The sequence below is a fragment of the Janthinobacterium sp. 64 genome, from assembly GCF_002813325.1.
Taxonomy (GTDB): domain Bacteria; phylum Pseudomonadota; class Gammaproteobacteria; order Burkholderiales; family Burkholderiaceae_D; genus Janthinobacterium.
Map to the genome: position 1 here is coordinate 3884506 of NZ_PHUG01000001.1, position 55821 is coordinate 3940326.

55 protein-coding genes (2 of these 55 cut by a window edge) are annotated in these 55821 nt (G+C 63.2%); 26 read left to right on the forward strand and 29 right to left on the reverse strand.

Features of this window, described 5'->3' with window-relative positions:
• Positions 1-726, forward strand: partial view of a response regulator gene (locus CLU91_RS17035; RefSeq protein WP_100875109.1) — the 3' portion only. It extends 2322 nt beyond the left edge of the window; the window shows 726 of its 3048 coding nt (coding positions 2323-3048); its start codon lies off the left edge, out of view; it ends in the stop codon at positions 724-726.
• A gap of 31 nt (positions 727-757) precedes the next feature.
• Positions 758-1909 (forward strand): response regulator, encoded by a 1152-nt coding sequence (locus CLU91_RS17040; RefSeq protein ID WP_100875110.1) that lies wholly within the window; start codon positions 758-760, stop codon positions 1907-1909.
• On the opposite strand, the gene CLU91_RS17045 is transcribed toward CLU91_RS17040, so the two are convergent.
• The gene (locus CLU91_RS17045; RefSeq protein ID WP_232730781.1) at positions 1902-3161 is read right to left on the reverse strand and encodes an extracellular catalytic domain type 1 short-chain-length polyhydroxyalkanoate depolymerase; all 1260 of its coding nucleotides are present in this window, start codon (positions 3159-3161) and stop codon (positions 1902-1904) included. The two genes, CLU91_RS17040 and CLU91_RS17045, sit on opposite strands and share 8 nt — an antisense overlap.
• A 54-nt stretch (positions 3162-3215) precedes the next feature.
• On the reverse strand, positions 3216-3629 hold the full coding sequence (locus CLU91_RS17050; protein ID WP_034783786.1) for a CopG family transcriptional regulator: 414 nt from the start codon (positions 3627-3629) through the stop codon (positions 3216-3218).
• A 361-nt stretch (positions 3630-3990) separates the two neighbouring features.
• Here CLU91_RS17050 and CLU91_RS28525 point away from each other — a divergent pair, with 361 nt between their 5' ends.
• The 3 genes from CLU91_RS28525 (at position 3991) to CLU91_RS17065 (ending at position 6124) form a co-directional block, all read left to right on the forward strand.
• Positions 3991-4140 carry a DUF1289 domain-containing protein gene (locus tag CLU91_RS28525; protein WP_230504287.1) on the forward strand — a complete coding sequence of 50 codons (150 nt, stop codon included), beginning with the start codon at positions 3991-3993 and terminating at the stop codon, positions 4138-4140.
• Between the two features lie 8 nt (positions 4141-4148).
• Positions 4149-5072: an MBL fold metallo-hydrolase gene (locus tag CLU91_RS17060; protein WP_100875112.1), complete on the forward strand. Its 924-nt coding sequence runs from the start codon at positions 4149-4151 to the stop codon at positions 5070-5072.
• Positions 5073-5170: 98 nt separating this feature from the next.
• Positions 5171-6124 carry an NAD(P)H-dependent flavin oxidoreductase gene (locus CLU91_RS17065; protein ID WP_100875113.1) on the forward strand — a complete coding sequence of 318 codons (954 nt, stop codon included), beginning with the start codon at positions 5171-5173 and terminating at the stop codon, positions 6122-6124.
• A 112-nt stretch (positions 6125-6236) separates the two neighbouring features.
• On the opposite strand, the gene CLU91_RS17070 is transcribed toward CLU91_RS17065, so the two are convergent.
• The 8 genes from CLU91_RS17070 to CLU91_RS17105 all read right to left on the reverse strand — a co-directional run bounded on the left by CLU91_RS17070 (position 6237) and on the right by CLU91_RS17105 (position 15378).
• Entirely contained in the window at positions 6237-6818 is a 582-nt protein-coding gene (locus CLU91_RS17070; protein WP_100875114.1) for a hypoxanthine-guanine phosphoribosyltransferase, read from the reverse strand.
• Positions 6819-6894: 76 nt separating this feature from the next.
• On the reverse strand, positions 6895-8151 hold the full coding sequence (locus tag CLU91_RS17075; protein WP_100875115.1) for a phenylacetate--CoA ligase family protein: 1257 nt from the start codon (positions 8149-8151) through the stop codon (positions 6895-6897).
• Positions 8152-8224: 73 nt separating this feature from the next.
• Positions 8225-9061 carry an ABC transporter ATP-binding protein gene (locus tag CLU91_RS17080; RefSeq protein WP_071079964.1) on the reverse strand — a complete coding sequence of 279 codons (837 nt, stop codon included), beginning with the start codon at positions 9059-9061 and terminating at the stop codon, positions 8225-8227.
• Positions 9062-9185: 124 nt separating this feature from the next.
• Positions 9186-10505, reverse strand: coding sequence for an ABC transporter substrate-binding protein (locus tag CLU91_RS17085; RefSeq protein WP_100875116.1), 1320 nt, complete (start codon positions 10503-10505; stop codon positions 9186-9188).
• 58 nt (positions 10506-10563) lie between these two features.
• A complete protein-coding gene (locus tag CLU91_RS17090; RefSeq protein WP_035823552.1) occupies positions 10564-11622 on the reverse strand; it encodes a branched-chain amino acid ABC transporter permease in 1059 nt (352 codons plus the stop codon).
• A gap of 78 nt (positions 11623-11700) precedes the next feature.
• Complete coding sequence (locus CLU91_RS17095; RefSeq protein WP_198521486.1) at positions 11701-12597, reverse strand: branched-chain amino acid ABC transporter permease; 897 nt, start codon at positions 12595-12597, stop codon at positions 11701-11703.
• A gap of 19 nt (positions 12598-12616) precedes the next feature.
• On the reverse strand, positions 12617-13432 hold the full coding sequence (locus CLU91_RS17100; protein ID WP_029496076.1) for an ABC transporter ATP-binding protein: 816 nt from the start codon (positions 13430-13432) through the stop codon (positions 12617-12619).
• A gap of 14 nt (positions 13433-13446) precedes the next feature.
• A complete protein-coding gene (locus tag CLU91_RS17105) occupies positions 13447-15378 on the reverse strand; it encodes an AMP-binding protein (protein ID WP_100875117.1) in 1932 nt (643 codons plus the stop codon).
• Positions 15379-15557: 179 nt separating this feature from the next.
• Between CLU91_RS17105 and CLU91_RS17110 the strand changes: the two genes are divergently transcribed.
• From CLU91_RS17110 to CLU91_RS17140, 7 genes are all read left to right on the forward strand, one after another.
• A complete protein-coding gene (locus CLU91_RS17110; protein ID WP_100875118.1) occupies positions 15558-16256 on the forward strand; it encodes a Crp/Fnr family transcriptional regulator in 699 nt (232 codons plus the stop codon).
• Positions 16243-18291, forward strand: a complete 2049-nt coding sequence (locus CLU91_RS17115; protein ID WP_100875119.1) for a DUF4132 domain-containing protein — start codon at positions 16243-16245, stop codon at positions 18289-18291. Before CLU91_RS17110 ends, CLU91_RS17115 begins: the two co-directional genes overlap by 14 nt.
• A gap of 102 nt (positions 18292-18393) precedes the next feature.
• Positions 18394-20217 (forward strand): aminopeptidase P family protein, encoded by a 1824-nt coding sequence (locus tag CLU91_RS17120; protein ID WP_100875120.1) that lies wholly within the window; start codon positions 18394-18396, stop codon positions 20215-20217.
• The gene (locus CLU91_RS17125) at positions 20217-20465 is read left to right on the forward strand and encodes a hypothetical protein (protein ID WP_071079957.1); all 249 of its coding nucleotides are present in this window, start codon (positions 20217-20219) and stop codon (positions 20463-20465) included. The genes CLU91_RS17120 and CLU91_RS17125 overlap by 1 nt, the downstream gene beginning before the upstream one ends.
• The gene (locus CLU91_RS17130; RefSeq protein ID WP_100875121.1) at positions 20466-21206 is read left to right on the forward strand and encodes an MgtC/SapB family protein; all 741 of its coding nucleotides are present in this window, start codon (positions 20466-20468) and stop codon (positions 21204-21206) included. It begins immediately after the preceding gene.
• Between the two features lie 5 nt (positions 21207-21211).
• Positions 21212-21799, forward strand: a complete 588-nt coding sequence (locus CLU91_RS17135) for a DUF924 family protein (RefSeq protein ID WP_100875122.1) — start codon at positions 21212-21214, stop codon at positions 21797-21799.
• 9 nt (positions 21800-21808) lie between these two features.
• Positions 21809-22636 (forward strand): Rossmann-like and DUF2520 domain-containing protein, encoded by an 828-nt coding sequence (locus CLU91_RS17140; RefSeq protein WP_100875123.1) that lies wholly within the window; start codon positions 21809-21811, stop codon positions 22634-22636.
• A 1-nt stretch (position 22637) separates the two neighbouring features.
• Here the strand turns inward: CLU91_RS17140 and CLU91_RS17145 are convergent, their stop codons facing one another.
• The gene (locus CLU91_RS17145) at positions 22638-24134 is read right to left on the reverse strand and encodes a sensor domain-containing diguanylate cyclase (RefSeq protein WP_232730782.1); all 1497 of its coding nucleotides are present in this window, start codon (positions 24132-24134) and stop codon (positions 22638-22640) included.
• Between the two features lie 224 nt (positions 24135-24358).
• On the opposite strand from CLU91_RS17145, the gene CLU91_RS17150 reads away from it, so the two are divergent.
• Complete coding sequence (locus tag CLU91_RS17150) at positions 24359-24721, forward strand: hypothetical protein (RefSeq protein WP_046681894.1); 363 nt, start codon at positions 24359-24361, stop codon at positions 24719-24721.
• 15 nt (positions 24722-24736) lie between these two features.
• On the opposite strand, the gene CLU91_RS17155 is transcribed toward CLU91_RS17150, so the two are convergent.
• Positions 24737-25318, reverse strand: coding sequence for a molybdopterin-dependent oxidoreductase (locus CLU91_RS17155; protein ID WP_100875125.1), 582 nt, complete (start codon positions 25316-25318; stop codon positions 24737-24739).
• A 225-nt stretch (positions 25319-25543) separates the two neighbouring features.
• On the opposite strand from CLU91_RS17155, the gene CLU91_RS17160 reads away from it, so the two are divergent.
• Positions 25544-26125, forward strand: coding sequence for a porin family protein (locus CLU91_RS17160; protein ID WP_100875126.1), 582 nt, complete (start codon positions 25544-25546; stop codon positions 26123-26125).
• A gap of 72 nt (positions 26126-26197) precedes the next feature.
• Here CLU91_RS17160 and ettA read toward each other — a convergent pair whose 3' ends face one another.
• On the reverse strand, positions 26198-27868 hold the full coding sequence (gene ettA / locus CLU91_RS17165; RefSeq protein ID WP_100875127.1) for an energy-dependent translational throttle protein EttA: 1671 nt from the start codon (positions 27866-27868) through the stop codon (positions 26198-26200).
• A gap of 87 nt (positions 27869-27955) precedes the next feature.
• The gene (rarD, locus tag CLU91_RS17170; protein WP_100875128.1) at positions 27956-28840 is read right to left on the reverse strand and encodes an EamA family transporter RarD; all 885 of its coding nucleotides are present in this window, start codon (positions 28838-28840) and stop codon (positions 27956-27958) included.
• A gap of 238 nt (positions 28841-29078) precedes the next feature.
• Here rarD and CLU91_RS17175 point away from each other — a divergent pair, with 238 nt between their 5' ends.
• Together CLU91_RS17175 and CLU91_RS17180 are read left to right on the forward strand one after the other, a co-directional pair.
• The gene (locus CLU91_RS17175) at positions 29079-30956 is read left to right on the forward strand and encodes a potassium transporter Kup (protein ID WP_100875129.1); all 1878 of its coding nucleotides are present in this window, start codon (positions 29079-29081) and stop codon (positions 30954-30956) included.
• 158 nt (positions 30957-31114) lie between these two features.
• A complete protein-coding gene (locus CLU91_RS17180; RefSeq protein ID WP_100875130.1) occupies positions 31115-31576 on the forward strand; it encodes an FKBP-type peptidyl-prolyl cis-trans isomerase in 462 nt (153 codons plus the stop codon).
• 73 nt (positions 31577-31649) lie between these two features.
• On the opposite strand, the gene CLU91_RS17185 is transcribed toward CLU91_RS17180, so the two are convergent.
• The 3 genes from CLU91_RS17185 to CLU91_RS17195 all read right to left on the reverse strand — a co-directional run bounded on the left by CLU91_RS17185 (position 31650) and on the right by CLU91_RS17195 (position 33449).
• A complete protein-coding gene (locus tag CLU91_RS17185; RefSeq protein WP_100875131.1) occupies positions 31650-32321 on the reverse strand; it encodes a diphthine--ammonia ligase in 672 nt (223 codons plus the stop codon).
• The gene (locus CLU91_RS17190) at positions 32318-32794 is read right to left on the reverse strand and encodes a GNAT family N-acetyltransferase (protein ID WP_100875132.1); all 477 of its coding nucleotides are present in this window, start codon (positions 32792-32794) and stop codon (positions 32318-32320) included. The genes CLU91_RS17185 and CLU91_RS17190 overlap by 4 nt, the downstream gene beginning before the upstream one ends.
• A 229-nt stretch (positions 32795-33023) precedes the next feature.
• Positions 33024-33449 (reverse strand): organic hydroperoxide resistance protein, encoded by a 426-nt coding sequence (locus tag CLU91_RS17195; protein ID WP_035823589.1) that lies wholly within the window; start codon positions 33447-33449, stop codon positions 33024-33026.
• Between the two features lie 285 nt (positions 33450-33734).
• Here CLU91_RS17195 and CLU91_RS17200 point away from each other — a divergent pair, with 285 nt between their 5' ends.
• The gene (locus CLU91_RS17200; protein WP_100875133.1) at positions 33735-35000 is read left to right on the forward strand and encodes a histidine kinase; all 1266 of its coding nucleotides are present in this window, start codon (positions 33735-33737) and stop codon (positions 34998-35000) included.
• Entirely contained in the window at positions 34987-35769 is a 783-nt protein-coding gene (locus CLU91_RS17205; RefSeq protein WP_100875134.1) for a LytR/AlgR family response regulator transcription factor, read from the forward strand. Before CLU91_RS17200 ends, CLU91_RS17205 begins: the two co-directional genes overlap by 14 nt.
• A gap of 6 nt (positions 35770-35775) precedes the next feature.
• Here CLU91_RS17205 and CLU91_RS17210 read toward each other — a convergent pair whose 3' ends face one another.
• From CLU91_RS17210 to CLU91_RS17240, 7 genes are all read right to left on the reverse strand, one after another.
• Positions 35776-36819: a histone deacetylase family protein gene (locus tag CLU91_RS17210; protein ID WP_100875135.1), complete on the reverse strand. Its 1044-nt coding sequence runs from the start codon at positions 36817-36819 to the stop codon at positions 35776-35778.
• A gap of 18 nt (positions 36820-36837) precedes the next feature.
• Positions 36838-38439 carry a glutamate--cysteine ligase gene (gene gshA / locus CLU91_RS17215; protein WP_100875136.1) on the reverse strand — a complete coding sequence of 534 codons (1602 nt, stop codon included), beginning with the start codon at positions 38437-38439 and terminating at the stop codon, positions 36838-36840.
• Positions 38440-38652: 213 nt separating this feature from the next.
• Entirely contained in the window at positions 38653-39483 is an 831-nt protein-coding gene (gene prmC / locus CLU91_RS17220; protein ID WP_100875137.1) for a peptide chain release factor N(5)-glutamine methyltransferase, read from the reverse strand.
• A gap of 10 nt (positions 39484-39493) precedes the next feature.
• Positions 39494-39964 carry a disulfide bond formation protein B gene (locus CLU91_RS17225; protein WP_100876783.1) on the reverse strand — a complete coding sequence of 157 codons (471 nt, stop codon included), beginning with the start codon at positions 39962-39964 and terminating at the stop codon, positions 39494-39496.
• A 103-nt stretch (positions 39965-40067) separates the two neighbouring features.
• Complete coding sequence (gene prfA / locus CLU91_RS17230; RefSeq protein WP_100875138.1) at positions 40068-41144, reverse strand: peptide chain release factor 1; 1077 nt, start codon at positions 41142-41144, stop codon at positions 40068-40070.
• A 95-nt stretch (positions 41145-41239) separates the two neighbouring features.
• Positions 41240-42514, reverse strand: a complete 1275-nt coding sequence (hemA, locus tag CLU91_RS17235; protein ID WP_100875139.1) for a glutamyl-tRNA reductase — start codon at positions 42512-42514, stop codon at positions 41240-41242.
• Positions 42515-42606: 92 nt separating this feature from the next.
• Complete coding sequence (locus CLU91_RS17240; RefSeq protein WP_071079937.1) at positions 42607-43296, reverse strand: response regulator transcription factor; 690 nt, start codon at positions 43294-43296, stop codon at positions 42607-42609.
• Between the two features lie 167 nt (positions 43297-43463).
• Here CLU91_RS17240 and CLU91_RS17245 point away from each other — a divergent pair, with 167 nt between their 5' ends.
• Complete coding sequence (locus CLU91_RS17245) at positions 43464-43967, forward strand: hypothetical protein (RefSeq protein WP_100875140.1); 504 nt, start codon at positions 43464-43466, stop codon at positions 43965-43967.
• Between the two features lie 5 nt (positions 43968-43972).
• Here the strand turns inward: CLU91_RS17245 and minE are convergent, their stop codons facing one another.
• From minE to metE, 4 genes are all read right to left on the reverse strand, one after another.
• Positions 43973-44224, reverse strand: coding sequence for a cell division topological specificity factor MinE (gene minE, locus CLU91_RS17250; RefSeq protein WP_071079935.1), 252 nt, complete (start codon positions 44222-44224; stop codon positions 43973-43975).
• Position 44225: 1 nt separating this feature from the next.
• Positions 44226-45041 carry a septum site-determining protein MinD gene (gene minD, locus CLU91_RS17255; RefSeq protein ID WP_071079934.1) on the reverse strand — a complete coding sequence of 272 codons (816 nt, stop codon included), beginning with the start codon at positions 45039-45041 and terminating at the stop codon, positions 44226-44228.
• A gap of 37 nt (positions 45042-45078) precedes the next feature.
• Complete coding sequence (gene minC / locus CLU91_RS17260) at positions 45079-45816, reverse strand: septum site-determining protein MinC (RefSeq protein WP_100875141.1); 738 nt, start codon at positions 45814-45816, stop codon at positions 45079-45081.
• Positions 45817-46040: 224 nt separating this feature from the next.
• Complete coding sequence (gene metE, locus CLU91_RS17265; protein WP_100875142.1) at positions 46041-48374, reverse strand: 5-methyltetrahydropteroyltriglutamate--homocysteine S-methyltransferase; 2334 nt, start codon at positions 48372-48374, stop codon at positions 46041-46043.
• Between the two features lie 118 nt (positions 48375-48492).
• Here metE and CLU91_RS17270 point away from each other — a divergent pair, with 118 nt between their 5' ends.
• From CLU91_RS17270 to CLU91_RS17290, 5 genes are all read left to right on the forward strand, one after another.
• A complete protein-coding gene (locus tag CLU91_RS17270; protein ID WP_100875143.1) occupies positions 48493-49401 on the forward strand; it encodes a LysR family transcriptional regulator in 909 nt (302 codons plus the stop codon).
• Positions 49402-49528: 127 nt separating this feature from the next.
• Positions 49529-50014 (forward strand): phasin family protein, encoded by a 486-nt coding sequence (locus CLU91_RS17275; protein WP_100875144.1) that lies wholly within the window; start codon positions 49529-49531, stop codon positions 50012-50014.
• 212 nt (positions 50015-50226) lie between these two features.
• Complete coding sequence (locus tag CLU91_RS17280; protein WP_071079930.1) at positions 50227-51405, forward strand: acetyl-CoA C-acetyltransferase; 1179 nt, start codon at positions 50227-50229, stop codon at positions 51403-51405.
• A 212-nt stretch (positions 51406-51617) separates the two neighbouring features.
• Complete coding sequence (gene phbB / locus CLU91_RS17285; RefSeq protein ID WP_100875145.1) at positions 51618-52358, forward strand: acetoacetyl-CoA reductase; 741 nt, start codon at positions 51618-51620, stop codon at positions 52356-52358.
• A gap of 117 nt (positions 52359-52475) precedes the next feature.
• Positions 52476-53921, forward strand: a complete 1446-nt coding sequence (locus CLU91_RS17290; RefSeq protein WP_157814718.1) for a hypothetical protein — start codon at positions 52476-52478, stop codon at positions 53919-53921.
• Here the strand turns inward: CLU91_RS17290 and CLU91_RS17295 are convergent.
• Positions 53858-54478, reverse strand: coding sequence for a LysE family translocator (locus CLU91_RS17295; RefSeq protein ID WP_232730783.1), 621 nt, complete (start codon positions 54476-54478; stop codon positions 53858-53860). The two genes, CLU91_RS17290 and CLU91_RS17295, sit on opposite strands and share 64 nt — an antisense overlap.
• A gap of 165 nt (positions 54479-54643) precedes the next feature.
• Between CLU91_RS17295 and CLU91_RS17300 the strand changes: the two genes are divergently transcribed.
• Both CLU91_RS17300 and pip read left to right on the forward strand, forming a co-directional pair.
• Positions 54644-55126, forward strand: a complete 483-nt coding sequence (locus CLU91_RS17300; RefSeq protein ID WP_100875147.1) for an Lrp/AsnC family transcriptional regulator — start codon at positions 54644-54646, stop codon at positions 55124-55126.
• Positions 55127-55208: 82 nt separating this feature from the next.
• A protein-coding gene (gene pip / locus CLU91_RS17305; protein WP_100875148.1) for a prolyl aminopeptidase crosses the window boundary here: on the forward strand, positions 55209-55821 show its 5' portion. The gene runs 344 nt beyond the window's last position; only the first 613 of its 957 coding nucleotides appear in the window; it begins with the start codon at positions 55209-55211; its stop codon lies beyond the right edge, outside the window.

The window sequence follows — 55821 nt, forward strand, 5'->3', positions numbered from 1 at the left end:
GCCAAGCCGATCGACGTGGCGCAGCTGTTCGGTACCCTGGCGCGCTGGATCGCGCCGGCTGCACCGCAGGAAATGACGGTGGTGGTGGCGCAGCCGGAAGCGGAGCTGCCCGTGATCGCCGGCCTGAAAATGGCGGAGGCCATGCGGCGCGTGGGCGGCAATGCCGCGTTGATGCGAAAATTGCTGGATCGTTTTGTGGAAACCCAGTTCGACGCCATGCAGCGCATCGTTGCCGCCATCGAGAACAACCAGCTGGAAACGGCGATCCGCGAAGCGCATACCCTGAAGGGCCTGGCCGGCAATATCGGTGCCGGCGGCCTGGCCGACAGCGCGGCGCGGGTCGAGCATTTGCTCAGCCTGGGATCGCACGACGGCTTGCCGCAGGCGCTGGCGGCCTGCACCCTGGCGCTCGACGAACTGGTGCCGAAGATCGTGCTGGCAATGCAGTCGCGCGGCAATGTGCCCGAAGCGGGCGGCGCGGCGGTGGGGCAGGGGGCGCCGGTGGACCGTGCGCAGCTGGAAGCGGGCTTGCGCGAACTGTCGCAACTGCTGCAGCAGGACGATGCGCAGGCCGTCAAGCATCTCGACGGCATCGGTCCCGTGCTGGTCGCGGCCGGGCAGGCGGAACATGCGCGCCAGCTGAAGCGCATGCTGGGACAATACGATTTCGAAGGTGCGCTGGCGCAGCTGGGCGAGGTGGCCGATGCGCTGGAGCTGACACTGTGACAAGGATAACTATGCAGAGCGAAGGACGGGCATGAGAGCGTCAGCAAGCAAGCCAACCATCCTGGTAGTCGACGACACGCCAGACAATATCGACCTGTTGCGCGCGGTGCTGGAAGACGATTACCGGACCAAGATCGCCGTCAATGGCGAGCGTGCCCTGAAAATCGCCGCCGGCGGCGACCAGCCCGATCTGATCCTGCTCGACATCATGATGCCCGGCATGAGTGGCTACGATGTGTGCCGCGCGCTCAAGGCCGATCCCGCCACGGCCGGCATCCCCGTGATTTTTGTGACCGCCATGAGCGAAGTGGCCGACGAGCAGCTGGGCCTGGCCCTGGGTGCCGTCGACTACATCACCAAGCCGATTTCGGCGCCCATCGTGCTGGCCCGTATCAAGACGCAGCTGGCGATGAAGCAGATGCAGGATTTTTTGCGCGACCAGAATCATTACCTGGAAACGGAAGTGGAGCGCCGCGTGCAGGAAGTGGCGGCGCTGCAGGACGTCACGATACACGCCATGGCTTCGCTGGCCGAGACGCGCGACAGCGAGACGGGCAACCATATCCGCCGCACCTCGCACTACCTGAAGGCGCTGGCCGAGAAAGTGCGCAGCCTGCCGCGTTTCCGCGATTTTTTGACGGACAAGAATATCGAACTGCTGTTCAAGACGGCGCCGCTGCACGATATTGGCAAGGTGGGCATCCCCGACCATATTTTGCTCAAGCCGGGGCGTTTCGAGCCGCACGAAATGGCCATCATGAAGACGCACACCACCCTGGGGCGCGACGCCATCCTGGCGGCCGAGCACGAGCTGGGCATCGAGGTCGATTTCCTCAAGTACGCGAAAGAGATCGCCTACAGCCACCATGAAAAATGGGATGGCAGCGGCTACCCGCAAGGGCTGGCTGGCGAAGACATCCCGATTTCGGCGCGCCTGATGGCGCTGGCCGACGTGTATGACGCCCTGATCAGCCGGCGCATCTACAAGCAGGGCATGGACCATGCACAGGCCGTGCAGATCATCGTCGAGGGGCGCGGTTCGCACTTTGACGCCGAGATCGTCGACGCCTTTTTGCAGATCCAGGACCAGTTCATCGCCATCTCCAGCCGCTATGCCGATGGCGTGTGCGAGATCGCCGACAAGCAGCGGCAGATCGCGCCCTACACCGAAAACATCAGCTGACGGTCTTGAAGAATCGTAGCATTTCCCGGCTGGCGTCCGGCCCTTTGTCGTCCGTGTAGCTGCCATGATTGCTGCCGCCGGACCACGCGTGGCCGGCGCCGTGGATGACCCAGTGTTCGCCCAGCGGCGAGCCATCGGCCTGGCTGTGCGTGGTGCGCGTGTAACGGTGGCCATTCGGTACGCTGCCGTCGATGGAAGCCGCCTTGGCTGCCTTGCCGCCCGCCTGGCTGCGCACGCCCTGGGCGATCAGCTCATCGCCATTGCGCGGGTTGACGGTGGTGTCGCGGTCGCCGTGAAAAACGATGATGGGCACGCCGCCCGCCGGCGCCTTGCGCTGGGCGTTGGGCATGGCGCCGCCCTTCATGGCCGCCAGCGCCGACGGCAAGTCCTGCGCCGAGGCGAAGGGCAGGCCCGAATGCACGCCGACGGCGGCAAACAAATCCGGGTACAAGGTGCCGACGATGACGGCCATGGCGCCGCCCGCCGACAGGCCGGCGACGAACACTTCGCGCTCATTGACCGGGTAGTCGTCGATGACTTGCCGCGCGATGCCGGCGATCAGCGACGGTTCGCCCTGGTCGCGCTGCTGGTCGATGGCATTGAACCAGTTCCAGCAGCGCGAACTGTTGGCACCCTGCGTCTGCGCCGGATAGACGACAAAACATTCCTTTTCTTCGGCCAGTGCATTCATCTGCGTGCCGGCGGCGAAATCATCGGGATTTTGCGTGCAGCCGTGCAGCATCACGATCAGCGGCATGGCCTGGCCGTGATAGCTGCTGGGGATATACAGTTTGTAGGCGCGCGTGCCCGCATGGTTGCGGTACACGCCGTCGATGAACTGCGCGCCAGCCGGCACATCGACCGGTGTGGCGGCCGGCGTATTGAAACCGGGCGGGTGGAAATTCGGCAGCTCGAAACTGGGCATGTCGAAGCTGTGCTGGCCCAGGCCGGCCGGCACGCCCAGGCGCGCCATGAAATCCTGCGCGAAATCCTGCGCCGCCTGCGCGGGCGTGGGCGGTACCGCGTCAGCTTGCGGCGGCTCGGCTCGGGCTTGCGCAGGTGGCGGCGCAGGTGGTGGATTAATGTCGCGCATCGGCTGCGTTGGCGGCGCTTGCGTGGCTGCCGCCTGCGGCGCCAGGCCGGCAGCGGACAGCGCCTGCTGGATCGCTTCGGTGGCGGCGGCGGGACCGCTGCCCATCAGATTACGGGTTGCGGCGCGCATCTGCGCCAGCATGTTGAGAGGTAGTTTCATGACCATCCTTAACGGTGCCGCGCATCGGCCGGGTCATCGCCGCAAACCAATACGCTAGTGAATTCGCCCTGCGAGCGCCGTCTTGACGACGGTGCTGGCGTGCAGGGCACCTAATACGAAAATCGACTCGATGGTGGCCAGTGCCAGTTCCACGGAGACGTCGCTGGCGATACTGGCCAGCCCCAGCACCTGGATCTGCAGGCGCTGGCCGGCTGCCTGGATCGCTTCCAGGTCGGCGCGCGAATAATGCTGCATGCCCAATACCAGGCTTTTACGGGCGACGGTTTGTTTCACCACGTCGGCGTGGATACCCAGCTGGTTGCGTATGGCCGTACGGATCAGATCCGTGCGGTTGGAATAAAATCCCTCCTGAACCAGCAGATCGATCTGCCCCAGGTCGATCAAGCCGAGGTTGATCGTGATTTTCTCGGATTCCCCAATTTTGGGCTTGCTGTCTTGCTTGGCCATATCTCTCCAAAAACTCCACGTGGCATCCATTTGCCATCTGTATGGATGGTAGTATAGTTGTGTAGTATCACAAGTCAAGCAGGATCTGGCCTGATCGTGTTGTAGGACGGGCACCCGCAGAGTGAGAATGGCTGCAAAATAAATTTCCGGAAGATGCGTTTTTGATCATGCTTTCGCTTGAAAATTTATTCATAGAAACATTGCATGCCGAGGCCATCGCCTCGCCGGCGCCGTTTCGCGGCATAATGCAAACCTTCACGTTCACCGATGCCGCTCCATGATGGTCGCTCCCCCACCTCCGCCAGCCGTTCCGCTTTCCTTGCCGTCACCGGTGCCATCGCCCTGTGTCAGCCTGTGCAAGATGAACCGCAACAGCGGTTTGTGCGAAGGCTGTTTGCGCACGCTCGACGAGATCATCGCCTGGAGCAAGGCCGACGACGATTTCAAGCGCGCCGTGTGGGCGGAATTGCCAGGCCGCGAATCTTTGCTCGATTTCGAGCCCGACTACTGAGGAAGCCCATGCCGCGATCGCCAGCGCTGTTCCCCGATGCCATGCAGGTGTTCGAACGCGGCTGGCTGTCGTCGAACAACATCCTGTTCCAAGGGAAGGATGACACGGCGCTGATCGACAGCGGCTATGTCACGCATGCGCCGCAAACCCTGGCCCTGCTGCGCCGCAGTCTCGATGGCCGTCCCCTGGACCGCCTGTTCAACACCCATCTGCATTCCGACCATTGCGGCGGCAACGCGCTGCTGCAAGCCGAGTATGGCTGCCAGACGGCCATTCCCGTCTCGGAAGCGGACAAGGTGCGCGCGTGGGACGTCGACGCCCTCAGCTTCCAGGCCACGGGCCAGCAATGCCCGCGCTTCGGCTTTGACGCCACCATATCTCCCGGCGACACGTTGACCTTGGCCGACATGGCCTGGCAAGCGCTGGGCGCACCGGGCCACGATCCGCACTCGCTGATTTTTTACTGCGCCGACGAGGGCATCCTGATCTCCGCCGACGCCCTGTGGGAAAACGGCTTTGGCGTGATCTTCCCCGAACTCGATGGCGGCTCCGGCTTTCTGGAAGCGCGCGCCACCCTGGACCTGATCGCCAGCCTCGACGTGCGCGCGGTGATCCCCGGCCACGGGCGGCCGTTCCAGGATGCCGCCGGCGCCCTGCAGCGCGCGTATTCGCGTCTCGACTACCTGGCGTCCGATCCCGTGCGCAATGCGCAGAATGCCGTGAAAGTGCTGCTGAAATTCCTGCTGCTGGAACGCCAGCGCATCGCCCTCGCCGCCATACCGGCCCTGCTGCGCGGCATGCCCATCTTCGAAGAGGCCAACCGGCGCTTCCTGCGCCAGGAGGCGGCCGCTCTGGCAGAGTGGGCCGTGTCGCAGCTGGTGCGGGCTGCAGCGGCACGTGTGGAGGGTGAGTACTTGCTTAATGAGGGCTGAACCGGTCAGGTGATAAATTCAGCACGATCGTACTTTTTCTGCACTATAATCAAGCTCAGTGTGTTTCTCACCCCGATCAACTTTCCAGCGAGTCCGCCATGGCATTGCCTGTTGCGTTGCAAAACCTCTCCTTACCCGTTATCGCCTCGCCGATGTTCATCGCCAGCGGCCCGGCCCTCGTCGCGGCGCAGTGCAAGGCCGGCATCGTCGGTTCCTTCCCGGCCTTAAATGCGCGTCCCGCCGAATTGCTCGACACGTGGCTGACCGACCTGCAGGCCGAACTGGCCGCCTTCCAGGCCGCCAATCCCGATAAAAAAGTAGGACCGATCGCCGTCAACCAGATCGTGCACCAGTCGAACGACCGTCTGGCGCATGACGTGGAAGTGTGCGTGAAACACCGGATCCCCATCATCATTTCCTCGCTGCGCGCGCCACCGAAGGAAATGCTCGACGCCATCCACAGCTATGGCGGCATCGTGCTGCATGACGTGATCTCGATCCGCCACGCGAAAAAGGCGCTGGAAGCGGGTGTCGATGGCTTGATCCTGGTCGCCAGTGGCGCCGGCGGCCACGCGGGCACCCTGTCGCCGTTCGCGCTGGTGGGTGAAGTGCGTAAATTTTTCGACGGCCCGCTGGCGCTGTCGGGCTCCATCGCCACGGGCGACGCCGTGCTGGCCGCGCAAGCCATGGGCGCCGACTTTGCCTACATCGGCTCGCGCTGGCTGGCGACCAAGGAATCGAACGTCAGCGACGGCTACCGCGACGCCATTGTCGATTCAAGCGCGGCGGACATCGTCTACACGAACCTGTTTACTGGCGTGCACGGCAATTACTTGAAAAAATCGATCGTCGCGGCCGGACTCGATCCGGAAGCCTTGCCCGAAGCGGACAAGAGCGCGATGAATTTCGGCTCCGGCAGCGCCAAGGCCTGGCGCGACATCTGGGGCGCGGGTCAGGGCGTGGGCTTGATGGATGACGTGCCGAGCGTGGCAGAGATGGTGGCGCGCCTGAAAGCCGAATACGATGCGGCGCGCGCGCGGTTGAAGCTGTAATCGTTGTTGCGATGGTGGTGGTGGTGTCGGATTACGCTGCGCTAATCCGACCTACGACCATGGATTTGGTAGGTCGGATTAGGCCAAAGGCCGTAATCCGACAACATCACAATCACTCCTGCTTCAAATCCTCAGGCTTGATGGCCCACAGGCCCGGCAGGTTGCGCCAGTAGCCATACGCATCCATGCCGAAGCCGACGACGAAGCGGTTCGGGATCACCAGGCCGACGATGTCGGCTTGCACGGGCTTTTTCTTGCCGATGGCCTTGTCGGCAAACACGGCCAGGATCACTTCCGAAGCGCCCATGTCCAGCAAACGCTGCTTGACGTGCGCCAGGGTTTCGCCTTCGTCGAGAATATCGTCGAGCACGATGACGGTGCGGCCCGCCACGTTCGAGCGGGGGATGACTTTCCATACCACTTCGCCACCCTTGTCGTCGTCGCCGTAGCGGCTCACGTGGATGTAGTCGAATTCGAGCGGAAAGCTCAGTTGCGGCAGCAGGTTGCCCGTAAAGACGACGGCGCCGCCCATCACGCCCAGCACCAGCGGGAATTCTTTCGAATCGTCGGCGTTGAAGCGCGTATTGAGCACATCGGCCATGCGCGTGATCGACGCCTGCACGGTATCTTGGTCGAACAGCAGTTCCGCGTTCTTGATCAGGTCACGGGCACGGTTGTGATGAAATTCTTGCATGGACTCTTGCATGGCGATGAATGGGGCTGATGATGAATGCGGGTATTATCCCGCAAACGCCATCCGTGCGCTACGCCTAGCTGTAATCGCGCACGTCGTCGATTATTTTTCCATCCTGCGCCAGGCTGCCCACGGCCACCAGCAGCACGTCGCCGCGCAGCTTGGTCAGTTCGCGGATCGAGCCGATGATGGCTTCCACGCCGCTGGCGTCCGTCGGATCGTCGACTTCGCAATGCAAAGCCATCTCGTCATTGGCCATGCGCCCGGACACGACCAGCCGCGCCTTCTTGATTTGCGGATGGCGGCGCGCGATGTCATGCACCTGCGACGGATGCACGAACATGGCGCGCACCTTGGTGGTCTGGTCGGCGCGTCCCATCCAGCCTTTGATGCGCGTATTCGTGCGCCCGCACGGCGAGTCCGGCGTATCGACCAGCACGGCCGACAGATCGCCCGTGGCGAAGCGGATCAGCGGGTAGTCGGCATTGAAGACGGTGACGACGACTTCGCCCACTTCGCCCGGCGCGACGGGAATGCCGCTGCCCGGATGGACGATTTCCAGCAGCACGTTTTCATCGACGACCATGCCCGGATTGAGCTTGCCATTGCTGGCCGTCTCATAGGCGATGCTGCCGATATCGGCCGAGGCATAGGTCTGGAACACATGCGGCACGCCGTTCGCGGCAAACCAGCTGCGCAGGGATTCGGGCAAGGCTTCCGCGCCCATCACGGCCTTGGTGACGCTGCTGATGTCGGCGCCCATTTCGCGCGCTTTCTCGATGATCAGTTTTAAAAATGACGGCGTGCCGATGTACGTGTCGGGCTTGAGGTCGGCCATCGCCTGCACCTGCATTTCCGTCTGGCCGATGCCGGCCGGGATGACGGTGCAGCCGATGCGCGCGGCACCGCCTTCGACCATGAAGGCGGCCGGCGTGAAGTGATACGAAAAGCAGTTCTGCAGCAAGCCGCCGGCGCGCACGCCGGCCGCATACATGGGCCGCGCGAAGCGCCACCAGTCGGGGCCGCGGCCTTCGGGATCGAATATGGGGCCGGGCGAGACGAACACGCGCGCCAGGGCGCTCTTCGGCGTCGTGTTCAAGCCGCCGAACGGCAGCGCGTCGTGCTGCAATTGCTTGAGGTCGGACTTGCGCGTCACGGGCAGCTGCGCCAGCGCGGCGCGGCTGGTGATGTCGGCCGCGTTGATCCCATCGAGGATGCGGGCCCAGCCTGGCGCCTGTTGCGCGCGCGCGATCAGCTGCGGCAGGCCGGCCATCAATTCGCGTTCGCGCGCTTCGGGGGCGCGTGCTTCCAGACTGTCGAGCGTATCGGTCATGTTACGGATTCTCCAATGTCATTGCAGTAGTGATGGCAGGCGTCAGCCTGGCTGCATAGCGGTACGTTTTCTGTCAGGCCAGCCAGCGCTTGCGGCGACGGTAGAACTTCATGTCGCGGAAACTCTTGCGCCCGGCGCTGGAGACGCCCAGATAAAACTCTTTGACGTCTTCGTTGCTGGCCAGTTCTTGCGCTTGCCCTTCCATCACGACTCTGCCGTTTTCCAGGATGTAGCCGAAGTCGGCGTAGCGCAGGGCCACGTTGGTGTTCTGTTCGGCCAGCAGGAACGACACGTTTTCCTTGTGGTTCAGGTCCTTGACGATGCCGAAGATCTCTTCGACGATCTGCGGCGCGATGCCCATCGAGGGCTCGTCCAGTAAAATCATCGACGGCTTGGCCATCAGCGCGCGGCCGATGGCGCACATCTGCTGCTCGCCGCCCGAGGTATAGCCGGCCTGGCTGCTGCGTCGCGTTTTCAGGCGAGGGAAATAGTGGTAGACCTTCTCCAGCGCGTCTTTCAGTTCGCCGCGCGACAGGCTGCGCGTGTAGGCGCCCGTCAGCAGGTTTTCCTCGATGGTCAGATGGCCGAAACAGTGGCGCCCTTCCATCACTTGCGACAGGCCACGCTTGACCAGCTCATTCGGCGTCAATTGATCCACGCGCTCGCCCTTGAACTGGACTTCGCCCTTGGTGACGTCGCCGCGTTCACCGCGCAGCAGGGTCGAGATGGTTTTCAGGGTGGTCGACTTGCCGGCGCCGTTGGCGCCCAGCAGCGCCACGATCTTGCCTTGCGGGACTTGCAGCGACACGCCCTTCAGGACCAGGATCACGTGGTCGTAGATGACTTCGATATTGTTGACCGACAGGTAGGGCGGTGGGGTGTCTGGTGTTTGCGTGGCAGTGGGTGTCATGGCTGCTTCGTTTTCATGTGATGTTGGTGCTTGTCGGATTACGCTGCGCTAATCCGACCTACGTCGTATCCAGGTAGGTCGGATTAGCGCAACGCGCGTAATCCGACACCACCCCGAAAGCCGCTTACTTCATGCACGCCGGCGTGATCTTTTTCTCTTCGGCGTACTTGCCCGACGATTCCTCGACCAGTTTGCGCACCAGGGCCTTGTCGCCGACGATCCATTTCGGCGTGATGGCGGTCCACTTCTTGCCATCCCACTGCTGCACCTTCACGGCGCCCGAACCTTCATGGTCGTCGCAGCTGGTTTTCACGGTGGGGAACATGCCCAGCGCGCCGACGGCCTTCTGGCGCGCATCATCGACGTTCAGGTTTTCCAGGCCCCAGCGCATCTGCTCGCCCGTGACAGGCTTGCCCTTGCCGAATTTTTCCTGCGCCGTGCGGATCGCCTCCACCCACAGGATGCCGGCCGTCACGCCGCGCATGTGGTAGACGGAGCCGATGCGCGACTGGTCGGACAGGTTGCCCTTGCCGGATGCGTAGAGTTTCTTGCGAATGTCGTCGAGCACGGGGTAGTTGCCTGGCGTATTGAACGTCATCGCCGTGTAGCCCTTGGCCGCTTCGCCCGATGGAATCGTGTCTTCCTCGGAGCCGGCCCACCAGACGCCCAGCATTTTGTCGCGCGGGAAGCCGTTGCGCTGCGCCGTCTTGATGGCAACGGAGTTCATCACACCCCACCCCCACAGGATCACGTGGTCCGGCTTGGCCTGGCGGATTTGCAGCCATTGCGATTGCTGTTCGCTGCCTGGCGGTGCGACGGGAATTTTCACCAGTTCAAAGCCGTACTGTTTCGACAGTGCTTCGAGCACGGGCAGCGGCTCCTTGCCGAAGGCCGAATCGTGGTACAGATGGACGATCTTTTTGCCTTTCAGCTTGTCCATGCCGCCATCCTTGTCGCCCAGGTACTTGATCATGCCGGCGGCCTGGCTCCAGTAACTGGAGATCAGCGGATAGACGTAGGGGAAGACCTTGCCGTTGGCGGCGTCCGAGCGGCCGTAGCCGATCATCGTCATGGGAATCTTGTCTTGCGCCACGCGGTCGAGGATGCCGTAGGCGACGCCCGTGGACAGAGTCTCGACCAAAGTGGCGCCGCCCTGCTTGGTTTTCAGACGTTCATAGCATTCGACGCCGCGCGACGGGTTGTATTCCGTTTCGCATTCTTCCCAGCTGATCTTGACGCCATTGACGCCGCCGGCCTGGTTGACCAGGTTGAAGTAGTCGATGATGCCGCCGTAGAAACCGGAGCCGCCGGCCGCGTAAGGACCGACGCGGTAGGACGGCAGGGCGATGTACTGTTCCTTGTCCTGGGCCTGGGCGCTGCCGGCCATGGTGAGTGCGGCACTGGCGATGGCGGCGGCCAGCATGAGCGATTTGATGTGTTTCATTGTGTGTCTCCTCTTGTTTTATTTGGTATTCAAGTGAACCGACATCGACTGCAAAAACTTAGTGTGGGAAAGGCCAGAGTCTCAATTTTTCCTTGGCGATCTGCCACAGCCTGGCCAGGCCGTGCGGCTCGACGATCAGGAAGAAGATGATCAGCGCGCCGAATACCATCAGTTCCAGGTTCGAGGCCACGCTGGTGGGCAGCGACAGGCCATGCGCGATGGTGTTCAGGAAGACGGGCAGCAGCACGATGAAGGCCGCGCCCAGGAAAGAACCCAGGATCGAACCGACGCCGCCGATGATGATCATGAACAGGATGCGGAAGGACAGGTCCAGGTTGTACGCTTCCGGCTCCACCGTGCCCAGGTAGGCGTAGGCATACAGGGCGCCGGCCACGCCGCAGTAGAACGAGCTGACGGCAAACGCCAGCAGCTTGGTGCGCATCAAGCGGAAACCGATCACTTCAGCCGCCATGTCCATGTCGCGCACGGCCATCCACGAACGGCCCACGTTGGAGCGGATCATGTTCTTGGCCAGCAGCGCCATGCCGGCGACAATCGCCAGCACCAGCAGGTATTTGCTTTGCGGCGTATCGAACTGGTAGCCGAGGATGGTCATTTTCTGCACCGTGATGACGCCCGAGGAGCTGTAGTTGGTCAGATACGGAATCTTGGTCAGGCACCAGACGACGAAGAACTGCGTCGCCAGGGTGGAGGCGGCCAGGTAAAAGCCGCGGATGCGCAGGGAAGGCAGGCCGAAGGCGATGCCCACCATGGCCGCGCACAGGCCGCCGAGGATGAACGACACCAGCAGCGGCAGGCCAGGCAGGCGGGCCATGAAGTTATACGAGGCAAAGGCGCCCACGGCCATGAAGGCGGCCGTGCCCAGCGACAGCTGGCCCGCGTAGCCGGTCAATATGTTCAGGCCCAGCGCTGCCAGCGCGAAGATCAGGAAGGGAATCAGGATCGCCGACAGCATGTAGGGCGAGGCAACATACGGCAGCAGGAAGACGGCGACAAGGAGCGTGGCCGTCAGCGCCAGGCGGTCCTGGCGGATAGGGAAAATCTGGTTGTCAGCCTGGTAGCTGGTCTTGAATTGTCCTGCTTCACGGTAAATCATGGCGTGTCCTTTACTGGCTGTTGGGGTGTTTGTCGGATTACGCCTTCGGCTAATCCGACCTACGATGCTCTTGGGGCCTTATATTCGGCGGATGATCTTCTCGCCGAACAGGCCTTCCGGACGCACCAGCAGGAACAGCAGGGCCAGCACATACGGGAACCAGCCTTCGATGCCGCCGCCCACCATCGGGCCGAGGTAGACTTCGGCCAGCTTTTCCGACGCGCCGATGATCAGGCCACCGACGATGGCGCCGGGCACCGATGTAAAGCCGCCGAGGATCAGCACCGGCAAGGCTTTCAGGGCGATGAAAGTGAGGGCGAATTGCACGCCGTTGCGCGCCCCCCACAGCAGGCCGGCCACCATGGCCACCAGGCCCGCCACGCCCCACACCACGGCCCAGATGCGCTGCAGCGGGATGCCGACCGCCAGCGCCGCCTGATGGTCGTCGGCGACGGCGCGCAGGGCGCGGCCCACCTTGGTTTTCGAGAACAGCAAGGCCAGGCAGATCACCAGCAAGGCGCAGATGCCGGCCGCCATCAGGTCGAACTGCGAGATGTTGATGTCGAAGCGGTCCATCAGGAACTGCATCGGTACGTCTTCGATGGGCAAGTCCAGCTTGTGCACCTGCGAGCCCCACATCAGCTGCGCCAGGCCTTCGATGAAAAAGGTCAGGCCGATGGTGGCCATGAACAGCGTGATTTCCGGCTGGTTGACGAGGGGCCGCAAGACCACCCTTTCAATCGCCATGCCCAGGACGATCATGGTGAGCATCGTCAGCGGGATGGCCAGCCACAGCGACAGGCCGAACTTGTCCATGATGCCGACGCAGGTGAGGGCGGCGAAAAACACCATCGCTCCCTGCGCGAAGTTGAACACGCCCGAGGCCTTGTAGATCAGCACGAAGCCGATCGCCACCAGCGCGTACATGACGCCCGACAGCAGCCCGCCGATCAGCACTTCAAAGAAAAAATTGATATTCATTGCTATTCCTCGTCTAGTGCGCCACGCCGAGATAGGCGTTGATGACATCCTGGTTGCTGCGCACCTCGTCGGGTGTGCCGTCGCCGATCTTCTTGCCGTAGTCGAGCACCACCACCCTGTCCGAGATATCCATCACCACGCCCATGTCGTGCTCGATCAGCACGATGGTCGTGCCCAGCTGGTCGTTGACGTCGAGGATGAAGCGGCACATGTCCTGTTTTTCTTCCACGTTCATGCCGGCCATCGGTTCGTCCAGCAGCAAAATCTCGGGTTCGGCCACCAGTGCGCGGCCCAGCTCCACCCGCTTTTGCAAGCCGTAGGGCAAACGCCCCACGGGCGTCTTGCGGATGGCCTGGATTTCCAGGAAGTCGATGATCTCTTCGGCCTTCTTGCGGTGCTCGATTTCCTCGCGCCGCGCCGGCCCCCAGTACAGGGCTTGCAGCAGGAAATTCGACTTCATTTTGAGGTTACGCCCCGTCATGATGTTGTCGAGTACCGTCATGCCTTTGAACAGCGCGATGTTCTGGAAGGTGCGTGCGATGCCGGACTTGGCGGCCGCGTAGCAATCCATGCCGCGCCGGTGTTCACCCCGATAAATGATCTCGCCCTGCTGCGGGCGGTACACGCCGTTGATCACGTTCAGCATCGAGCTCTTGCCGGCGCCATTCGGGCCGATGATGGCGCGGATTTCATGCTGTTTGACGTCGAACGAGATGTCGGTCAGCGCTTTCACGCCGCCGAACGACAGCGAGATGTTCTTCAGGTCGAGGATCACGGGTCCCGTCTTGCGGGCCGTGCCGAAATGGGCGTCGGGTTCGTTCATTTGCATCGTGCTGTGCTCCATCATGCGGCCAGGCCCTGGGGCCGATACGTTTTGCTGTCCCAGATCTGCAGGTCGGCGCTGGTTGAACCGGTGCGGCCATCCTCGAATTTCACCTGGGTCTCGATGTATTGCGTTGCCTTGCCCTCATACAGGGCGGAAATGAGCACCGCGTATTTTTCGGCGATGAATTTGCGGCGTACCTTGCGCGTGCGCGTCAGCTCGTCGTCGTCCGGGTCGAGTTCCTTGTGCAGCACGAGGAAGCGGTGCACCTGCGTGCGGTCCATCAGCGGATCGCTTGCCAGTTCCGCGTTGACCTGTTCGATGCAGTCGCGGATCAAGCCGTAGGTTTCGGCGCGCGCCGCCAGGTCCGTGTAGCCGGCATACGCGATGCCGCGCCGCTCGGACCAGTTGCCCACCGCTTCGATATCGATGTTGATGAAGGCGCACACCTGATCGCGCGCATGGCCGAAGGCCACCACTTCCTTGATGAAGGGGAAAAACTTGAGCTTGTTTTCGATGTAATTGGGCGCGAAGATGGCGCCGCAATTCATCTTGCCGACATCGGCTGCGCGGTCGATGATTTTCAGGTGGCCTTCGCTGTCGAATACGCCCGCGTCGCCCGTATGAAAGTAGCCGTCGGCGTCGATCACTTCGGCGGTGGCATCGGGACGCTTGAAGTAGCCGCTCATGGTGGCGGGCGACTTGACCAGCACTTCGCCATTGGCCGCCAGCTTGACTTCCACGCCCGGTGCGGGCAGGCCCACGCTGTCGAACTTGATGTTGCCGTCCGGCTGCAGACACACATAGGCGCAGGTTTCGGTGGAGCCGTACAGCTGCTTGAGATTCACGCCGATGGAGCGGTAGAAGCGGAACAGGTCGGGGCCGATGGCGGCGCCGGCCGTGTAGGCGACGCGCACGCGCGACAGTCCCAGCACGTTTTTCAAGGGGCCGTAGACGAGCAGCTCGCCGAGCTTGTAGCTGAGGCGATCGGCCAGCGGCACGGGCTTGCCATCCAAAATCTGCGCGCCGCAGCGCTTGGCCACGTCCATGAAATGGCTGAACATGTGGCGCTTGATGCTGCTCGCGTCTTCCATGCGTATCATCACGCTGGTGAGCATGTTTTCGAACACGCGCGGCGGCGCAAAGTAGCAGGTGGGGCCGATTTCGCGCATGTCGATCATCACCGTGTCGCCCGATTCGGGGCAGTTGACGGTAAAGCCGGCCACCATCGCCTGCGCCAGCGAGAACAGGCAGTCGCCCACCCATGCCATGGGCAGGTAGGACAGGATGTCTTCCGCGTCGGTGAGCTTGTCGAAGGCGACGCCGCCAACGCCGGCGGCCAGCAGCGCCGTGTGGCTCTGGCACACGCCCTTTGGCTTGCCCGTGGTGCCCGAGGTGTACAGGATGACGGCCGAGTCGCTGCCCTGGCCCGCTGCCACGGCGGCGTCGAAAAAGCCCGGATGCTCGCGGTCGTAGGCCCGGCCCAGCATCTGCAGCGCGGCAAAGGACGTCAGCTCCGGCTGGCGGTAATGGCGCATGCCCCGTTCATCGTCGTAGGCGATGTGGGCGACGTGCGGGTACAGGGTTTTCAGTTCGAGCAGCTTGTCGACCTGCTCCTGGTCTTCGACGATGGCGTAGCGGATTTCCGCATCCTGCAGCACATAGGCCATGTCGGCGGCCGGCGCGTCCTGATACAGTGGCACGGGCACGCCGCCCAGGCTTTGCGCTGCCAGCATGGCCCAGTACAGGCGGGGACGGTTGTCGCCGATGATGGCGAGGTTCATGCCGCGCTGGAAGCCGATGGCGGCCAGGCCGCAGGCCAGCGCGCGCACCTCGTCGTTAACCTCGGACCAGGTCCAGGTTTGCCAGATGCCCAGGTGTTTTTCGCGAAAGGCGGGCTTGTCGGATCGTACTGTCCCGTGCTGCAATAAGCGCCGCGGAAAAGTCGGCATCGTTGCTGTGGTAGTCGTTTGCACCAGTGTCTCCCTGTTGCTTGTCTCAGGCTCCACCTCGTTGGATGGCGCTCTGTGTTTTTATGTATAAGGCGTTTGTGCAATGATAGTAGCCTGCGTTAGTTTGCCGAGTTGTCTTTTCGGGGACATTTACCCACTTTTCGATGGTGCATCGCACAATGACCTACCCTGATATCACTCTGAAGGATGCCGTGCGCGCGGCCAACTGGGCGCAGCTGCTCGATCCCGTGCAACTGGCCCGCGTCGAGGCGGACGTGTTTGAAACCTTCGTGCCGAAAGGCGGCTTTGTCTGCCGCAAGGGCGAGCCGGTGGACAACTGGATCGGCGTCATCAGCGGCATGGTCAAGATGAATAATTTTTCCGCCTCCGGCAAGGCCATGACCTTCATTGGCGTGCCGCCCGGCAGCTGGTTCGGCGAAGGTTCGCTGCTGAAAAACGAGATCCGCAAATACGACACCATGGCCCTGCGCGACACGCGCGTGGCGCGCCTGCCCGGCGCCACCTTCCACTGGCTGCTGGAAACGAGCCTGCCATTCACGCGCTTTTTGCTGATGCAGCTCAACGAGCGCCTGGGCCAGTTCATCGGCATGGTGGAAAACGAGCGCCTGCTGGACCTGAACACGCGCGTGGCGCGCTGCCTGGCCTCGATGTTCAACTCGCATTTGTACCCTGGCGTGGAAACCCTGGTGCAGCTGTCGCAGGAAGAGATCGGCTTGTTGTCCGGCTCTTCGCGCCAGCGCGCCAACCAGGCCTTGCAGGTGCTGGAAAAAAAGGGGTTGTTGCGCCTCGATTACGGCGGCATCCGCGTGCTGGACCTGGAAGGCTTGCGCCGCTACGAGGCCGATGATGCAGACTGAAATCTCCAGCCGCGCCGCAGCGCTGCGGGCTCGCCTCGAGGGTACTGCCGTCGACCATGCGCGTTTTACGGGGCCGCCCGTCGATTTCAACGGCTGGACACCTGAAGAACTGGGCGCCGTCTGGGGGGCGCTGCACCGCGCGGCGCGCTTCGGCCATGATGATGTTGCGCGGTTTAATCTGGCGCACACGCTGCTGGAACAGGTGACTGGGGCCGGACTGGCGCCGTTGCTGGCCGGCGCCGTGTTCCTCGACGCGCTCGACGCGGCCGCTGATTACAACCTGGAATGGGAGTATGTGATCGGCTGCCTGGCTTGCCTGCAGGGCGAGGCGCCGGCAGGCACGGCGGCGCAGGCACGGCGCATTCTCGGTGAAACCTCGGGCTGGGCCGAACGGCCCTACCAGGCCTGGCTGCTGGCGCGCCTTGCAGGCGGCGACGCCCCTGCGCAATTTGCGCAGGTAATGGAGGAGCGCCACGCCCGTTATCCGATGCCACTGACCTTGCAGGAATTGGCACTGCTGGCGCAGCTGGCGCAAGCGTCCCTGCTGGCGCTGGCCGGCTCGCCCCATAGCAGCTTCTGGAACCGCAACAGTATCGGCGAGGCGGATCCCGCCGCCGTGCTGGCCGACGATGCGGCGTATGTCGATTTTGCGCGGGCGATACTGGAACAGGCGGCGCGTCATATCGCCGCCATCCACGATGGCAGCGTGCCGTATACGGCCGATGCCGCCTTTGCCACGGCAGATTCTCCCGTGCTGGCGCGCGCCGCGCGGGTCGCCGCCTACCGCGATGATGGATGGTTCCGTCCCGTGATCGCCGTCTTGCTGCCTTTGGCCTGCGTCGCGCCCGGCGCGGCAAAAAGCGCACCGTCGCAGTCGCTGGCGATGGCGCTGGGCCATGCGGTGGAAACCATCCCCACGCCGGAAAGCTTGCTGGCCCTGCGCACGGCGCTGGCGCAGGTGCGCCATGCGGGCATTCGCAAGAAGCTGGAACGCAATCTGAAACCGGCCGAACGGGCGCTGGCCGAACGGCCCGATATCGCCTGGAGGATCGGCATGCCCGGCCCCATGGGCAAGCGGCGCCAGGCCATGCTGGCGCGCCGCCTGGAAGCGGGCTACGCCAGCGAGGTGTGGTTTGGCCTGGACCAATGGCGCGCCTTGCGCGACGATGCCGATATCGAGACGGTGGCGCGCGCGCTGGTCTGGCGCACGGGCGATGGGCTGACCTTCATGCTCGATGGCGAGGGCGCCATCGGTGCGCAGGGGCAGCCAGTGCAATTGCCTGAGCAAGGCGACATCGGCCTGTGGCACCCCCTGCACGGCAGCGGGGAGCAGCGCGCCGCCTGGCAGGCGCTGCTCGCGCAGCGGCGCGTGCGCCAGCCGCTGCGCCAGGTGTATCGTGAAATATATGCACCGCCCGGCGACGGCAGCGCCCCATTTGCCGGCTACCAGTTGTCGCTGCCTACCTTGCTGGGACTGGCCCGCCGCGAAGGCTGGCGGCTCGATGACGATGAAGGCTTGTCGCGCCAGTTCGGCGCCTGGCGCGTATTGCTGCGCCTCGGGGGACACGTCTATCCAGGCGCGGGCGGCGCCTGCACATCCAACGGGCTGGCGCCCGCGCAGATGATGCCGATGGCGCCGGTGGCGTATTCGGAAGCGTGCCGCGCGGTGGACCTGCTGGTCAGCGCCAGCGCCCTGGCGCTGCTGGAAGAAGAGCACAGCGCGCAGCGCGAAGAGCGCCTGTTTTACCTGGCCAATATGGCACCGGGGCCGATGGCGGGCATGCGGCGCACGGTGCTGGAACAGGTATTCGCTGACCAGATCGAGGACGGGCGCATGGCGCTCGAAGCGCGCCACCTGATGGTGGGCAGGCATGCGATTCACCTGACCACCGGCAGGGTCACGCTGGACGGCGCCGCGGTAGCGACCGAGGTGGCCGCGAAGGGGAGCAAGCTGGGCGCCGTGCCGTGGTTGCCGCACGATGAGGCGCTGCTGGAAAAAATCGTCGGCCTCGCCGGCCAACTGCTCCAGCATTGAAGATGCCCCGCATCCTGATCCTGGCCTGGGGCTGGGTGAGTACTGCATTGCCGGCAATCGGAGTATCATGAGCGCTTCCCAGCACAGCACCTTTTCGCCGCCATGCAGACATCCGTTCACAGTAATCCCGCTTCCCGTTTGACCTTGCTGCGCGCCGCCATGCGCGCGCAGCACATCGACGCCTGCATCGTGCCCTCGGCCGATCCGCATTTGTCCGAGTACCTGCCGGCGCGCTGGCAGGGCCGCGAATGGCTGTCGGGTTTTACGGGTTCCGTCGGCACCCTGGTCGTGACGCAGGACTTTGCCGGCGTGTGGACCGATGGCCGTTACTGGGAACAGGCGGAAACGGAACTGGCTGGCAGCGGCATCGTCCTGAAAAAAATCCCGTCCGGCGCCAGCGTGCTGTATATCGACTGGCTGGGCGAGACCATGCAGCCGGGGCAGACGGTGGCCGTCGATGGCGCCGTGCTGGGCCTGGCCAATGCGCGTTTGCTGCAGCAGGCGCTGGGCGCGCAAGTGACCCTGCGCACGGACATCGACGTGCTGCAAGCCGTCTGGCCCGAGCGCCCGGCCATGCCCGCCGCGCCCGTATATGAACATGCGCCCGCGTATCCATCGCTGTCGCGCACGCAAAAACTGGCGGCCCTGCGCGCCGGCATGGCCGCGCACGGCGCCAGCCACCACGTCATTTCCACGCTCGACGATATCGCGTATCTGTTCAACTTGCGCGGCGCCGACGTGCACTACAACCCCGTCTTCCTCGCGCATGCGCTGGTGGGGCCCGAGCGCTCCACCCTGTTCGTCGCCGACGGCAAGCTGCCGGCCGCCCTGCGCGCCACGCTGGAAAGCGAAGGCGTGGACGTGGCCGCGTATGACCGCGCGGCGGCCGCGCTGGCCGCCTTGCCGGCCGGCGCCACCTTGCTGCTCGACCCGCGCCGCATCACGTTCGGCACGCGCCAGGCCGTGGCCGATGCTGTGCGCGTGGTCGAATCGATCAACCCGACCACCCTGGCCAAGTCGCGCAAGACGGACGGTGAAGCGGCGCACGTGCGCGCCGCCATGGAGCACGATGGCGCCGCGCTGTGCGAATTTTTCAGCTGGTTGGACGCCACCCTGGCCGACCCGCAGCACGCGCCGCTGACGGAAATCGGCGTCGACGAACACCTGACGGCATGCCGCGCGCGCCGCGCCGGCTTTGTCAGCCCCAGTTTCGGCACCATCGCCGGCTTCAATGCGCACGGCGCCATCATGCATTACCACGCGCATGCGGATTCGGCCGCCACCATCGAAGGCGACGGCTTGCTGCTGATCGACTCGGGCGGCCAGTATCTTGGCGGCACCACGGACATCACGCGCGTGGTCCCCGTCGGCACCATCACCGCTGAACATAAGCACGATTTTACGCTGGTCTTGCGCAGCATGATCGCCCTGTCGCGCGCGCAGTTCCCGCGCGGCGTGAAGTCGCCCATGCTCGACGCGATTGCCCGCGCGCCGCTGTGGGCCGAAGGCATCGACTTTGGCCACGGCACGGGTCACGGCGTGGGCTTTTTCCTCAACGTCCACGAAGGGCCGCAATCGATTTCCCAGTCCGCCATGCCGGAGCCGCACACGGCCATGGAACCGGGCATGATCACCTCCATCGAACCGGGCATCTACCGCCCCGGCCAGTGGGGCATCCGCATCGAGAACCTGGTGCTGAACGTTCCCGCAGGGACGACGCAGTTCGGGGAATTCCTGCGTTTTGAAACATTGACCTTGTGCCCGATCGATACGCGCTGCATCGAGCGCTCGCTGTTGCGCGACGACGAGGCGGCCTGGCTCAACGATTACCACGCCACCGTGCGCGCACGTCTCGCGCCGCTGTTGGCTGCGCCGGCCGATGCGCCTGCGCTGGCGTGGCTGGAACAGCGCACGGGAGCCATCTGATGCGTTCGACCCGCGCCACGTCCGCCATCGAGCGGCTCAAGGAACGCACCGGCCACCGCCTCTACACGATGGCGCGCACGGGCGATGAACTGTTTTTCCTGACTGAAGGCCCGGGCTTGCCGCCTTTGTGCCCGCCGCTGGAACTCGATGCCTTTGTCGCCTTCGTGAATGGACTGGGGCCGCAAAAGGCGCGCCGCGTCAGCAAGCTCGACGTGGCGTTTGAAAAGCAGCTGACGAAAAAGCCCTAGATGCCGACCATCGACTTCCTGCGCGCGTATTGGTCGCCGGCCGAGCTGGCAACGAATGGCGTGATTCTGCTGAACCTGTTGGGCGCGTTGCTGCTGGGCTTGCTGGTGGGCTATGAGCGCTCGTATCACGGGCGCGCCGCCGGCATGCGCACGTATGGCCTGGTCTGCATGGCTTCGGCCGCGCTGACGGTGCTGGGCGGCTATCCGGAGTTCTGGTATGGCGGCCATGGCACCATCGTCGGCAGCGACCCCACGCGTATCATCCAGGGGATCGTCACGGGCGTGGGTTTCCTCGGCGCCGGCGTCATCATGCGCGAAGGCTTCAATATCAGCGGCCTGACGACGGCCGCCTCGATCTGGGCCTCGTCCGTGATCGGCATCATGGTCGGCATCGGCTTTTATCTGTCGGCCATGGGCCTGGCCTTCATGTGCGCGATGGCGATGATTTTTCTGTCAAAATTGGAGAACTGGCTGCCGTCGCGCCACGCAGTGGCCATCACCATGCGCTTCAAGCAAGGGTTCATTCCCCGCGAAGATGCGCTGCGGCGCATGGCTGCCAAGCGCGGCTACGACATCGCCGGCGGCTCGCTGACCATCGGCAGCAACGACGGCATGCAGGAATGGCGCTTTGTCGCCATCGCGCATGGCAAGAACACGGGTGCCAGCCTGTCGGCCATGTCGGCCGAACTGGCCGCTTTCGAAGGCATCGCCGGCTTCCAGCTGTCGCACGCCCGCAACTGAAAAGGATGGACATGGATGGACAAGCCCAAGAGGTACTCGATTTCTGGTTCCTGCCGCCGGATAACCCAGACTATGGCCAGTCGCGCGTGGCATGGTTCCGCAAGGATGACGGCTTCGACGCGCAGATACGCGCGCGTTTCGGCGCGCTGATCGATGCCGCCATCGACGGCGGCTTGCGTGAATGGGACGCGACGCCGCACGGCGCGCTGGCGCGCCTTATCGTGCTCGATCAGTTCACGCGCAATGTGCACCGCGGCACGCCGCGCGCCTTTGCCGGCGACACCAGGGCGCTGGCGCTGGCCGTCGCCTTGACGCAGGCGGGGCAGGACCAGCAATTGCCGCCGATGCTGCGCGCCTTCGCCTACCTGCCGTTCGAGCACGCGGAAGACCTGGCCATGCAGGCGCGCGCCGTCGAATTGTTCCAGCTGCTGTCGCAGGCGCAGCCCGGCTTTGAGGGCATGCTCGATTATGCCGAGCGCCACCAGGAAGTCATCGCCCGCTTTGGCCGCTTCCCGCACCGCAACGCGATCCTGGGCCGCGCTTCCACGCCGCAAGAGCTGGAATTTCTGCGCCAGCCGGGATCGAGTTTTTAGAAAATCATCATGAATGTCACTTTGAATATCATCGGCGCCGGCCACGTGGGCCGCGTGCTGGGCCGCTTGTTCGCCGGCGTGGAAGGTGTCGCCGTGCAGGACGTGCTGACACGCTCGATGGCCTCGGCGCAAGCGGCCGTCGCTTTCATCGGCGCCGGCACGCCCGTCGCCAGCTATGCGGCCTTGCGCCACGCCGATGTCACCCTGCTGGCCGTCTCCGACGACCAGATCGGCCCGGCCTGCGCGGCGCTGGTGGCCGAGGGACGGCAAGCGGGCGCCATCGTATTTCACTGCAGCGGCGCGCTGGCGTCCAGCGTGTTGTTGGCGGCCACGCAGGCCGGTGCATCGGTGGCCAGCGCGCACCCGATCCGCAGCTTTGCCGACCCGGCACAAGTGGCCGCCACCTTTGACGGCACGTTTTGCGGCGTCGAAGGCGATCCGCTGGCGCTGGCCTTCCTCACGCCAGCCTTGAACGCCATCGGCGCGCGCCCCGTGCCCATCGACCCGGCCGCCAAGACCCTGTATCACGCCGCTGCCGTGTTTGCCAGTAATTACCTGGTGACGGTGCTCGACGCGGCCCTGCGCGCCTACCAGGCAGCCGGCATTGCCGAGCCCGTGGCGCGCGAACTGGCCCAGCCTTTGGTGATGGAAGCGGTGGCCAATGTATTCCGCCTGGGCGCCGCGCCGGCGCTCTCCGGCCCCATCGCACGGGGCGACTCGGCCACCGTGCAACGCCAGCAGCAGGCGGTGCAAAGCTGGGATGCCGCCACGGGCGAGTTGTACCGGGCGCTGGTGGCGCCCACGCAAGACCTGGCCAGGCGCAAGCGCGGAGGATGACTCAGGCGGCGTGCACGCGGTTGCGGCCGTGATGCTTGGCCTGGTACAGGGCGCTGTCGGCGCGCGAAAAGAAGGCCGATTCGCTTTCGTCGCGCCGGTATTCGGCCACGCCCAGGCTGATCGTCACGGTTAGCTGCGGCGCGGGCAGGCCGAAATCGTGGCCTTCGACAGCGGCGCGCAGGTTTTCCGCCACTTCCGCCGCCTGCGCCAGGCTGCAGTTATTCAGCAGCACCAGGTATTCCTCGCCGCCCCAGCGCGTGATGACGTCGCTTTCGCGCACGGTGGCGCGCGCCACGTCCGCCACGCCACGGATGACCTTGTCGCCCCACAGGTGGCCGTGGGTATCGTTGACGCGCTTGAAGAAATCGATGTCGAACAGGATGGCCGACATCGGTTGCTCGTTGCGCCTGGACAGGAGCATGGCGCGCTGGAACAGCAATTCCAGCGATTGGCGGTTCAGCAAGCCCGTCAGCGCATCCGTCGAGGCGATGCGTTCGATGCGGCGCTGGTAGCGGTTCACCGTCAACAGGGTCAGCAGCAATACCAGCACGGTGACGCCAAAGCTGATGGCCAGATTCAGGATGAACACGCCCTGCAGCGACTTGACTTCGTCGCTGACATTCTGCTCGACCACCAGGTACCAGCCCAGCTCGGGAATGAAACGCGAGTTGACGAGGATTTGCGCACTGCCCAGCTGGTACGACAGGTGCGTCGGTGCGCTCTGGTGGTTGATGATCTGGTCGGCAATGCTGCTCACGCCAGGCAAATTGCGGATGTTGCCGCGACCCTCGCGCATGGTCTTGCCCGCTAGTACCAGGGCGCCGGCGCCGTCGACAAAGTAGATGTTGCGGTGAAAGCGCGCCTGGTAGCGGTCGATGATGTGGCTCATGGTTGCCAGGGTCAGGCCGATGCCCGTGGCGCCGATGAACTGGCCATCGTAATCATAAACGCGGTGGTTGATGAAGATGGTCATGCTGTCGCGGTTGGCCATGTCCACATCGACATTGGTTTCATAATCGGTGCTGTCCATGGCGCGCACGCGGTAGTACCAGAGGTCGCGCGTTTCTTGCGGGCTGACGGATTTCAGCGTGCCTTCCGCGTAATAATATTTGCTGCTCTTGTCGGAAACGAGAAAGCTGGTGATGGCGCCGTATTTCTTCTTGACCTCGGCCAGGTAGCGCACGATCTGCGCCGGGTTGCTTTCGCCGGCGAGGATCCAGTCGCGCACGAAGGTATCGTGCGCCATCAGCGACGAGATGAAGACGGGGCGCAGCATGTCCTTCTGGATTTCCGAGTAAATGTTGTCGCCCGTCAGCGGCAAGGTCTGGTCGGCGATGCCATGCTCGATGGCCTGGCGCGACGCCAGGTAGCTGGCCAGGCTGGTCGCCATGAAGCCCGCACCCAGGATCAGGGTCAGGAGGATGAGCAGGCGGTACTTGATCGACAGAAGGCGCATGGAGACGAGGAAGTGGCAGGCGGGAAGGCTATCGTGACGCAAGCCAAAAGTATGCAGCAGGCCGGGTATTGGCGCAATGATAACTGGCTTTATTGACAATTTGCACTGGTGTCCGCGACAAGATAACCACGACTTACCAAATAAAAGTGCCGATTTGTCGACAAAGATGCAAATTAGCAATAAGATTTGACGATGGGAATCATTGCGCACCGCCCCTGTCTTGCCGTCCGTTTCAGGCGCAGGACACCACGCGCAGGGAGTGTAGTATGTTATTTTTAAAGAGTACGTCTGTCAGCAAGGCCCCCGGCATTTATGAAGTCGATATCGCCGCCAAACCACCGGGCAAGACCTTTGGCATTTTTCTCGCCACCGATCCCGACCATCCGCCATCAGCCTTGCTGGGGCAATTGAAGGCGTTGGGCTTCGAGAACACCTATAGCTCGCCCTACCTGCACAAGGATGGGGGCAAAGTGCTGGACCTGCATTTCCAGAAGGATGGCACGGATATCTTCAAGGGCTGGAAAACCGAGGAGTGCACGCAGAACGTGGCGGCCATCACGGCGCTGTTCGAGGAGCATGGCATCACCATCGCGCCGAGGGTCATGTCGATGGCGGAAGCCTACGCTTAATCTGCCTCAACCGCGTCAACCCGCCTCCACGCCAATGTGATACAGCGCCCACGGGCAGCTGGCAAAACGTTCGGCCAGGGGCAGCGCCGCCACGGCCGCGATGCGGTCCGCGTCATGGATCGCCCATAGCGGCCCCAGCCCGCCCAGCGCCATCGCCTGCCCGTCCAGGTGGGTGGCGACGATAAAACGCTGCGCGCGCGCCTGCGCCATGGTCAGCGCCGCCGCATAGCCATCCACGGCACGCAGCAGCAGGCGCACATCATCGTCCTCGGGGGCGCCCGCCGCCTTCAAGACATCGACCAGCAGCGGCCCGCGCAGGGCATGCGCCTTGCCGTCGTATTCCAGGGTGGGGTGGATGGTGCGCGCCGGCAAGTTCGCCAGCGCCGCGAAGTCGAATGCCCGCGCCCGCTCAAAACTGATTTTTTGCTTGTGCATCATCTGGTCGCGCACGGCGTCGAACGGCCCCCGGTTGGGTTTGGCGATGCTGCCCGTGATGGTCAGCAAGGCCGGACCGCGCAGGCCGGCGGGCGCCGCCCGGGCGATGGCGGGCAGGGCGGTGGCCGCCATGGCGGCGGCGAGAAACTGGCGTTTGTGCATGCACCTCTCCTGTTCGTCCGAAATTCAAATTGTTCTTAAGTCTATCTTAAGTTCGCTCAACAGTGCGCATTGTATGGTTATTGTCAGTTTGGAATGTCCGCTTACATCTTGTCACAGTTCTTACGGAATGGAGAAAGACGTAGCTTTTTTCGGCTGTTATTGTGTCCTCATCGCACTTCGCTGAACTGCGAATCCAGGCACCATTCACTAATTGAGAGAGAGAACATGATGAAGAAGAAAATCCTGTTTGCAATGATCGCTTCCGTTACCGCATTCACCGGCATGAGCGCCGCGCACGCCGAAGGCGCCTATGTGGGTGCTGGCGTCACGGGCAACCGTTATAACTTCGATATTCCTGGCGCCACCAGCGCCGATAATCACAGCGGCTACAAGGCCGGCGCCAAGATCTTCGCCGGTTACGATTTCGATAAAACCTGGGCGGTCGAGGGCGGTTACGCCGATTTCGGCAGCAAGGATTACAGCTATGTCACGGGCGCCGGCAACGGTTCCGTGAAAAGCGATTCGCACGGCTACTATCTGGCCGGCAAGGCCAGCATGCCCGTGACCGACAAGGTCGGCGTATTCGGCAAGCTCGGCGTGGCCAAGGTCAAGAATAGCCTGAGCGGCACGGGCCTGTCGACCGGCATCAGCGGCAACGACAAGACGGGCGTGTACGCTTCCGTCGGTGCCCAGTACGCGATCAACGAGAAAGTCTCGCTGACGGCGGAAGTGGAACATTTCGGCAAGAGCGCCGACCAGGGCCGCAAGGCTACGGGCTTAGCTCTTGGCGCACGCTACAATTTCTAATTACTTAGAAATGTGCTGAAAAAAAAGGCAGTTACCACGAGGTAACTGCCTTTTTGCATTGCTGCACCCGATTTATACGGTGAGCGGTTTGTAGCGGATACGTTTTGGTTTCGCGCCTTCGTCACCGAGGCGTTTCTTCTTGTCGGCTTCGTATTCCTGATAGTTGCCGTCAAAGAAGGTGACCTGCGAATCGCCTTCGAATGCCAGGATGTGCGTGGCGATACGGTCGAGGAACCAGCGATCATGCGAGATGACCATCACGCTGCCGGCAAATTCCAGCAAGGCGTCTTCCAGCGCGCGCAGGGTTTCCACGTCCAGATCGTTCGACGGTTCATCGAGCAGCAGGACGTTGCCGCCCATCAAGAGGGTTTTTGCCAGGTGCAGACGGCCACGTTCACCGCCGGACAGATTGCCGACGATTTTTTGCTGGTCGCCGCCCTTGAAGTTGAAGCGGCCCAGATAGGCGCGCGATGGCATTTCGAAGCGGCCGACCGTCAACATGTCGGCGCCACCGCACACGTCCTGGAAGACGGTCTTGCCGTCCGACAGCGAGTCGCCGCGATTCTGGTCGACGATGGACACGCGCGCCGTCTGGCCGATGGCCACTTCGCCGCTGTCCGGCTGTTCCTTGCCGGTGATCATCTTGAACAGGGTCGACTTGCCGGCGCCGTTGGGGCCGATGATGCCGACGATGGCGCCTGGCGGCACGGTAAAGCTCAGGTTATCGATCAGCAAACGGTCGCCGAACGCTTTCGACACGTTCTTGAACTCGATGACGTCATTGCCCAGGCGTTCGGCCACGGGAATGAAGATTTCCTGCGTTTCGTTGCGCTTCTGGTATTCGTGCTCGGACAGCTCGTTGAAGCGGGCCAGGCGGGCTTTCGACTTGGCCTGGCGCGCTTTCGGGTTCTGGCGCGACCATTCCAATTCCTTTTGCAGCGCCTTCTGGCGCGCCGATTCCGTCGATTCTTCCTGCTTCAGGCGGGCTTGTTTCTGCTCCAGCCAGGTCGAGTAGTTCCCTTTCCATGGAATGCCGCTGCCGCGGTCCAGCTCCAGGATCCATTCGGCTGCGTTGTCGAGGAAGTAGCGGTCATGGGTGATGGCCACCACGGTGCCGGGGAAGCGCAGCAGGAATTGTTCCAGCCAGTCGACCGATTCCGCATCCAGATGGTTGGTCGGTTCGTCGAGCAGCAGCATGTCGGGCTTGGACAGCAACAGCTTGCACAGCGCCACGCGGCGCTTTTCACCGCCGGACAGCACGCCGATGCTGGCATCCCAGGGCGGCAGGCGCAGCGCGTCGGCGGCCATTTCCAGCTGCAAATTCAAATTGCCGCCGTCGGAAGTCGAGATGATCGCTTCCAGGCGTGCCTGTTCCGTGGCCAGGGCATCGAAATCGGCGTCTTCCTCGGCATACGCGGCGTACACGGCTTCCAGTTTGGCTTGCGCTTCAAACACTTCGCCCAGGCCCGATTCGACTTCCTGGCGCACGGTTTTTTCCGGGTCCAGCTGCGGTTCCTGCGGCAGGTAGCCGATGTTCAGGCCCGGCATCGGCACGGCTTCGCCCTGGATGTCGGTGTCGATGCCGGCCATGATTTTCAGCAGCGTCGATTTGCCGGAGCCGTTCAGGCCCAGCACGCCGATCTTCGCGCCTGGGAAGAAGGAGAGGGAAATATCTTTCAGAATCTGGCGCTTGGGCGGGACGATTTTGCCCACGCGATTCATGGTGTAGACGTAATTTGCCATTAGAAATCTCGGGTGATATACAAAGACGGACAGGATACGGTAAACGCCCGCTTCCGGCCAGCGCTGTACGCTGCCGGAGCGGGTCGGTCAGGCGGCCAGGCGCGCGCGGCGGCTGCTCCACAGCCCTTCGGCCGCGTACAGGGCCAGCGCCGTCCAGATGACGAGGAAGCCCAGCATGCGTTCGGGCGTGAACGATTCGTGGAAGACCCATACGCCGATCAGCAGCTGGCCCGTGGGGGCGATGTATTGCAGCAGGCCCAGCACGGCCAGCGGCAGGCGGCGCGCGCCGGCGGCAAACAGCAGCAGGGGGATGGCCGTGATGGGGCCGGACGCCAGCAGCAGCGCGCGCGTGGCGGTGGAATCTGTATTGACGAAGCCGCTCTGGCCGTGCCAGGCCAGCCACAGCATGTAGGCCAGCGCCAGCGGAAACAAAATCAAGGTTTCGAATGACAGGCCTTCCAGCGCACCGAGCGCGGCCGTCTTGCGCAGCAAGCCATAGCCGCCGAAAGTGGCCGCCAGCAGCAGGGCGATCCACGGCACTTGCCCCGCCTGCCAGGTGAGCCAGGCCACGCCGCAGGCGGCCAGGCCGATGGCCAGCCACTGCAGGCGGCGCAAGCGCTCGTGCAGCAGCATAAAGCCCAGCATGACATTGATCAGCGGCGTAATGAAGTAGCCGAGGCTGGCATCGACCACATGGCCGTTGTTGACGGCCCAGATATAGATGAACCAATTGGCGGACAGCAAAAACGCACTGGCGACGAAGCCGGCCACGACCTTGGGCTGCGCTTTCAGGCTGCCCAGCCAGCTCCACTGGCGGCGCACGGTCAGCACGATGCCTAGAAACAACAGAGACCAGACCATGCGGTGCGCCAGGATTTCCTGTGGCGCGATCTCGCCGATGGCGTGAAAGTACAGGGGGAACAGGCCCCAGCACAGGAAGGCGAGGGAGGCGTACAACATGCCTGGATTCATGATGGGGTTCGCTGGAGAGTAGACAGTCTGTCATTATGGCTGAAAACATCGGGGGCTGCCCGGCGCCGCTGGCGAGGCGTAGAATGGCAACAAATCAATGGCCGCAAGCCCGCGCAGCAAGGCGGAGCGGTACAAAACCACGACTTTGGGGCAGCTGCGGAACCATGCAAAAATACTCTTGCTATTTGCTAATACCTATCATATTGTGCGATGCAACAAAACAAAAACGGGTGCAATCTTGACGTCGGAACACAAAAAAAGCGGCCTGGTCGGCTTGACACTGGCTGCCGTCGGCATCGTCTATGGCGATATCGGCACCAGTCCGCTATACACCCTCAAAACGGTATTCGACCCGGCCCACGGCCTGTCTGTCACGCATAACAACCTGCTGGGCATCGTTTCGCTGATCTTCTGGGGCCTGACCCTGATCGTTTCGCTGAAATACGTGACCCTGGTGCTGCGTGCCGACAACCGCGGCGAGGGCGGCATCATGGCCCTGATGGCGCTGGTGCTGTCGTCCGTCAGCAAGTCCTCGCGCTGGCATGTGCCGCTGATGGTGATCGGCGTGTTTGGCGCCACCCTGTTCTATGGCGACAGCGTGATCACGCCGGCCATTTCGGTGCTGTCGGCGATCGAAGGCCTGGAAGTGGCCACGCCTGCCTTCAGCCCGTATGTGGTGTGGCTGACGATCGCCGTGCTGGTGGCGCTGTATTCGGTGCAGTCGCACGGTACGGCCGGCATCGGCCGCTTCTTCGCTCCCATCATGCTGATATGGTTTGTCGCGCTCGCCTTTATGGGCGTGCTCAACATCATCAAGTCGCCAGGCATCCTGGCCGCCGTCAATCCGCTGCACGCGGTGGCTTTCCTGCTCGACAATGGCCGCATCGCCTTCCTGTCGCTGGGCGCCGTGGTGCTGGCACTGACGGGCGCCGAAGCGCTGTACGCGGACATGGGCCACTTCGGCAAGAAGCCGATCCGCATGGCCTGGTTCCTGATCGCCTTTCCCGCGCTGGCGCTGAATTACCTGGGCCAGGGCGGCTTGCTGCTGGCGCACCCGGAAGCCATTTCCAATCCGTTCTACCAGCAGCTGGGCGCCTGGAGCGTGTATCCGCTGGTGATTTTGTCGACCATGGCCACCGTGATCGCTTCGCAGGCGACCATTTCCGGCACCTTCTCGATGACCAAGCAAGCCATCGCGCTGGGCTTCTTGCCGCGCATGCGCGTGCGCCACACGTCGGAAAGCGAAATCGGCCAGATTTACATCCCGGCCGTGAACTGGCTGCAACTGGCCGTCGTGCTGCTGGCCGTGGTTGGTTTTGGTTCGTCGGAAAAGCTGGCCGCCGCCTACGGCATCGCCGTCACCGCCACCATGCTGGCCACCACGATCCTGACCTTCTTCGTCATCCGCTACCGCTGGAAGATGAATTTGCTGCTGTGCTGGGCCGCCACCGGTTTCTTCCTGATCATCGATGTGAACCTGTTCGCGGCCAGTTCCCTGAAACTGTTCCACGGCGGCTGGTTCCCGCTGTTGCTGGGTGCCGTCCTGTTCATCATCATGCTGACCTGGAAACGGGGCCGCCAGCTGGTGTTCCAGAACCTGGAAAAGCACGCGATCCCGCTCAACGAATTTCTTTCGTCGCTGTTCATCGCGCCGCCGTTGCGCGTGCCCGGCACGGCCATTTTCCTGCGCGGCGAAACGGATGGCGTGCCGCATGCGCTGCTGCATAACTTGCTGCATAACAAGGTGCTGCATGAGCGCGTCATTTTCCTCACCGTCTTCATGCATGAAGAGCCGTGGGTGTTGCCATCGGAGCGCGTGCGCGTGGTGGAGCTGGGCCACCAGTGCTATCAGGTCAATGTGCATTACGGCTTCAAGGATGAACCGGACATTCCGGCGGCGCTGGCGCAATGCGCCGAACAGGGACTCGATTTCGAGATGATGGAAACGTCGTTCTTCATCGCGCGCCAGACCATCATCTCGACGCCGGGGGCCGGCATGATGCCATGGCGCGAACACCTGTTCGTCACCATGTCGCGCAATGCGCGCACGGCGGCCGACTACTATCAGATCCCGAGCAACCGGGTGATCGAACTGGGTACGCAGGTGGAAATCTAGATATCGTGGCCATTGTGGCAACGTTGTATCGGTGCACCATTTAAGGCCGAGCTTACGTCTGCTTACAAATGGGCCCGGCGACACCTGTTAAACTCCAGCCCGTACCGGTCCGCACCGTACGGGCCCCAGCCATACACACCAATATTTAAAGGGAAACCATGAAATCGGTATTTCAAATGATCGCCACGCTCGCTTGTGCCGTGGTCCTGACCGCCTGCGGTGCTGCTGCCAACACCGAGAAGCCAGTCGTGCTCGACCCGAATACGCAGGTGAAAGACCTGGTCATTACCAATCCGGTGGTCGGCACCGGCACGACAGCGGCAGCGGGCGATACTCTGGATGTGCTCTACACGGGCTGGCTGTACGACGCGAGCAAGCCGGACAACAAGGGCAAGCAGTTCGAGACAAACATGTCTGGCGCGGCGTTGCCTTTCCAGCTGGGCAAGGGTCTCGTGATTGTGGGATGGGACCGCGGCCTGGACGGCATGAAGGTGGGCGGCACCCGTATCCTGTCCATTCCGTATGACCTCGGTTATGGCAAGGTGGGCAAGCCACCGTTGATTCCCGGCTACGCGGGCTTGCTGTTTGAAGTCAAGCTTGTGAACGTGTCGAAAAAATAAGCCCGCGCAGGGCTGCCAATACCAAGGGCGATTCCACGGAATCGCCCTTTTTGCTTGGCGGGCCTGGTCCTCGTCAGGCAGGCGCCAGTTCCTGGAAGTAATACGTGGCGCCGCCCAGATCGGCCGGCGCGTCATATTGCAGCACCTGCGTGCGGCGCAGCGCCACCGGGGCGCTGAAGGCGGGGCCGTCGTAGACGAAGGTGTGGAATTCGCCGTTTTCGCCGCAGGCGTCGACGCCGGGCGGCAGGTCGGCCAAAAAGGCGGCATCGAACTCGCGCCCGCAAAATGCGCGTGGCAGGTGCCGGCCATTGATGCACACGACGATGGCCTTGAAGCCGGCGGCGAGAAATTCGTCGACCAGCGCGCGGCGGTCCCCGCCCCACAGGGGCAGGTGGGCCGTCAGGCCGGCCGCGGCGCAGACTTTTTCTTCCCAGTCGCGGTGCGGCTGCAGGTCGATGTCGCCAAACAGCGCATGATCGATACCCTCGGCCTTGGCCGCGCGCAGCATGGCGATGAATTGCTCCTCGTAGCTGGCCCAGCTGGCGTGATAGCGCTGCAGGCGCGCGCCCAGGCTGGCCGCCTGCGCCTCAAGCAGCTCGGGCGGCACGCCGTGCGAGCGCGATTTGCGGCCGTCTTCATCCATGGCCGTGATCAACAGGGGAACGGCCATGCCGGCGTTGCGCGCGCGCCACAGGGCCAGGCAGGAATCCTTGCCGCCGCTCCAGGAAATCAGGGCCGTCGTCATGCCGCTGTTTCCGGCGCCACTGCACGCAGCATATCGATGTGCTCAATGCCGTCTTCGTCGTACGGTGCGCTGACGGTGACAAAACCGAAGGACTGATAGAAACGCTCCAGGTAGTGCTGCGCACCGATGCGGATGGCGTGACCGGGGTGCTGGCCTTCGGCGCGCGCGATGCCCTCCGCCAGCAGCAGCTTGCCGGCGCCCGTGGTGCGCGCTTCGGGCGCCGTCAGCACGCGGCCCAGCGACATTTCCACGTATTTGGCGCCCGGCGCCAGCACGCGCAGATACGCGGCGAGCCGGCGCTGGCCATCGACCGTTTGCCAGCCCAGCAAATGCATGGCTTGCTGGTCATGGCCATCGAGGTCCGGGTAAATGCACTGCTGTTCGATGACGAACACGCGCTGGCGCAAGGCCAGCACCTGGTACAAAGCGTGGGGGCCGAGTTCGTCGAAGGTTTGCCATTGCCAGGTGATCATCGCTGTTCCAGGTTGTCAGGGAAAAGCGCCATTTTAAAGCGGCAGATGAAAAAAAACCGCGCTGCCTTTCGGGCAGCGTGGCTTTTGATGTGTAAACCTCTGGCTTACCGCGCCTGACAGAAGCGTAGCGAGCGGCAGTGATTTGTGGCAGAGAAGCGCAACCGTGCTGGAGCACGGTGAGCATCGCCGGCCGCAAAGCGCGACGCGCAGTAGCTTATGTCAGGTGCCATCATACGATGGTCAGGGTAACGTCGATGTTGCCGCGCGTGGCGTTCGAGTACGGGCAAACGATGTGGGCGGCGGCGACCAGCGCTTCGGCGGCGGCGCGCTCCATGCCTGGCAGCGAGATTTTCAGTTCCACTTCGATGCCGAAGCCCGTGTCGATGGCGCCGATGCCGACGTTGCCTTCGATGGACAGATCCGCTGGCAGGGCGATCTTGTCGCGGCCGCCGACGAATTTCATGGCGCCGATGAAGCAGGCCGAGTAGCCGGCGGCGAACAGTTGTTCCGGATTGGTGCCCACGGCGCCATTGCCGCCCAGTTCTTTCGGCGTGGTCAGCTTGACGTCCAGCACATTATCGGACGACACGGCACGGCCTTCGCGGCCTCCGGTGGCGGTGGCTTGAGCGCGGTACAGGACTTGTTTGATCGACATGATGGTTCCTTGAGTAAAGTAAATAGTTAACGACTAAATAGTGTGCTACTTGTTTCATGGGCTAATGCCCCAGGATGCCCGTCTGCAGAAGCGCTTGCCGGCGTCCATGTGCTCAATATATATCGTGCGCTATTTAATTGCAAGCTATTTTATTTTCAGGCGATGCGGATTTGTGCTTTATTTTGATGCCTTTGTCGCCAGTATTGCCCTTCCATCGCATAATGGCCACCGTCGCCGGGGGCGATGGTTATGCTGGGCCCATTTCACACCCCAAGGAAAAAAATCATGACTAGCCTTTTCTTTATCCTGCGCATCACCTTGGCCACGATGCTCACCTACATCATCGCCACGGCGATCCTGGTGGAGAATTTCCTGCGCTATATCTTCGGGCAGACGGAAGGCTTTTTTGTCATCGTTGGCGCGCTGCTGGCCAGCGCCGTCATCACGAATGCGTTTTCGCACGTGCGCCGCGTGCGCCTGATCGCCGGCACCGTCAACGCCGGCACCCTGTCGAGCCGCCAGCGGCGCCAGATCGAGATTCCGTTCGAGGCGGGCGAGGCATTCGACATGATCGACGCGGCCATCCGCGAACTGCCGGGCAGCGAAGTGGTCGAAAGCGCGCGCGACAGCCTGCAGGTGCAGGCCAGAGTGCGCCGCGCGGCGCCGTACACGGACACGGGCTTGCCCCGCATGCGCGTGCTGGGTTTCCTGGAGCCGCGGCCGAACCAGATTCTCGCCACCGTCACGCCGAATGGCGAAGCGGGCAGCGTGACCCTGATCTGCGAGCCGGCGCGCAATGCCTGGACCGACTGGTTCCTCGTCGACCATGGCAGCAACCTGGAAAACGCGGAAGCGGTGACGCGGGCGATGACGCGCCGCGTGGCGCAGCGCCGGCGCGGCGAGCAGGCCGAGGCGCGCCAGACGGTGACGGAAAAGGAACTCACGGTGGCCAAGCTGAGCCTGCTGCATGCGCAGGTGGAGCCGCACTTCCTGTACAACACCCTGGCCAGCGCGCAGCTGCTCACGCGCAGCGACCCCGTGCGCGCCGACGAGATGCTGGGCAACCTGATTCTGTACCTGCGCCACTCGCTGCCGCGCACGGAGCAAGCCATGTCGACCCTGGGCACGGAGCTGGAACGGGCGCGCGCCTACCTCGATATTTTGAAAATCCGCATGGGCGGACGCCTGAACCTGCAGATCGAAGTGCCGCAATACCTGCGCCAGGCGGAACTGCCGCCGATGATGCTGCAAACCCTGGTGGAAAACGCCATCAAGCATGGCCTGGAGCCGAAGAGCGGCGGCGGCACCATCTGGATCATGGCGCGCAGCGGCAATGGCACGGTGATCGTCACGGTGGCCGACGACGGCAAGGGGTTCAGCGACGACGGCGCCGGCACGGGCATCGGCCTGCGCAATGTGCGCGAACGCCTGCGCCTGACTTACGGCAATACCGCCGCGTTTGCCATCGTCGCCAATTTCCCCGATGGCGTGACGGCCACCATCACGGTGCCCGACAGCACGGCGCAAGGAGTGTCCCATGCATCAGCCTGAGATGACTTGCGTCATCGCCGAAGATGAAACCCTGCTGCGCGATGCGCTGGTGGCCTTGCTGGCCGAGGAGTGGCCCTGCTTGCGCATCGTTGCCGCCTGCGATGACGGCGGCACGGCGCTCGAGGCCATCGCCACCCTGCGCCCCGACGTTGCCTTTCTCGACATCCGCATGCCGGGTTTGACGGGGCTGGAAGTGGCCGCTGGCGCGCTCGACGCCAGTCCCGCCACGCAGGTGGTGTTCGTCACGGCCTACGACCAGTACGCGATCGATGCCTTCGACAAGGGCGCCGTCGATTACTTATTGAAACCGATCGCCCGCGAGCGCCTGCGGGCGACCTTGCAGCGCGTGCAGGCGCGGGCCGGCAAGGCAAAGGCGGGCGACGGCGCGCTGGCCGGCTTGCTGCAGCAATTGAGCAGTGCTTTGCCGGCCGCGGCCAAATCGCCGCCGCTGGTGTGGCTGACGGCCAGCAGCGGCAAGGATACGCGGTTGATCATGGTGGAAGACATCGCCTATTTTCAGTCCGATACCAAGTACACGGCCGTCATGACGGCCGATGGCGAGGCGCTGCTGCGCAAGCCGATCCGCGAACTGCTCGACGTGCTCGATCCGGCCATCTTCAAGCAGATCCACCGTTCCACCATCGTCAACATGAAGATGGTGGCGTCGGTGACGCGCGACGAGGTGGGCCGCGGCGCCTTGCGCCTGAAAACGCGGCCGGAAACCCTGGCCGTGAGCCAGCCGTTCATGAGTTTGTTTCGGAATATGTAGGCTGGCTTACTCCGCCGTCTCAAAACCTTCCAGCACATTGACGACATTGATGCCGATTTCCTTCACTGCATAGCCGCCTTCGAGGATGAAGGCGGTGGGCAGGTTCAGATGCGCCAGGCGCTCGCCCACGCGCAGGTAGTCGCCGCTTTGCAGGGCGAAGTGTGACAGCGGGTCGCCGACGAAGGTGTCCACGCCGAGCGACACCACCAGCGCGTCGGGCGCGTACATCTTGATGCGCAGGCAAGCCGTTTCCAGCGCGGCGAACCAGTTGGCCGTGGTGCTGCCGGCCGGCAGCGGCAGGTTGACGTTGTAGCCCAGCCCCGCGTCGCTGCCTGTCTCATCGGCGTGGCCCAGGTAAAACGGGTATTCGCTGCGCGGGTCGGCGTGGATCGAGGCAAACAGCACGTCGTTGCGCGCATAAAAGATGCTTTGGGTGCCATTGCCGTGGTGGTAATCGATATCGAGGATGGCGACCTTGCGGGCGCCGTCGTCGAGCAGATGCTGCGCGGCCAGGGCCGCGTTGTTCAGGAAACAGTAGCCGCCAAAGAAATCGCTGCCCGCATGGTGGCCCGGCGGGCGCGTCAGGGCGAACGTGGCGCGCTCGCCCAGGCGCAGCGCGTGCGCCGCGTTGACGGCGCAGTCGGCGCCCGTCTTGGCCGCCGTCCACGTGCCGGCCGTCAGCGGCGTGCCGTTGTCCATCGAGTACAGGCCCAGCCTGGCCGTGAAGTCGTCCGGTTCGATATCGCTGCGCAAGGTGCGCACGGGCCACACGGATGGCAAGGCATCTTTGCTGGCATTGTCGGGGTCGAGCGCCAGCCAGTCGTGCCAGGCGTGGCGCAGGAAGTGCAGGTAACGGGGCGTGTGGATGCGCTCTAACGACGTCAGCGGTACACCGTGCGGCGTGACGATGCGGCCCAGGTTGCGCCGTCCCAGTTCGGCCACCACCATGTCGGCCCGTTCGGGCGTCTCGAAGCAGGGCACCAGGGTGCCGCGAAACATTTCGAAGCGGCCCCGGTGCTGGCCGTGCAATTCATTGTAGAAGGTCAGCATCGGGGCGTTTGTGCAAGGTCAGGTGTGCGAGCACAGGGTGCTGGCGCGGTAGGCGGCGACGAAATCGTCGAAGCTGCCGGCGGGCGCCGCCTCCATGGCGCGCTGCTCGGCCAGCGAGCTGGCGGCCATCGCGTCGAAATACGCGCTTTGTTCCTTGCTTGCCGGATGCGCGCGGAAGTAGGCGGCGTGGCGCTCGCTCTGGCGCAGGCCGAAGGCGGCAAACGAACCGCCGTTGGCGCGCAGCTCGGCCAATACCTTGGCCGATGGCGTCGTGTCCGGGTCGGCCAATTTTGCTGCCTGCGCCGCCAGGCTGTCCGCGTGTGCCGTGCCGCCATGGCGAGAGTCGAGCAAGGCCGCCACGGGGGCGATGCGCGCCAGCAATTGCTCGCCCCACGCCTGCAAGCTGATTTCCTCGCCATCGCGGTGCAGGGTCAGGCCCGGCGTGCGGCCTTCCTTGACGGTGCGCGCAAAATTGTGCGTGTAGCAGGCGCTTTGCTCGGCGGAAATTGGCGCGCTGTCGTCGAGCGCGCAGAACAGCAAAAACGCGTCGAGGAAGCGGCCCGTTTCCAGGCTGATGCCGACCGGTTCGAACGGGTCGACATCCATGCAGCGCACTTCGATGTATTGCACGCCGCGCAGGCACAGGGCCTGGATCGGGCGCTCGCCCGTGCGGATCACGCGCTTCGGGCGGATGGTCGAATAGTATTCATTTTCGATCTGCAGCACGTTGGTGGACAATTGTATCCACTCGCCATCCTTCTTCGTGCCCAGCGTTTCGTACGGCGGATACGGATCGTTGACGGCGTGCGTGAGCGCGTTGACGTAATCATCGAGGCTGTTTTCGTGCGGGCGCAGGCCGGACTGGGCATCGTTCTGGTAGCCGAGGTCGCTCATGCGCAGGCTGGTGGCATACGGCAGGAACAGCGTGTCGTCGGACAAGGTGTCGAGCTTGTGCGCGCGGCCGCGCAGGAAACCGGCGGACAGGGCCGGCGAGGCGCCGAACAGATACATCAGCAGCCAGCTGTAGCGGCGGAAATTGCGGATCGTCGCCAGGTAGCTTGCCGACTGCACGTCTTTTGGCGAGGCGGTTGCCTGCGTCGGGCTGGCGCTGGTCTCCGGGTTGCTGGCGAGCACTTGCCACAGCTGTTCGTCGAGCGAATAGTTGTAATGGATGCCGGCGATGCATTGCATGGCCTTGCCGTAGCGCAAGGCCAGGCCGCGCCGGTAGACGTGCTTGAGCATGCCCATGTTCGAGCTGCCGTAGTTGGCGATTTCGATGTCCGCTTCGGGCGGCAGCTGGCACGGCATCGACTGGCTCCACAACAATTCGTCGCCGAGGCGGCTGTAGGCGTGGCGGTGCACGGTATCGAGCTTGTCGAGCGTGACGGCGATGTCGCTTTCGGCCGGGGTGATGAATTCGAGCAGCGCTTCGGCGTAGTCGGTGGTGATTTCAGGGTGCGTCAGCGCCGAGCCCAGGGCGGCGGGGTGGGGCGTGGAAGCCAGATGGCCGGCAGGGTCGACGCGCAGGGTTTCACGCTCGATGCCGCGCAAGCCGCCCAGCAGCGCGCGGTTGGCATCTTCGGTCAGCAATGCCAGGCGGCGAGTCAACAGGTTGGGCAATTTGAGCTTCCTTTCTTGTGCAGCATATAAATAATTTGTGCTGAGATTAACCGAATTTTGGCAAATGCGTCGGCGCCGGCCCAAAAAATGCCGCGTCGCCAGCGTCCGCCCCGGGCAGGAAGGGCGGCGCTTCGGTCAGGAATGCGCTTGATATTTTAACAAACTGCGGGGGGATCTGGCGCGCCGCCGGGTCAAGCTTTGCGCAGATGGCGGTCAGCCCAGGCGGGCGCCGCTGACGCGCTCGATGCCGGCCAGGTCGCGCCAGCTTTGCACTTTGCCGTAGCCGGCGTCGGCCAGCAAGCCGCGCACGGATACCGCCTGGTCGTAGCCGTGCTCCATCAGCAGCCAGGCGCCCGACGCCAGGTGGCGCGCGGCGCCGGAGACGATGGTGCGCAGGGCCGACAGGCCGTCCGCGTGGTCGGTCAGCGCACCGGCCGGCTCGAAGCGCAGATCGCCTTCGGCCAGGTGGCGGTCGCCGCTGGCGATGTAGGGGGGATTGGAGACGATCAGGTCGAATTTTTCCGTGCCCAGCGCTTCGAACCAGTCGCTGGCCATGAAGGTGATGTTGACGCCGTTGGCGCTGGCGTTGCGGCGCGCCACGGCCAGGGCCGTGCTGCTGACGTCCAGGGCCGTGACGACGGCGTCGGGCCGCGTGTACGCCAGCGCGACGGCGATGGCGCCGCTGCCCGTGCCCATGTCGAGCACCCGTCCGCCGGGCGGCAGGCGTTCGAGCGCCAGTTCCACCAGCACTTCCGTGTCGGGGCGGGGGATCAGCACGGCGTCGTTGACTTCGAACGGCAGGCCGAAGAATTCGCGCTGGCCAACGATGTAGGCGATCGGCTCGCCTTGCAGGCGGCGCGCCAGCAAGCTCGATAAACGTTCGGCTTCATCGGAAGTGAGCACACGCTCCGACTGCGTGATCAGGCTCACGCGCGACAGGCCCAGCGCGTGGCCCAGCAGGATGCGGTTGTCGAGCGCATCGAGCAGCGGACGGATTTGCAGCGCGCCGACAGTGCTGCCGGCGGGAATCAAGGTTTCTGGCATGAATAGTCTATTATTTCTGGCGGCGCAGCAGTGTCCACAGCAGGCCTACGGTAAAAATGGCGAACCAGGCGAATGCCCATTGCGGGATCGACAGGCCGAAAAACGGCTCGCCGGCGTTTTCGCAGGCGCCATACGATTCAAACATGAACGGCATGAGTTCGGCCGTGAAGATCTTGTTCAGCGCCGTTTCCACCGGGTCGATGCCGCACGAGAAGCCGGGGTTGGCCAGCACGTACAAATGCTTGGCGCCTACGCCCAGGCCGCCCAGGGCCGCCAGGACACCGATGCCGGCGCCGATTTTCGGCCGGTTCGCCGCCGCGCCAGCCAGGCAGGCGATGCCGATGGCGAGGAACAGGTAGCGCTGGATCACGCACAGGGGGCACGGCGCCATGTTCATGGCATGTTGCAAATACATGGCCACGCCCAGCATCAGGAAACACAGGGCGGCGATCGACAGGAGGACGGTGCGTGAATTTTTCATGGGCGACACGGTGAGGTGGATGGAATCGAGCTGGTCATTTTCGCACAAGGGCCGATTTTTATTGCTTAGCCGCTACTTAAACCCCGGGGTCTGACCCCAGCCTTTAGTCACCCAGCGCGGCCAACAATTCAGCCTGGTGCTCCGCCGCCAGCGCATTCGTCAACTCCGTCAAATCCCCGTCCATGATGAAGTCGAGCTTATATAAGGTCAGATTGATGCGGTGGTCCGTCAGGCGGCCCTGCGGGAAGTTATAAGTGCGGATGCGCTCGCTGCGGTCACCCGAGCCGATCAGGCTCTTGCGCGTGGCCGCTTCCTTCGACTGCTGTTCGCGCAGCTGCACGTCCTTGATGCGCGCGGCCAGCACTTTCATCGCTTGCGCCTTGTTCTTGTGCTGGCTGCGGTCATCCTGGCACTCCACCACGATGCCAGTTGGCAAGTGGGTGATGCGCACGGCCGAATCGGTCTTGTTGATGTGCTGTCCGCCCGCGCCCGAGGCGCGGTAGGTGTCGATGCGCAGGTCGGCCGGGTTGATGTTGACGTCTTCCACTTCATCGGCTTCCGGCATCACGGCCACCGTGCAGGCGGACGTATGGATGCGGCCCTGCGTTTCCGTGGCCGGCACGCGCTGCACGCGGTGGCCGCCCGACTCGAATTTCAGCTTCGAATACGCGCCATTGCCGACCACGCGCACGATCACTTCGCGGTAGCCGCCCAGGTCGGAGTCGGACGACGACACCAGCTCGACTTGCCAGCGGTTGCGTTCGGCAAAGCGCGAGTACATGCGCAGCAGGTCGCCGGCGAACAGGGCCGATTCATCGCCGCCCGTGCCGGCACGAATTTCCAGGAAGATATTGCGCTCGTCATTGACATCCTTCGGCAGCAGCATGGTTTGCAATTCGCGTTCCAGGCGCGCCATGGTGGTTTTCGCCGCCTCGATTTCTTCCTGCGCGAATTCCTTCATGTCCGGGTCGCCCAGCATCTCTTGCGCCGTCGCAATATCGTTGCCCGCTTCCTGGTAGGAATGGTACAGGGCCACCAGCGGGCCCAGTTCGGCGTGCTCGCGCGTCATCTTGCGGTAGCTGTCCATGTTCGACGTGGCGTCCGGGTGCATCAGCAGTTCGTCGAGTTCGACCAGGCGGTTCGCCAGTTGATCGAGTTTGCCCAGCATGGATGGTTTCATAGCGATTCGCGGTAAAAGAGTGTAGGGATGGTGCGGTCCGGCAAGCCCGGCAGGCGGGCAAGGGTAGCCGCGCGCGGGCGGCCAGCGGGGCTGCGCTAACGGCGGGGGCGGAACAGTTTCGGCAGCAGGGTGACCAGTTGCTTGCGCTCGTCGCCCTGCGCCTGGTGCAGCGCCTGCTGCGGGCCGTGCAGGAACTTGGCCGTCAAGCCTTTCGACAGCGCTTCGAGCACGGCGTCGATGTCGGCGCCCTTGGCCAGCATCTTGCGCGCCCGCTCCACTTCCATCAGGCGCAGCGATTCGCTGTTTTCATGCAAATGCTGGATGACGGGCACCATGGCGCGGTCGTCGACCCAGCTCATGAACGATTGCACGCGCGTCTCGATGATGGTCTCGGCTTGCGCCACGGCCGCTTGCCGGCTTTCCAGGCCCGTCTGCACGACCTTGCCCAGGTCGTCGACCGTGTACAGGAAGACGTCGTTCAGGCGGCCCACTTCCGCTTCGATGTCGCGCGGCACGGCCAGGTCGACCATGAACATGGGCTTGTGGCGGCGCGCCTTGATGGCGCGCTCGACCAGGCCCAGGCCCAGCAGCGGTAACGATGAGGCCGTACACGAGATAACGATGTCGAACTGGTGCAGCATTTCTGGCAAGTCGGCCAGGCGGATCGCCTTGCCGTTGAAGCGGTGCGCCAGCTCCTCGCCCCGCTCCATGGTGCGGTTGGCAATCGTGATGCTTTTCGGGTTTTGCGCCGCGAAGTGCGTGGCGCACAATTCGATCATTTCGCCGGCGCCGATGAACAGCACGTTCTGCTCGGCGATCTTGTCGAAGATGCGCTGCGACAGGCGCACGGCGGCGGCCGCCATGGACACGCTGTGGGCGCCGATTTCCGTGCTGCTGCGCACTTCCTTGGCGACCGAAAAGCTGCGCTGGAACAACTGGTGCAGATACGTGCCCAGGCCGCCCGCCTCGTCGGCCGTGCGGATGGCGTCCTTGATCTGCCCGAGGATCTGCGTTTCGCCCAGCACCATCGAATCGAGCCCGGAGGCGACGCGGAAGGTGTGGCGCACGGCATCGTGCTGCGGCAGCATATACAAGTGGGGGCGCAGCTCGCTGTAGTTGAGCTGGTGATAGTCGGCCAGGAAATGCGCGCCCGCGTCGAGCGGGTTCGGCACGTGGCTGGCCGCATACAGCTCGGTGCGGTTGCAGGTCGAGAGGATGGCCGCTTCGTCGTTGTCGCGCAAGTCGATGCGCTGGAACCAGGTGCGCGCCGCCATCACCGCCGAACCCAAGTGCTCAGGCGCAAACGCCAGCTGTTCGCGGAGCGACACTGGAGCGGTGGTATGGTTGAGGCCGACGGCGAGCAGTTGCATTTCAGGGCTGTTGGGAATTCTTATGCCGACATTATAACGCCTTGTGCCCGCTCTTTGAGCAGTTCGCCTGTTTTCACCCGCATGCGTGGACGTCACCCGCCCAGTTTTTCCAGGCGATAACCATAACTGTAGACGGGCACGAGGCGGTAGCCGTGTTCCGGTTTCAGCTGTAGCTTGTTGCGCACGCGCGAAACGTGGGTATCCATGGTGCGCGAGGGCAGGGCCGTGTCGCGTTGCCACACGGCTTCGTGGATGTAGGCGCGCGACAGGGGACGGCCCATGTTGCGGAAAAACAGCAGCGCCAGGGCGAATTCCTTGTGCGTCACGTCCAGCACTTCGCCATCCTTCAGCAGGCGGCCGGGGCGGGTTTCAAACGTGTAATGACCAAATTGCAGATACTCGGCGCCATTCTGCGCCGGGTAGGCCACGCGCAGCAGCGCCTGGGTACGCAAAGTCAGTTCGCTGCGCCGCAAAGGCTTGATCATGTAGTCGTCGGCACCGGCCGTCATGCCGGCCACCACGTCGTCTTCGCCGGAACTGTTGGTCATAAACAACACGGGCGCCTTCGGCGCCAGTTTTTCCCGTGCACGGCGCAGTACTTCCGCACCGTCCAGATCGCTCACATGCCAGTCGAGGATGAGCATGTCGCAACTGTCCTTGCGCAGTTGCCCCAGCATTTCCTTACCACTCTGAAACTCGTGGCAAGCGTGGCCGGCGGCGGTGAGCACCTGGCAGATCAGTTCTGCCTGACTATGGTCGCTATCGAGTACGGCAATTCGCATAATGGGCTGGAGTGTGTAGCAACAAACAGACGGTCCGCTCTGCTTATCGTAATGTTAAGGAATGCTCACGTGAAATATAACAGAGATTGCAACTGTGTCCAGTGAAATCGGTGGCCACATTCTTTACGTTACACTTGTTCATCTACCCTCACCGCGGAGAAACGGCAATGACAGACAAGAGCAGTACCGATTGGACCCTGATACCGGCCAGTCGTGCCGAAATCGAGCAAGTGCGCGAGCGTTGCCGGCGCCTGGTGCAGCGGCGTGCCGTGATGTCGGCGGGCGCCTCGGCCATTCCCATTCCCGGCATCGACCTGATGTCCGATGTCGGGCTGTTTTCCATGCTGATCAACGATATCAACCACGAATTCGGTCTGACGCCCGAGCAGATCGAGCGCCTGAACCCGCAGTTCAAGATGATGGCTTACCGCGCGGCGGTGGGCATGGGCGGCATGCTGGTGGGGAAGCTGGTGTCGCGCGAACTGATCCTGCACCTGCTCAAGCGCAGTGGCGTCAAGATCGCCACCAAGCAGGTGGCGCGCTTCGTGCCGTTTGCCGGCCAGGCGGTGGCGGCAGCCATCGGCTACGCCGTGTTCCGCCAGATCGGCAACCAGCACGTGAATGCCTGCGCCGCGGTGGCGCAGGAATTGCTCACGGTGAGGCCGGAGTAAAGGCTTTAAGCGTCCGGCAGCACCACGTTGACGTCGAGTACCTCCAGGTTGCCCTGGCGGTCCAGCGAGATCTTGATGTCGTCGGCATTGACCTTGGTGTACTTGGAAATGACGGCGATCAGTTCCTTGTGCAGTGCGGGCAGGAAGTCCGGACCACCGCGGCCGCTGCGTTCGCGGGCGATGATGATCTGCAGGCGTTCCTTGGCGGCGGTCGCCGTCTTCGGCTTGGGGGGGAACAGGAAAGAAAGCAAGGCCATATCACTTCGCCCCAAAAATGCGCTGGAGTAATCCAGGTTTTTCATAGTTGGTAAAGCGCAACTCGACCTCTTCGCCGAGGAAGCGCGAGACCACGTCTTCATAGGCTTGCGCCACGTCCGTGCCCTTGAAATGGATGGCCGGATTGCCCTGGTTCGAGGCGGCCAGCACTTGTTCCGATTCCGGAATGATGCCCACCAGCGGGATGCGCAGGATTTCCTGCACGTCCTGGTAGGACAGCATTTCATCCGATTCCACGCGCTTCGGCGAGTAACGGGTGATCAGCAAATGTTCCTTGACCGGTTCGCCGCCCGTCTGCGCGCGGCGCGACTTGGCTTGCAGGATGCCCAGAATGCGGTCCGAATCGCGCACCGACGACACTTCCGGGTTGGTGACGATGATGGCTTCGTCGGCAAACGTCAGCGCCATCAGCGCGCCATGCTCGATGCCGGCCGGCGAATCGCAGATGATGAACTCGAAACCCATGTTGATCAGGTCGTTCAACACGCGTTCCACGCCTTCTTCCGACAAGGCATCCTTGTCGCGTGTTTGCGACGCGGGCAGGATGAACAGGTTGTCGCAGTGTTTGTCCTTGATCAGGGCCTGGTTCAGCGTGGCTTCCTTGTTGATCACATTGATCAGGTCGTAGACGACGCGGCGCTCGCAACCCATGATCAGGTCGAGGTTGCGCAGACCCACGTCAAAATCGAGCACGGCTGTCTTGTGGCCGCGCAGGGCCAGGCCAGTGGAAAAACTGGCGCTAGAGGTCGTCTTGCCGACACCGCCCTTGCCGGACGTCACAACAATAATTCTTGCCACAAATAATCCTTTTCAGATATCTCTTGAATTGTGCAGCTTAAGAGCGGTTCACGGGAGTGACCGGATTGACAGAGTGTATATCGATTCTGTCTCCAGCCAAACGAATTTGCGCCGGTCCGCGTGCCATTTCCGCCGGGAAACCATCCTCGAACGTGCGGTACACGCCGGCGATCGACACCAGTTCCGGCTCCATGGCCAGCGCGAAAATGCGCGCCTGGGCATTGCCCGAGGCGCCGGCCAGCGCGCGGCCATACAGCGAGGAATACACATGGATGCTGCCGTCGGCGATGATTTCGGCGCCATTGTTCACCACGGCGGTGATGATCAGGTCGCAGCCGCGCGCATAAATGCGCTGGCCCGCACGCACGGGCGTGTCGATCACCATCACTTGCGCTTCGGCGCCCGCTTGGGCGGCCGCCGTGGGCGTATCCTTGGGCGGCGCATCGTCGCGCGTCTTGCCGCTATCGAGGCTCAGGCCTTGCGCCAGGATGGCGTCATGCATGTCGGCCGGCGCATTGCGCACGGCCACGGCATTCAAACGGTATTTTTTCAGCAGGGCCACCAGCGAAGCCCAATCGACGGGCATGCCGCCAGGCGGCAAGTCGGCCACGTCCAGCACGGCCAGGTCATCTTCGAAAAAGTCCGCCACGCCTCCCGTCATGTCGCGCAAGGCGGCATCGAGTGCCTGCGTATCGGCGCTATGCACAATGGCGGAAACGGCGACGACGGTGGAAATCTTGATTTCGATAGGCTTCTGCGACGGGCTTTTGGACATAAACATTTATCAAAGTGAAACTGCGGCAGGCCAAATGTTCCGCACGGCAACAATGGGAGCAGTAAATTTCTTGCATTCTACTGCAAAAAAATCAGCATCAGGGGCCTGGCGCGTGCTATTCCGCAGGGCAACACCTACTTCATGTCAAAAAAAACGGACGGCGCCCCGGAAAACCGGTGCGCCGCCCTGAAAGCAGCCCTGCATGCGGCTTGGGTCGGCTGATGTCATGCAGCCGCGCGCATCTGCTGCGCTGCCGCGACCATATTTTTTAAAGCCGCCTCCGTTTCCGCCCACCCCCGCGTCTTCAAGCCGCAGTCCGGGTTCACCCACAAGTTGGCCGGGGCAATGACGGTGCTGGCTTTTTGCAGCAAGCGCACCATGTCGACGGTCGACGGGACGCGCGGCGAGTGGATGTCGTACACGCCGGGGCCGATTTCGTTGTGATACTGGAACTGGCCCAAGCCCGTCAGCAACTCCATGTCCGAGCGGCTCGTCTCCAACGTGATGACGTCGGCATCCATGGCGGCGATCTGCGGCAGGATGTCGTTGAACTCGGCATAGCACATGTGCGTGTGGATCTGCGTCGTGTCGCTGACGACGGACGCGGCGATGCGGAAGGCGCGCGTGGCCCAGTCCAGGCAGGCGTCCCACTGGCTGCGGCGCAGCGGCAAGCCTTCGCGGATGGCCGGCTCGTCGATCTGGATAATGCCGATGCCGGCCGTTTCCAGGTCTTGCACCTCGTCGCGGATGGCCAGGGCGAGCTGCAGCGCCGTGGCGGCGCGCGGCTGGTCGTCGCGCACGAACGACCATTGCAAGAGTGTCACGGGGCCCGTCAGCATGCCTTTCACCGGTTTGCTCGTCAGGCTTTGCGCGTGCACCGTCCAGGCCACGGTCATGGCGGCCGGGCGCTGCACGTCGCCGTAGATGACGGGCGGTTTCACGCAGCGCGAGCCGTACGATTGCACCCAGCCGTGGCGCGTGAAGGCGAACCCGTCGAGCTGCTCGCCGAAGTATTCGACCATGTCCTTGCGTTCCGCCTCGCCATGCACGAGCACGTCCAGGCCCAGCGCTTCCTGGCGGCTGACGGCGTGGGCGATTGCGGCGCGCATCTGGTTTTCATACTCGTCGCTGGCCAGTTCGCCCCGTTGATGGCTGGCGCGGGCGGCGCGGATGGCCGCCGTCTGCGGGAAGGAGCCGATGGTCGTCGTCGGGAAGTCGGGCAGCTGGAAACGCGCGCGCTGCACGGCCTGGCGCAGCGGGAAGCTGGAATCGCGGCGGTCGACGGTGGGCGTGAGCGCTTGCAGGCGCTGCGTGACCGAGGCACGGTGGACGCGGGGGCTGGCGCGGCGGCCGGCGATGGCCAGGCGAGAAGTGGTCCATGCGGCCAGCGCGGCGGCGTCGGGCTGGCCTTCGAGTGCCCTTTTGAGCAGCGACAGTTCCGCCAGTTTTTCCGTGGCAAACGCCAGCCAGCGCTTGATTTCACCGTCGAGTTCCGTTTCCGCTTCCAGGCTGAACGGCACATGCAGCAGCGAGCACGACGGCGCCAGCCACAGCTGGCCGTTGCGCCTGGCTGCCAGCGGCTGCAGCACGGCCAGGGCCGCGTCGAGGTCGGTGCGCCAGATGTTGCGGCCATCAACGATGCCGATCGACAAGACTTTATGCGCGGGCAGCCAGTCCGTCACGCTGATCAATTCATGCGGCGCGCGGATGCCGTCCACGTGCAGGCCGGCCACGGGCAGGCGGCAGGTCAGGCTGAGGTTTTCTTCCAGCGGCGAGAAATACGTGGCCAGCAAGATGTTCACGCCCACCTGGTTCAGCTGCCAATACGTGCTCTCAAAAGCGCTGCGCCAGGCGCTGGGCAAGTCCAGGCCCAAAATCGGTTCATCGAGCTGCACCCACGCCACGCCTTGCTGTTTCAGGCGGTCGAGCAGGGCGCCGTACACGGGCAGTAATTGTTCCAGCAGGGCCAGGCGGTCAAAGCCCGACTCGCCGGGCGTCTTTTCCTTGCCCAGCCACAGGAAAGTAAGGGGGCCGATCAGGGCCGCCTTGACCTGGTGACCGAGCGCCTGCGCCTCGGCCACTTCCGCCAGCAGGCGCTCGCCAGCCAGCGAAAACTGCGTCTGCGGCGACAATTCGGGCACCAGGTAGTGGTAATTGGTGTCAAACCACTTGGTCATTTCCAGCGCGGCAGTGCCTGCGGCGTTGCTATGGTGCGCATGGCCGCAGTCCGCGTGTTGCGCCTGCGTTGTTTCACCGCGCGCCATGCTGAAATAGCGCGCCAGCGGTGATTGCTCCGGCGTAAAGTCGAAACGCGCCGGTTCGCAGCCCAGCAGCTGGATATGGTTGGCCACCTGGTCGTACAAGGCAAAGTCGCCCACGGTGACGTAATCGAGCCCGGCATCGCGTTGCAAGGCCCAGTGGCGCGCGCGCAGTTGCTGGCCCGTCGCTTCCAGCGCGGCCTCGGACATCTCGCCACGCCAGTGGCTTTCCAGTGCCAGTTTCAGTTCGCGCGCGGCGCCGATACGGGGAAAGCCAAGGATGTGGGTACGAATGGTCATGATGTCATCGAGATTTAATGTGAATGCGCTAGAGTGTGCGGCAACTTGCTCTATAATCAAAACGAAACATTTTGCCGAATAACATGAAAATATTTCACGTACGGAATCCATTTCCCCGATGCTAGAAATCCGCCACCTGCGCACCCTGAGTGCCCTGCGTTCGTCCGGCAGCCTGGTGCGCGCCGCGCAGCTGCTCAATTTGACTCAGTCGGCGCTGTCGCACCAGATCCGCTTGCTCGAAGAGCGCTACAAGGCGCCCTTGTTCGAGCGCAAGTCGATGCCGATCGCGTTTACGGCCACGGGCAGCCGGCTGCTGGAGCTGGCCGACAAGCTGCTGCCCGAGATCGAGCTGGCCGAGCGCGACGTGGCGCGCCTGTCGCAGGGCGACAAGGGGCAGTTGCGCGTGGCGCTCGAATGCCATACCTGCTTCGACTGGCTGATGCCGGTGATGGATGCGTTCCGCCAGCGCTGGCCGGAAGTGGAAATCGATCTTGTTTCGGGCTTTCACAGCGAACCGGCGGACTTGCTGCGCTCGGGCGAGGCCGATCTCGTGATCGGCTCGCCGTATGGCCCCGATTTCACCGTGTTTCCATTGTTCCGCTTTGAAATGCTGGTGGTGATGGCGCAGAAGCACCGCTTGCAGGCGCAGCGCCGGCTGGTGGCGGCCGACTTTACGGGCGAGACCCTGATTACCTATCCGGTGCCGGAAGAGCGCATCGACCTGATCCGCGAAGTGCTGCGGCCTGCCGGCATCGCCTTTGAACGCCGCACGGCGGAACTGACGGTGGCCGTGCTGCAACTGGTGGCGAGCCGGCGCGGCATCGCCGCCTTGCCGAACTGGGCCATCAAGAATTATGTCGACTACGATTATGTGGTGGCGCGTCCGGTGGGCGAGCACGGCCTGTGGAGCGATTTGTATGTCTCCGTGCCAGACCATCTGCAGGACAAGGCGTATGTGCGCGATTTCGTCAGCGTGATACGCGAGCAGTGCGCGGCCTCGCTCGACGGTATCAAGTTGTTGTCCTGATCCGCGTTGGTGGGCACAAACCAACAGGAAAGCTTGATAAATATCAAGGTTCAGCAATGAACCACCGCTTACAGTTGAGTACTGTGCGGCGCAACATGGCACCGCCTTCACATTGGAGAGGGACACTATGTTTTCATTTTCCGAGCAATGGGCACTCGCCGGCAAGGCCGTGGTGGAAGCGCAATTGATCAGTGCGCAAGCGTATGCCCAGGCTGCCGTCGACAGCGGCGCCAGCGTGCTGGACTTGCAGCTCGATGCGGCCCGCGCGGCGTTGGCTGCCGCTACGGTGGCGGGCAATCAGCTGCTGTCCGTGAAGGATCCGCAAGCGCTGCTGCAACTGTCGCGCGCGCAGTCGCAACTGGCCATCGAACGCATCGGTGCATATGGTCGCCAGGCAAAGGATGTTGCCCAAGAAACCCAGGAAAAATTCGAGACTGTGACAAAGGGTGAGTTTGCTGCATCGCGTCAAAAATTTGGCGAGTTGTTGCAGGTGGTAAAGCAAACCCCCGTGCCCCTGATTATTCCCTTCAATAATTTTCTAAAAACCACTTTCGGCGGCGCCGATGAAGGGTATGATAAAAATAAAAACACGCGTCCCGCCCGTCAAATGTAGGCGCGTTGCGGCCCGGCAGCGGCTATCCGCCGCGCCAGGCCGCCCGCCGCCACCGCCGGGCAGGCTGCCATCGCTGCCGCCTGCGGTGTGGCGCTGGAACTGTGGCGTATGCCGCGCTAGAATAAAACACAGCTTGCTGTGTCTTCCCGGATTCATTGGATTGTATTAACACCTTGACCTTGGCCCTCGTGGCCTGCATATCGGAGAAATAAATGGATGATGTCGTAATCGTGGCCGCCGGCCGTACCGCAGTCGGCAAATTCGGTGGCAGTCTGGCCAAGATTCCTGCGTCCGAACTGGGCGCGCATGTAATCAAGGGCTTGCTGGCACAAACCGGCATCGACCCGAACCTGATCGGCGAAGCGATCCTGGGCCAGGTGCTGACGGCTGCCGTCGGCCAGAACGCCGCGCGCCAGGCTGTCATCAAGGCCGGCTTGCCCAGCTCCATCCCGGCATTCACCATCAACAAGGTATGCGGCAGCGGCCTGAAGGCCACGCACCTGGCGGCGCAAGCGATCAAATGCGGCGACGCCAACATCATCATCGCCGGCGGCCAGGAAAACATGAGCGCCTCGCCGCACGCGATGAACGGCTCGCGCGACGGTTTCCGCATGGGCGACTTCAAGATGGTCGACACCATGATCGTCGACGGCCTGTGGGACGTGTACAACCAGTACCACATGGGCATCACGGCGGAAAACGTCGCCAAGAAATACGAAGTGACGCGCGCCGAGCAGGATGAATTCGCGCTGCAGTCGCAACTGAAGGCGGAAGCGGCGCAAAAAGCGGGCAAGTTCAAGGATGAAATCCTGCCGCTGGAAATCGCCAACAAAAAAGGCACCGTGGTCTTCGACAGCGATGAATACATCAAGCCGGGCTCGACCCTGGAATCGCTGACCGGCCTGCGTCCCGCGTTCGCCAAGGACGGTACTGTCACCGCCGGCAATGCTTCCGGCCTGAACGACGGCGCCGCCGCCGTCATCATGATGTCCGCTGCACAAGCGAAGGAACTGGGCTTGAAGCCGCTGGCACGCATCAAGGCCTATGCCTCGTCGGGCCTGGACCCTGCCGTCATGGGCATGGGCCCTGTCTCCGCTTCGCGTCTGTGCCTGAAAAAAGCCGGCTGGACGCATGAAGAGCTGGACCTGATGGAAATCAATGAAGCGTTTGCCGCGCAAGCGATTGCCGTCAACAAGGAAATGGGCTGGGATACCAGCAAGATCAACGTGAACGGCGGCGCGATTGCCATCGGCCACCCGATCGGCGCCTCCGGCGCGCGCATCCTGGTCACCCTGATCCACGAAATGATACGCCGCGACGCCAAGAAAGGCCTGGCAGCATTGTGCATCGGCGGTGGCATGGGCGTTGCTCTCGCCATCGAGCGCGATTAAGTAGCTGGCACCACACCCAAGCTACTGCGCGGCGCGCTTTGCGGCCTGCGATGCTCACCGTGCTAGAGCACGGTTGCGCTTCTTAGCCACAAATCATCGCCGCTCGCTACGCTTGGCTGCGATGCGGTACGCCGCCGTCATGCAGCGGTTTTGGACTGCTATATTTAAATAATTAACTTTTTAGCAATAGAACGACACTGAGGGGATGAAAAATGGCAAGAGTTGCATTGGTAACTGGTGGCATGGGTGGTCTGGGCGAAGCAGTCTGTTTCAAGCTGGCGGCGCTCGGCTATCGCGTGGTCACGACCTATTCTCCAGGCAATCAGAAGGTCGCGGACTGGCTGGCGACGACCAAGGACATGGGCTATGACTTCAAGGCGTATCCGTGCGACGTGGCCGACTACGATTCGGCCGCTGCCTGCGTGGCTGCCGTGGAAGCGGACATCGGTCCTGTCGACGTGCTGGTGAATAACGCCGGCATCACGCGCGACATGACGTTCAAGAAGATGGACAAGCCGAACTGGGATGCCGTGATGGGCACCAACCTCGACTCCGTTTTCAACATGACCAAGCCTGTCTGTGACGGCATGGTGGAACGCGGCTGGGGCCGCATCATCAATATCTCGTCCGTGAATGGTCAGAAGGGTGCCTTCGGCCAGACCAACTATTCGGCTGCGAAAGCCGGCATGCACGGTTTCACCAAGTCGCTGGCGCTGGAAGTGGCGCGCAAGAACGTCACAGTCAATACCATTTCGCCAGGCTACATCGGCACCAAGATGGTCATGGCAATTCCACAGGAAGTGCTCGACAGCAAAATCATCCCGCAAATTCCGATGGCGCGCCTGGGCAAGCCGGAAGAAGTGGCCGGCCTGGTGGCCTACCTGGCGTCCGATGAAGCCGCGTTCGTCACGGGCGCGAATATCTCGATCAACGGCGGCCAGCACATGTCGTAATTGTTGTTGAGGTAAAACACAGAGACAGCTGCGGCTGTCTTTTTTTATGCTTGCCAGCAAAACAAGGGGATCGCCGGATTTGTCTTAAAATCAGTATTTCTCCACTGCATCATCTCCATGACCCTTGTTCCCGCCTTGCGCCGCGCCAGCGTGGCCGTCATCCTTTTCCTGGGCGCCAGTGCGGCCCAGGCCAGCGTCGCCTTCCGCGTCACGGTGACGACCGAGCGCATCTTCAAGTCCGGCGTGAAAACCAGCCTGCCCGCGCGCGCTACGCAGGACAGCGACGTCGTGCTGGGCGAACATTTCATCAGCGTGCGTGATGGCAAGAGCTTGTCCGTGCTCGACTTTGCCACGCGCCGCCGCCACGTCATCGATACGGCGGCGTCCACCTACGACACGTATTCGCTGTTCGACGTGGCGGGCTTTCGCCGTTTCGAGATAGCACACCGCCAGGGCATGGCCGGCGCGCTCCAGGCTGGCGGCTTGCAAGCCCACGTCACGCCGCTCGTGTACGAGGAGCAAGCGCTGTCCGTGCCGGCGGCCAGGCGGCGCACTGCACTGCTGCCCCAGGTGCTCGACGGCGCCGTGCTGTGGTCGCTCGACGGACAGCCCCTGCTGCGTCTGGGGATAGCCGGCAGCCCCGTCAGTAATGACGATGCGACGGCGTTTGCCCAGTACTTGCGCTACACCTGGGGCGGCCATCCGCTGGTACTGAAGCTGCTGGCCGACGGCAAGCGCATTCCCGCCGCATTCACCTTGCACTACCAGGAGGTGGGCGGCAAGGTGACGCGCCATTTCCGCATCAGCGCCATGACGGCGGGCGCACCCGCCACGTATTCCCTGGCCGCCTACCGGCCTCGCCCGCTGGCGGCCGATGCGCCGGTGCTCGAACGCGTGCTGGCGCAGGCGGCGCGGTTGCCGCCGCTGGGCCCCGAGGCGCCTCAGGCCCACCCTGCGCTGCGCGCCGAGGCGGAAAAGCTCTTTGCCGCGGAAAAACCGTTCGAGGCTTTTTTGACCATGCTGGAAGACCATTTTTCCACGGGGGCGCTGGTCGACAAACTGTCGCCGCAGCAGCAACTGGCCATGCAGGCGTGCCAGCCCATCCACGACTTGACGCGGGCACTGCTGGCCAAGGACAAGGAAGGCATTCAGGCCGCGCTGGCCACCGTGCAGGGCTTGCGCCAGCAGCACGGCCTGGAGCAGCCGGTACTGGCCTTGTTTGAGGGGAACTTGCGCGCCAAGCTGGGGCAGTGGCCCGAAGCGACCGCGCTGTATTTGCACGTGCTGCAGGCAAAACCACAGATGGCGGCCGTGTACCAGGACCTGGGCGACGCCTTGCTGGCGCAATTTGATGCGCCGAACGCCTGGCGCAGCTGGGATGCGGGCCGGGCCATGGCGCCGTCGCTGCGGCAATTTCGCAAGGTCAACGACTTGGAGCGCAGCCTGCTGCAAGACTACCCCGCCTTCTTTGCCGGCGGGGCGACGCTTCCGCCTGAAGTTCAGCCCAGCACCAGCCGTCCGGCCAGCAGCACGAAGACGGTGGGCAGCACGAACTTGCCGTAAGGCGAAGGTTTGCCGCGCAGGCGGCGCGCCAGACGCGCGGCCAAGACCGCATACAGGGCATCGAACAGCAGGCCCATCAGCACCAGCACGGCACCCAGGCGCAGGTATTGCATGCCGACCTGCTCGCTGCCGACGACGAATTGCGGCAGGAACATGCTGCAAAACAGCAGTGCCTTCGGATTGAGCAGATTCGTCAGGAAGCCGCGCACCAGGCTGGCGCGGGCGCCGTGTGCCGTGGCGGGGGCGGCTGCTTCCTGCGCCGTCTTTTTCGACAGGGCCGACTGCAGCAGGCGCAGCGCCAGGTACAGCAGGTAGGCGGCGCCCGCCCATTTGACCCACTGCAAGGCTTGCGGATGCGTGACCATCAATGCCGCCAGGCCTGCGCCCGACAGCGCCACGTGCACGGCGCGCGCGCCGGCGATGCCCAGCGCCGTCACCAGCGCCGTCGCCACGCCGCGCGCGGCGCCCGTCGCCAGCACCAGCGCCATGTCGGGGCCCGGTAATAAAAAGGCGCCGGTCAGTGCCAGCAGGTACATCAGGAAGGTAGAATCGGACATGGCGCAGCTCGGTCACAGGCAAAAAGTAAGGGCGGGAGCAACGGCAGCTTGCCGCATGCTCGCCGGGCCCCATTATGTTCTTGTCGCGATGAAATGTGCTTGCTTTTCCTGCCCTGCATGCCCTAGTATTCGGGTAGATTCCACTCTTATAAAAACAAAAATTAGATGAAAATTTCAGAAGTTAGCCTCGACGCCACCGATTTGCAGATACTCAGGCTGTTGCAGGATGAAGGAAGGCTGTCCAACGCGCGCCTGGCCGAGCGCTTGAAGCTCAGTGAAACCCCCGTCTGGCGCCGCCTGCGCCGCCTGGAAGAGGAAGGCTTTATTACCGGCTACCAGGCTTTGCTCAACCGCAAGAAACTGGGCATCGGCCTGGTGGCATTTGTCCGGGTCGTGTTTGCCAACCATGGCGGCGAGCAGCCGTCGCAGTTCGAGCAGGCGATCGCGACGATTCCCGAGATATTGTCGTGCCACAATGTGGCGGGCGAAGCCGATTATTTCCTGCAAGTGGTGGCGCGCGACCTGGAAACGTATGGTGAATTCGTCTCGACGGTGTTGCGCCGCCTGCCTGGCGTGGCGGAAATCCAGTCCAGCCTGTCGATGCGCGAAATCAAGTCGTCGAACCGCCTGCCCTTGCTGCTGGCCTGAGGCGCCGGGCGCGCACTATAATTGGAACAGTTGCCAGGAATCGTGCCTGGCGCCCTGACCGCCATTCCAAGGACCGCTCGCCATGCCAGACTCCCTGTCGCCCCTGTTTCCCGCCCTGACGCCGAACCGGCACGGCATGCTGGCGGTTGATGACATCCACACCATTTATTGGGAAGAGTGCGGCAATCCCGACGGCATTCCCGTGCTGTTCCTGCATGGTGGCCCGGGCGCGGGCCTGTCGCCGCAGCACCGCCGCTTTTTTGACCCGCAGCGCTACCGCGTGATCCTGTTCGACCAGCGCGGCGCGGGCAAGTCCACGCCGCTGGGTGAATGGCGCAACAACACGACGCAGTTGCTGATCGACGATATCGAAGTGCTGCGCGCCCAGTTCGGCATCGCCCAATGGCTGGTGTTTGGCGGCTCCTGGGGCTCGACCCTGGCGCTGGCGTATGGCCAGGCGCATCCGGCAGCTTGCCTCGGTTTCGTACTGCGCGGCATCTTTTTGTGCACGCAGGCGGAAATCGACTGGTTCATCGAAGGCGTGCGCTGGTTTTATCCGGAACTGTACGCAGAATTTGCCGCGCCCATTCCGGCCGAGGAGCGGGGCGACTTGCTGGCCGCTTACGTGCAACGCATCCTCAGCAGCGATCCCGCCGTGTACTGGCCTGCCGCGCGCGCCTGGAGCCGCTTCGAGG

Coding starts and splice junctions, on each gene's coding strand:
- CLU91_RS17040 (WP_100875110.1), top strand. CDS start 758: ATGAGAGCGTCAGCAAGCAAGCCAACCATCCTGGTAGTCGACGACACG.
- CLU91_RS17045 (WP_232730781.1), bottom strand. CDS start 3,161: ATGAAACTACCTCTCAACATGCTGGCGCAGATGCGCGCCGCAACCCGT.
- CLU91_RS17050 (WP_034783786.1), bottom strand. CDS start 3,629: ATGGCCAAGCAAGACAGCAAGCCCAAAATTGGGGAATCCGAGAAAATC.
- CLU91_RS28525 (WP_230504287.1), top strand. CDS start 3,991: ATGAACCGCAACAGCGGTTTGTGCGAAGGCTGTTTGCGCACGCTCGAC.
- CLU91_RS17060 (WP_100875112.1), top strand. CDS start 4,149: ATGCCGCGATCGCCAGCGCTGTTCCCCGATGCCATGCAGGTGTTCGAA.
- CLU91_RS17065 (WP_100875113.1), top strand. CDS start 5,171: ATGGCATTGCCTGTTGCGTTGCAAAACCTCTCCTTACCCGTTATCGCC.
- CLU91_RS17070 (WP_100875114.1), bottom strand. CDS start 6,818: ATGCAAGAATTTCATCACAACCGTGCCCGTGACCTGATCAAGAACGCG.
- CLU91_RS17075 (WP_100875115.1), bottom strand. CDS start 8,151: ATGACCGATACGCTCGACAGTCTGGAAGCACGCGCCCCCGAAGCGCGC.
- CLU91_RS17080 (WP_071079964.1), bottom strand. CDS start 9,061: ATGACACCCACTGCCACGCAAACACCAGACACCCCACCGCCCTACCTG.
- CLU91_RS17085 (WP_100875116.1), bottom strand. CDS start 10,505: ATGAAACACATCAAATCGCTCATGCTGGCCGCCGCCATCGCCAGTGCC.
- CLU91_RS17090 (WP_035823552.1), bottom strand. CDS start 11,622: ATGATTTACCGTGAAGCAGGACAATTCAAGACCAGCTACCAGGCTGAC.
- CLU91_RS17100 (WP_029496076.1), bottom strand. CDS start 13,432: ATGCAAATGAACGAACCCGACGCCCATTTCGGCACGGCCCGCAAGACG.
- CLU91_RS17105 (WP_100875117.1), bottom strand. CDS start 15,378: ATGCCGACTTTTCCGCGGCGCTTATTGCAGCACGGGACAGTACGATCC.
- CLU91_RS17110 (WP_100875118.1), top strand. CDS start 15,558: ATGACCTACCCTGATATCACTCTGAAGGATGCCGTGCGCGCGGCCAAC.
- CLU91_RS17115 (WP_100875119.1), top strand. CDS start 16,243: ATGATGCAGACTGAAATCTCCAGCCGCGCCGCAGCGCTGCGGGCTCGC.
- CLU91_RS17120 (WP_100875120.1), top strand. CDS start 18,394: ATGCAGACATCCGTTCACAGTAATCCCGCTTCCCGTTTGACCTTGCTG.
- CLU91_RS17125 (WP_071079957.1), top strand. CDS start 20,217: ATGCGTTCGACCCGCGCCACGTCCGCCATCGAGCGGCTCAAGGAACGC.
- CLU91_RS17130 (WP_100875121.1), top strand. CDS start 20,466: ATGCCGACCATCGACTTCCTGCGCGCGTATTGGTCGCCGGCCGAGCTG.
- CLU91_RS17135 (WP_100875122.1), top strand. CDS start 21,212: ATGGACATGGATGGACAAGCCCAAGAGGTACTCGATTTCTGGTTCCTG.
- CLU91_RS17140 (WP_100875123.1), top strand. CDS start 21,809: ATGAATGTCACTTTGAATATCATCGGCGCCGGCCACGTGGGCCGCGTG.
- CLU91_RS17150 (WP_046681894.1), top strand. CDS start 24,359: ATGTTATTTTTAAAGAGTACGTCTGTCAGCAAGGCCCCCGGCATTTAT.
- CLU91_RS17155 (WP_100875125.1), bottom strand. CDS start 25,318: ATGCACAAACGCCAGTTTCTCGCCGCCGCCATGGCGGCCACCGCCCTG.
- CLU91_RS17160 (WP_100875126.1), top strand. CDS start 25,544: ATGATGAAGAAGAAAATCCTGTTTGCAATGATCGCTTCCGTTACCGCA.
- ettA (WP_100875127.1), bottom strand. CDS start 27,868: ATGGCAAATTACGTCTACACCATGAATCGCGTGGGCAAAATCGTCCCG.
- rarD (WP_100875128.1), bottom strand. CDS start 28,840: ATGAATCCAGGCATGTTGTACGCCTCCCTCGCCTTCCTGTGCTGGGGC.
- CLU91_RS17180 (WP_100875130.1), top strand. CDS start 31,115: ATGAAATCGGTATTTCAAATGATCGCCACGCTCGCTTGTGCCGTGGTC.
- CLU91_RS17185 (WP_100875131.1), bottom strand. CDS start 32,321: ATGACGACGGCCCTGATTTCCTGGAGCGGCGGCAAGGATTCCTGCCTG.
- CLU91_RS17190 (WP_100875132.1), bottom strand. CDS start 32,794: ATGATCACCTGGCAATGGCAAACCTTCGACGAACTCGGCCCCCACGCT.
- CLU91_RS17195 (WP_035823589.1), bottom strand. CDS start 33,449: ATGTCGATCAAACAAGTCCTGTACCGCGCTCAAGCCACCGCCACCGGA.
- CLU91_RS17200 (WP_100875133.1), top strand. CDS start 33,735: ATGACTAGCCTTTTCTTTATCCTGCGCATCACCTTGGCCACGATGCTC.
- CLU91_RS17205 (WP_100875134.1), top strand. CDS start 34,987: ATGCATCAGCCTGAGATGACTTGCGTCATCGCCGAAGATGAAACCCTG.
- CLU91_RS17210 (WP_100875135.1), bottom strand. CDS start 36,819: ATGCTGACCTTCTACAATGAATTGCACGGCCAGCACCGGGGCCGCTTC.
- prmC (WP_100875137.1), bottom strand. CDS start 39,483: ATGCCAGAAACCTTGATTCCCGCCGGCAGCACTGTCGGCGCGCTGCAA.
- CLU91_RS17225 (WP_100876783.1), bottom strand. CDS start 39,964: ATGAAAAATTCACGCACCGTCCTCCTGTCGATCGCCGCCCTGTGTTTC.
- prfA (WP_100875138.1), bottom strand. CDS start 41,144: ATGAAACCATCCATGCTGGGCAAACTCGATCAACTGGCGAACCGCCTG.
- hemA (WP_100875139.1), bottom strand. CDS start 42,514: ATGCAACTGCTCGCCGTCGGCCTCAACCATACCACCGCTCCAGTGTCG.
- CLU91_RS17240 (WP_071079937.1), bottom strand. CDS start 43,296: ATGCGAATTGCCGTACTCGATAGCGACCATAGTCAGGCAGAACTGATC.
- CLU91_RS17245 (WP_100875140.1), top strand. CDS start 43,464: ATGACAGACAAGAGCAGTACCGATTGGACCCTGATACCGGCCAGTCGT.
- minE (WP_071079935.1), bottom strand. CDS start 44,224: ATGGCCTTGCTTTCTTTCCTGTTCCCCCCCAAGCCGAAGACGGCGACC.
- minC (WP_100875141.1), bottom strand. CDS start 45,816: ATGTCCAAAAGCCCGTCGCAGAAGCCTATCGAAATCAAGATTTCCACC.
- metE (WP_100875142.1), bottom strand. CDS start 48,374: ATGACCATTCGTACCCACATCCTTGGCTTTCCCCGTATCGGCGCCGCG.
- CLU91_RS17270 (WP_100875143.1), top strand. CDS start 48,493: ATGCTAGAAATCCGCCACCTGCGCACCCTGAGTGCCCTGCGTTCGTCC.
- CLU91_RS17275 (WP_100875144.1), top strand. CDS start 49,529: ATGTTTTCATTTTCCGAGCAATGGGCACTCGCCGGCAAGGCCGTGGTG.
- CLU91_RS17280 (WP_071079930.1), top strand. CDS start 50,227: ATGGATGATGTCGTAATCGTGGCCGCCGGCCGTACCGCAGTCGGCAAA.
- phbB (WP_100875145.1), top strand. CDS start 51,618: ATGGCAAGAGTTGCATTGGTAACTGGTGGCATGGGTGGTCTGGGCGAA.
- CLU91_RS17290 (WP_157814718.1), top strand. CDS start 52,476: ATGACCCTTGTTCCCGCCTTGCGCCGCGCCAGCGTGGCCGTCATCCTT.
- CLU91_RS17295 (WP_232730783.1), bottom strand. CDS start 54,478: ATGTCCGATTCTACCTTCCTGATGTACCTGCTGGCACTGACCGGCGCC.
- CLU91_RS17300 (WP_100875147.1), top strand. CDS start 54,644: ATGAAAATTTCAGAAGTTAGCCTCGACGCCACCGATTTGCAGATACTC.